This window comes from Vibrio sp. RC586, assembly GCF_000176715.1.
Classification (GTDB): domain Bacteria; phylum Pseudomonadota; class Gammaproteobacteria; order Enterobacterales; family Vibrionaceae; genus Vibrio.
Genome location: NZ_ADBD01000013.1, coordinates 921,667 through 979,337, shown reverse-complemented (window position 1 = coordinate 979,337; position 57,671 = coordinate 921,667). Strand labels below are relative to the sequence as shown.

At 47.6% G+C, this 57,671-nt stretch carries 49 protein-coding genes and 1 other RNA gene (2 of these 50 only partly in view); 35 read left to right on the top strand and 15 right to left on the bottom strand.

What is annotated here, in order from left to right; genetic code table 11:
• From VOA_RS01210 to ilvN, 5 genes are all read left to right on the top strand, one after another.
• Positions 1–1,054, top strand: partial view of an MJ1255/VC2487 family glycosyltransferase gene (locus VOA_RS01210; RefSeq protein WP_009356181.1) — the 3' portion only. The gene continues 47 nt to the left of window position 1, outside the view; the window shows 1,054 of its 1,101 coding nt (coding positions 48–1,101); its start codon lies off the left edge, out of view; it ends in the stop codon at positions 1,052–1,054.
• Positions 1,055–1,347: 293 nt separating this feature from the next.
• Positions 1,348–2,307, top strand: a complete 960-nt coding sequence (leuO, locus tag VOA_RS01215; RefSeq protein ID WP_000884668.1) for a transcriptional regulator LeuO — start codon at positions 1,348–1,350, stop codon at positions 2,305–2,307.
• 174 nt (positions 2,308–2,481) lie between these two features.
• Complete coding sequence (locus VOA_RS01220) at positions 2,482–4,287, top strand: AMP-dependent synthetase/ligase (protein WP_000182832.1); 1,806 nt, start codon at positions 2,482–2,484, stop codon at positions 4,285–4,287.
• A gap of 443 nt (positions 4,288–4,730) precedes the next feature.
• A complete protein-coding gene (locus VOA_RS01225; RefSeq protein WP_000425596.1) occupies positions 4,731–6,452 on the top strand; it encodes an acetolactate synthase 3 large subunit in 1,722 nt (573 codons plus the stop codon).
• Between the two features lies 1 nt (position 6,453).
• Positions 6,454–6,948 carry an acetolactate synthase small subunit gene (ilvN, locus tag VOA_RS01230; RefSeq protein ID WP_001215916.1) on the top strand — a complete coding sequence of 165 codons (495 nt, stop codon included), beginning with the start codon at positions 6,454–6,456 and terminating at the stop codon, positions 6,946–6,948.
• A gap of 90 nt (positions 6,949–7,038) precedes the next feature.
• Here ilvN and serA read toward each other — a convergent pair whose 3' ends face one another.
• The 5 genes from serA to VOA_RS01250 form a co-directional block, all read right to left on the bottom strand.
• The gene (gene serA, locus VOA_RS01235) at positions 7,039–8,268 is read right to left on the bottom strand and encodes a phosphoglycerate dehydrogenase (protein ID WP_001151636.1); all 1,230 of its coding nucleotides are present in this window, start codon (positions 8,266–8,268) and stop codon (positions 7,039–7,041) included.
• 253 nt (positions 8,269–8,521) lie between these two features.
• The gene (gene rpiA, locus VOA_RS01240) at positions 8,522–9,178 is read right to left on the bottom strand and encodes a ribose-5-phosphate isomerase RpiA (RefSeq protein WP_000189744.1); all 657 of its coding nucleotides are present in this window, start codon (positions 9,176–9,178) and stop codon (positions 8,522–8,524) included.
• A gap of 109 nt (positions 9,179–9,287) precedes the next feature.
• Positions 9,288–9,872 carry a 5-formyltetrahydrofolate cyclo-ligase gene (locus tag VOA_RS01245; RefSeq protein WP_000132461.1) on the bottom strand — a complete coding sequence of 195 codons (585 nt, stop codon included), beginning with the start codon at positions 9,870–9,872 and terminating at the stop codon, positions 9,288–9,290.
• Between the two features lie 3 nt (positions 9,873–9,875).
• Positions 9,876–10,059, bottom strand: a non-coding RNA gene (ssrS, locus tag VOA_RS19725) — 6S RNA.
• Between the two features lie 12 nt (positions 10,060–10,071).
• Positions 10,072–10,380 (bottom strand): cell division protein ZapA, encoded by a 309-nt coding sequence (locus VOA_RS01250; RefSeq protein ID WP_000070443.1) that lies wholly within the window; start codon positions 10,378–10,380, stop codon positions 10,072–10,074.
• Between the two features lie 242 nt (positions 10,381–10,622).
• Here VOA_RS01250 and VOA_RS01255 point away from each other — a divergent pair, with 242 nt between their 5' ends.
• The 3 genes from VOA_RS01255 to VOA_RS01265 are packed head-to-tail and all read left to right on the top strand — an operon-like array spanning position 10,623 to position 13,660.
• Positions 10,623–11,198, top strand: a complete 576-nt coding sequence (locus VOA_RS01255; RefSeq protein ID WP_000042251.1) for a YecA/YgfB family protein — start codon at positions 10,623–10,625, stop codon at positions 11,196–11,198.
• A 12-nt stretch (positions 11,199–11,210) separates the two neighbouring features.
• Positions 11,211–12,419 (top strand): 2-octaprenyl-6-methoxyphenyl hydroxylase, encoded by a 1,209-nt coding sequence (ubiH, locus tag VOA_RS01260; RefSeq protein ID WP_000140372.1) that lies wholly within the window; start codon positions 11,211–11,213, stop codon positions 12,417–12,419.
• Between the two features lie 11 nt (positions 12,420–12,430).
• Positions 12,431–13,660 (top strand): FAD-dependent 2-octaprenylphenol hydroxylase, encoded by a 1,230-nt coding sequence (locus VOA_RS01265; RefSeq protein WP_000983774.1) that lies wholly within the window; start codon positions 12,431–12,433, stop codon positions 13,658–13,660.
• Positions 13,661–13,742: 82 nt separating this feature from the next.
• On the opposite strand, the gene VOA_RS01270 is transcribed toward VOA_RS01265, so the two are convergent.
• Both VOA_RS01270 and ygfZ read right to left on the bottom strand, forming a co-directional pair.
• The gene (locus VOA_RS01270; protein WP_001235993.1) at positions 13,743–13,949 is read right to left on the bottom strand and encodes a DUF1107 domain-containing protein; all 207 of its coding nucleotides are present in this window, start codon (positions 13,947–13,949) and stop codon (positions 13,743–13,745) included.
• Between the two features lie 629 nt (positions 13,950–14,578).
• A complete protein-coding gene (ygfZ, locus tag VOA_RS01275) occupies positions 14,579–15,550 on the bottom strand; it encodes a tRNA-modifying protein YgfZ (protein WP_000384059.1) in 972 nt (323 codons plus the stop codon).
• Between the two features lie 152 nt (positions 15,551–15,702).
• Here ygfZ and VOA_RS01280 point away from each other — a divergent pair, with 152 nt between their 5' ends.
• Both VOA_RS01280 and VOA_RS01285 read left to right on the top strand, forming a co-directional pair.
• Positions 15,703–15,963: an FAD assembly factor SdhE gene (locus VOA_RS01280; protein ID WP_000287741.1), complete on the top strand. Its 261-nt coding sequence runs from the start codon at positions 15,703–15,705 to the stop codon at positions 15,961–15,963.
• A 49-nt stretch (positions 15,964–16,012) separates the two neighbouring features.
• Positions 16,013–16,357, top strand: coding sequence for a hypothetical protein (locus VOA_RS01285; RefSeq protein ID WP_009356180.1), 345 nt, complete (start codon positions 16,013–16,015; stop codon positions 16,355–16,357).
• A 24-nt stretch (positions 16,358–16,381) separates the two neighbouring features.
• Here the strand turns inward: VOA_RS01285 and nadB are convergent, their stop codons facing one another.
• Positions 16,382–17,989 (bottom strand): L-aspartate oxidase, encoded by a 1,608-nt coding sequence (gene nadB / locus VOA_RS01290; RefSeq protein WP_032468389.1) that lies wholly within the window; start codon positions 17,987–17,989, stop codon positions 16,382–16,384.
• Between the two features lie 522 nt (positions 17,990–18,511).
• Here nadB and rpoE point away from each other — a divergent pair.
• The 14 genes from rpoE to VOA_RS01355 all read left to right on the top strand — a co-directional run bounded on the left by rpoE (position 18,512) and on the right by VOA_RS01355 (position 30,887).
• Positions 18,512–19,084: an RNA polymerase sigma factor RpoE gene (gene rpoE / locus VOA_RS01295; RefSeq protein WP_001005344.1), complete on the top strand. Its 573-nt coding sequence runs from the start codon at positions 18,512–18,514 to the stop codon at positions 19,082–19,084.
• A 31-nt stretch (positions 19,085–19,115) separates the two neighbouring features.
• Positions 19,116–19,733: a sigma-E factor negative regulatory protein gene (locus VOA_RS01300; RefSeq protein WP_000763849.1), complete on the top strand. Its 618-nt coding sequence runs from the start codon at positions 19,116–19,118 to the stop codon at positions 19,731–19,733.
• On the top strand, positions 19,730–20,695 hold the full coding sequence (rseB, locus tag VOA_RS01305) for a sigma-E factor regulatory protein RseB (protein ID WP_000713983.1): 966 nt from the start codon (positions 19,730–19,732) through the stop codon (positions 20,693–20,695). The genes VOA_RS01300 and rseB overlap by 4 nt, the downstream gene beginning before the upstream one ends.
• Entirely contained in the window at positions 20,692–21,162 is a 471-nt protein-coding gene (locus tag VOA_RS01310; RefSeq protein WP_000988013.1) for a SoxR reducing system RseC family protein, read from the top strand. Before rseB ends, VOA_RS01310 begins: the two co-directional genes overlap by 4 nt.
• A 112-nt stretch (positions 21,163–21,274) precedes the next feature.
• Complete coding sequence (lepA, locus tag VOA_RS01315) at positions 21,275–23,068, top strand: translation elongation factor 4 (protein WP_000680630.1); 1,794 nt, start codon at positions 21,275–21,277, stop codon at positions 23,066–23,068.
• 91 nt (positions 23,069–23,159) lie between these two features.
• Complete coding sequence (gene lepB, locus VOA_RS01320; RefSeq protein ID WP_000024076.1) at positions 23,160–24,056, top strand: signal peptidase I; 897 nt, start codon at positions 23,160–23,162, stop codon at positions 24,054–24,056.
• A 31-nt stretch (positions 24,057–24,087) separates the two neighbouring features.
• On the top strand, positions 24,088–24,765 hold the full coding sequence (gene rnc / locus VOA_RS01325; RefSeq protein WP_009356179.1) for a ribonuclease III: 678 nt from the start codon (positions 24,088–24,090) through the stop codon (positions 24,763–24,765).
• Positions 24,758–25,735, top strand: a complete 978-nt coding sequence (gene era, locus VOA_RS01330) for a GTPase Era (RefSeq protein WP_000774933.1) — start codon at positions 24,758–24,760, stop codon at positions 25,733–25,735. Before rnc ends, era begins: the two co-directional genes overlap by 8 nt.
• Before the next feature lie 69 nt (positions 25,736–25,804).
• On the top strand, positions 25,805–26,530 hold the full coding sequence (gene recO / locus VOA_RS01335; protein WP_001279485.1) for a DNA repair protein RecO: 726 nt from the start codon (positions 25,805–25,807) through the stop codon (positions 26,528–26,530).
• Positions 26,527–27,258 (top strand): pyridoxine 5'-phosphate synthase, encoded by a 732-nt coding sequence (gene pdxJ, locus VOA_RS01340; protein WP_000095367.1) that lies wholly within the window; start codon positions 26,527–26,529, stop codon positions 27,256–27,258. The genes recO and pdxJ overlap by 4 nt, the downstream gene beginning before the upstream one ends.
• 4 nt (positions 27,259–27,262) lie before the next feature.
• Positions 27,263–27,643, top strand: a complete 381-nt coding sequence (gene acpS, locus VOA_RS01345) for a holo-ACP synthase (RefSeq protein WP_000635070.1) — start codon at positions 27,263–27,265, stop codon at positions 27,641–27,643.
• A 261-nt stretch (positions 27,644–27,904) separates the two neighbouring features.
• The gene (locus VOA_RS01350; RefSeq protein ID WP_000939187.1) at positions 27,905–29,188 is read left to right on the top strand and encodes a hypothetical protein; all 1,284 of its coding nucleotides are present in this window, start codon (positions 27,905–27,907) and stop codon (positions 29,186–29,188) included.
• A 9-nt stretch (positions 29,189–29,197) separates the two neighbouring features.
• The gene (locus VOA_RS0118740; RefSeq protein WP_000878544.1) at positions 29,198–29,605 is read left to right on the top strand and encodes a hypothetical protein; all 408 of its coding nucleotides are present in this window, start codon (positions 29,198–29,200) and stop codon (positions 29,603–29,605) included.
• Entirely contained in the window at positions 29,598–30,887 is a 1,290-nt protein-coding gene (locus tag VOA_RS01355) for a diguanylate cyclase domain-containing protein (protein ID WP_000132126.1), read from the top strand. Before VOA_RS0118740 ends, VOA_RS01355 begins: the two co-directional genes overlap by 8 nt.
• Here VOA_RS01355 and barA read toward each other — a convergent pair.
• Positions 30,875–33,658: a two-component sensor histidine kinase BarA gene (gene barA / locus VOA_RS01360; protein ID WP_000194271.1), complete on the bottom strand. Its 2,784-nt coding sequence runs from the start codon at positions 33,656–33,658 to the stop codon at positions 30,875–30,877. The two genes, VOA_RS01355 and barA, sit on opposite strands and share 13 nt — an antisense overlap.
• 171 nt (positions 33,659–33,829) lie before the next feature.
• Here barA and rlmD point away from each other — a divergent pair, with 171 nt between their 5' ends.
• The 5 genes from rlmD to eno all read left to right on the top strand — a co-directional run bounded on the left by rlmD (position 33,830) and on the right by eno (position 41,638).
• On the top strand, positions 33,830–35,152 hold the full coding sequence (gene rlmD / locus VOA_RS01365) for a 23S rRNA (uracil(1939)-C(5))-methyltransferase RlmD (RefSeq protein ID WP_000090451.1): 1,323 nt from the start codon (positions 33,830–33,832) through the stop codon (positions 35,150–35,152).
• A gap of 63 nt (positions 35,153–35,215) precedes the next feature.
• Complete coding sequence (gene relA / locus VOA_RS01370) at positions 35,216–37,432, top strand: GTP diphosphokinase (protein ID WP_000226852.1); 2,217 nt, start codon at positions 35,216–35,218, stop codon at positions 37,430–37,432.
• Positions 37,433–37,530: 98 nt separating this feature from the next.
• Positions 37,531–38,343: a nucleoside triphosphate pyrophosphohydrolase gene (mazG, locus tag VOA_RS01375; protein WP_000019257.1), complete on the top strand. Its 813-nt coding sequence runs from the start codon at positions 37,531–37,533 to the stop codon at positions 38,341–38,343.
• A 277-nt stretch (positions 38,344–38,620) separates the two neighbouring features.
• Positions 38,621–40,258, top strand: a complete 1,638-nt coding sequence (locus VOA_RS01380; protein ID WP_000210850.1) for a CTP synthase — start codon at positions 38,621–38,623, stop codon at positions 40,256–40,258.
• 78 nt (positions 40,259–40,336) lie between these two features.
• Positions 40,337–41,638, top strand: a complete 1,302-nt coding sequence (gene eno / locus VOA_RS01385; RefSeq protein WP_000036738.1) for a phosphopyruvate hydratase — start codon at positions 40,337–40,339, stop codon at positions 41,636–41,638.
• Positions 41,639–41,740: 102 nt separating this feature from the next.
• Here eno and VOA_RS01390 read toward each other — a convergent pair whose 3' ends face one another.
• Positions 41,741–42,952, bottom strand: coding sequence for a multifunctional CCA addition/repair protein (locus VOA_RS01390; RefSeq protein WP_001167862.1), 1,212 nt, complete (start codon positions 42,950–42,952; stop codon positions 41,741–41,743).
• A 92-nt stretch (positions 42,953–43,044) separates the two neighbouring features.
• Between VOA_RS01390 and VOA_RS01395 the strand changes: the two genes are divergently transcribed.
• Positions 43,045–44,634, top strand: a complete 1,590-nt coding sequence (locus tag VOA_RS01395; RefSeq protein ID WP_000281096.1) for an ExeA family protein — start codon at positions 43,045–43,047, stop codon at positions 44,632–44,634.
• A complete protein-coding gene (locus VOA_RS01400; RefSeq protein ID WP_000048988.1) occupies positions 44,634–45,410 on the top strand; it encodes a general secretion pathway protein GspB in 777 nt (258 codons plus the stop codon). Before VOA_RS01395 ends, VOA_RS01400 begins: the two co-directional genes overlap by 1 nt.
• Positions 45,411–45,483: 73 nt before the next feature.
• On the opposite strand, the gene VOA_RS01405 is transcribed toward VOA_RS01400, so the two are convergent.
• The 3 genes from VOA_RS01405 to VOA_RS01415 form a co-directional block, all read right to left on the bottom strand.
• On the bottom strand, positions 45,484–46,092 hold the full coding sequence (locus tag VOA_RS01405) for a TIGR04211 family SH3 domain-containing protein (RefSeq protein WP_000733232.1): 609 nt from the start codon (positions 46,090–46,092) through the stop codon (positions 45,484–45,486).
• Positions 46,093–46,259: 167 nt separating this feature from the next.
• Positions 46,260–47,522, bottom strand: coding sequence for an inorganic phosphate transporter (locus tag VOA_RS01410; RefSeq protein ID WP_000404209.1), 1,263 nt, complete (start codon positions 47,520–47,522; stop codon positions 46,260–46,262).
• Positions 47,523–47,663: 141 nt separating this feature from the next.
• Positions 47,664–48,344 (bottom strand): TIGR00153 family protein, encoded by a 681-nt coding sequence (locus tag VOA_RS01415; RefSeq protein WP_005514779.1) that lies wholly within the window; start codon positions 48,342–48,344, stop codon positions 47,664–47,666.
• Between the two features lie 205 nt (positions 48,345–48,549).
• Here VOA_RS01415 and VOA_RS01420 point away from each other — a divergent pair, with 205 nt between their 5' ends.
• The gene (locus tag VOA_RS01420; RefSeq protein WP_000447096.1) at positions 48,550–50,067 is read left to right on the top strand and encodes a CYTH and CHAD domain-containing protein; all 1,518 of its coding nucleotides are present in this window, start codon (positions 48,550–48,552) and stop codon (positions 50,065–50,067) included.
• A gap of 55 nt (positions 50,068–50,122) precedes the next feature.
• On the opposite strand, the gene VOA_RS01425 is transcribed toward VOA_RS01420, so the two are convergent.
• Entirely contained in the window at positions 50,123–50,926 is an 804-nt protein-coding gene (locus VOA_RS01425) for a potassium channel family protein (RefSeq protein WP_000845225.1), read from the bottom strand.
• An 80-nt stretch (positions 50,927–51,006) separates the two neighbouring features.
• Here VOA_RS01425 and VOA_RS01430 point away from each other — a divergent pair, with 80 nt between their 5' ends.
• The 3 genes from VOA_RS01430 to hldE all read left to right on the top strand — a co-directional run bounded on the left by VOA_RS01430 (position 51,007) and on the right by hldE (position 56,740).
• Positions 51,007–52,263: a methyl-accepting chemotaxis protein gene (locus VOA_RS01430; RefSeq protein ID WP_032468388.1), complete on the top strand. Its 1,257-nt coding sequence runs from the start codon at positions 51,007–51,009 to the stop codon at positions 52,261–52,263.
• A gap of 136 nt (positions 52,264–52,399) precedes the next feature.
• A complete protein-coding gene (gene glnE, locus VOA_RS01435; RefSeq protein ID WP_000056844.1) occupies positions 52,400–55,246 on the top strand; it encodes a bifunctional [glutamate--ammonia ligase]-adenylyl-L-tyrosine phosphorylase/[glutamate--ammonia-ligase] adenylyltransferase in 2,847 nt (948 codons plus the stop codon).
• A 63-nt stretch (positions 55,247–55,309) separates the two neighbouring features.
• Positions 55,310–56,740, top strand: a complete 1,431-nt coding sequence (gene hldE / locus VOA_RS01440; RefSeq protein WP_000805765.1) for a bifunctional D-glycero-beta-D-manno-heptose-7-phosphate kinase/D-glycero-beta-D-manno-heptose 1-phosphate adenylyltransferase HldE — start codon at positions 55,310–55,312, stop codon at positions 56,738–56,740.
• A 126-nt stretch (positions 56,741–56,866) separates the two neighbouring features.
• On the opposite strand, the gene tolC is transcribed toward hldE, so the two are convergent.
• Positions 56,867–57,671: the 3' portion of an outer membrane channel protein TolC gene (gene tolC, locus VOA_RS01445; protein WP_000735323.1), read on the bottom strand. Its footprint extends 512 nt past the window's final position; the window shows 805 of its 1,317 coding nt (coding positions 513–1,317); its start codon lies off the right edge, out of view — the gene reads right to left on this strand; it ends in the stop codon at positions 56,867–56,869.

Here is a 57,671-nt window from a genome sequence, read left to right as displayed (position 1 = left end):
GCGTTCAAGAGCCATGTGTGCGGCACTTAAGCAACAACATGTTGAAGTCGATTATCTTTTTTCTGGTAGGACTGCCGCGAACTATTTTTCGATGGAATGCTTTGGTGATTTCCAAACACGACAAGGGCTAACTTTTGCTACGGAAAATGGGCACGTTAATTACGTCAAAACCTTGCGTAGGAATAATCTGTGGCAATTTTGGCAAGATGTACGAGCTCTGGATCTTTCAGGTTACGATTTGATTTTAAATGATTTTGAGCCTGTTACTGCTTGGGCTGCTAAATTGCAAAACGTTCCTTGTATTGGTATTAGCCATCAAAATGCGTTTTTGTTTCCCGTACCTTTAAAAGGAGCTTCTTGGATCGATAAGGCGATCTTACGTCACTTTGCTCCAGCCCAATATCATCTAGGTTTGCACTGGTATCATTTCGATCAACCAATCTTGCCGCCTATTATCTACACGCCAGAGCAGCCGCTCTGTCATCAGGCATTTATTCTTGTTTACCTTCCATTCGAAAATCTTAATGAAATCTGTGAGTTACTTAATAGGTTCACTAATGTTCACTTCATCTGTTATCACCCTGACGTACAAGGGAATGAGCAAACCGAAAATGTTCAATTGTGCCGTTTACACCACGGGGATTTCCAACATCATTTACATCAATGTCATGGTGTGGTCACCAGTGGTGGCTTTGAATTACCTTCGGAAGCCTTAACTCTGGGGAAAAAATTATTGATGAAACCCTTATTGGGACAGTTTGAACAGCTTAGTAATGCTGCAACCCTTGAAACACTTGGGCTGGCGAGTGTGATGGAATTTCTGGACCCTGCCAGCTTACGCCTGTGGTTAGATGAAAAACAAGCGGAGCGAGTGTTCTATCCTGATGTTGCTCAAGCTCTAGTTGAGTGGATTTTGCAAGGGAAATGGGAGAGCAGCTCTGAGTTGTCTCTAAAGCTCTGGCAAAAAGTCGATTTCCCGAGTTATGCCATTTTGGGTAACGATTCCACTGTCTCAATGAATTCGCCGTTAAAACATTTTAAACGTGAATGTTAGTGTGTGGTAAATGAGTAAATCATAGTTCAGGTCAATAATTAATAAAAATTCATTAAGATTGCATTTTTATAGATTTTTATAAAAATTAATAGTCTTGATTAATAAGGTTTTTTTTTAGCAATGGCTAAAATTAACTGACTTTTTGTCAATGCTATTGCATAGCCTCAAATGATTAGTCGATATTACTCGCCATCCACCAAGTATCTGGGCGGTAAATATTAAAAACAGCGCTTATCTATTCACCTTCGATTTATGCATATCTATTGTTGGTGATTACACTGTGAGGCATGCAAATGTTAGATAAAAAAGACGCAATGAGTGCCATTGCGAGTTACCGCATGGAAAGCACCCTACGAGGCGTAGACCTCAACCTGTTAACCGTTTTTGACGCCGTGATGCAAGAGCAAAACATCACTCGTGCGGCACATAATTTAGGTATGTCACAGCCTGCGGTAAGTAATGCCGTAGCGCGTTTAAAAGTGATGTTCAATGACGAGTTGTTTATGCGCCAAGGGCGTGGTATCCAGCCAACTCAACGCGCTCGTCAACTGTTTGGCCCAATCCGTCAAGCATTGCAATTGATCCGTAATGAGCTGCCAAGTTCAGTGTTTACTCCTGAAACGTCGACTCGACTGTTTAAGCTGGCGATCTGCAGCCCTTGTGATCTGCGTTTTGCACCTCAAATCATGGCATCTATTGATGAGTTGGCTCCAAGCGTACAACTTCATTTGGATGCAGAGTTTGATCGCCAAATTGCAGAACGTATGCGTTATCAAGAGATTGATTTTGTTATCGACTATGCTCGTTTTGATGATCAGGGCTTCTCTAGCACTGAAATTTTCCAAGATGAGTTGGTGGTAGTCGCATCAAAATTACACCCACGCATTCAAAGCAATATCACCGCAGAGCAACTGACGGCTGAAAAACACGCCAAGCTGTCAAAAGTGCATGGTCAACGTAGCTTCTCTGAGTTGGCGTATCGTGAATTTGATTGCCAGTCATACTACGAAGGCACCAGCTTGAGTAATGTACTGTACGTTGTTGGCCAATCTGAATTGGTCACCGTTGCACCTCGTTGGATGGCAGAAAATGCCGCAAATCGCGATGAGCTTCAGATCCTCGACTTCCCATTTGCGGATGCCAAAATCTCAGGTTATCTGAGCTGGCACGAATCAAGTGAAAAGGACAAAGGTCATATCTGGTTGCGTGATCAACTGATGGTGATTTGTGGAGAAGTGGTCGCGAACCGCTAATCTTTTCACCAAACTGAGTCTTTAAGGCCTTGGGCAGTAAGAGCTGTCCAAGGCTTTTTTGTTACAGAATGAGTTTTAATCGATAACTTTGACGTTAGTCAGTTGTGTTTTGGCCTTTGAAATGTACACTTGTGCGCTGAAAAGGCTTACAGGTGTAAGCTATAGGTAAGAGATATGACGAACTTAGATTTTCACATCGTTAAACGGATCCGCCAACGCATTGCCCAAGGTGGTGTTCGAGCAGCGCTGAAGCATAAAGAGAATGGCACATGGCAAGCAACGAGCTGGCAGCAGTTTGGTGAGCAATTGGATGCCCTCTCAATGGCGCTTTTGGCTCAAGGCATTGGTGTGCAGGACAAAATCGCGATTTTCTCCAACAACATGCCGCGTTGGACGATTGCAGATTTTGCCGCATTACAAATTCGTGCTGTGACTGTTCCGATTTATCCTACCAATACGCCAGAGCAGGCGGCTTACATATTACAAAATGCTGATGCTAAAGTAGTGTTTGTCGGTGAGCAGCCTCAATTTGATGCCGCACTCAGTCAGTTTGAACAGTGCCCTGAGCTGCGTTTGATCGTAGCAATGAATGCGAACATCGATCTTAAACAAGCTGATTGTGCAATGCATTGGGATGATTTCGTTACGCAGCATCAAACGCAAGATCACACCCAACTTTTTGAACTGATTGAACAAGCCAATTTTGACGATCTCTTCACTCTGATATACACCTCAGGCACTACCGGAACACCGAAAGGCGTGATGCTGGATTATCGCAATATTGGCTCTCAGTTAGAGGGGCATGATCAGCGTTTGAATCTCAACGAAGAAGATGTATCACTCTGTTTCTTACCGTTGTCACACGTCTTTGAACGTGCTTGGACCGCCTATGTATTGTACAAAGGTGCCACCAACTGTTACCTGCATGATGTCGCTCACGTGCGTGACGCACTAGGTGAAGTACGCCCGACCGTGATGTGTGCGGTTCCTCGCTTCTACGAAAAAATCTTCTCGGCGATCCATGAGAAAGTCGCTAAAGCACCGTTCATTCGCAAAGTGTTATTTACTTGGGCGGTGAATATGGGCGCAAAAATGGCCGTATGTCGTCAGCAACAGCACCAACCTTCATGGTTGCTTGCACAAAGTCATCAGTTAGCTGACAAACTTGTACTGAGCAAATTGCGTGCGCTGCTCGGTGGGCGGATCAACTTTATGCCTTGCGGTGGTGCAAAGTTGGATGAAACTATCGGCCGCTTTTTCCATGCCATCGGGATTAACGTTAAGCTCGGTTACGGTATGACTGAAACCACAGCAACCATCTCATGTTGGGATGACCACTGTTTTAACCCTGACTCTATTGGCCTTTCCATGCCGGGCGCACAAGTCAAAATCGGTGAAAATAACGAGATTCTGGTACGTGGCCCGATGGTGATGCGAGGCTATTACAAGTTAGAGAAAGAAACCTCGGAAAGTTTTGATGAACATGGTTTTCTGAAAACCGGTGATGCGGGCCATATTGATGAAAATGGCAACCTATTCATAACCGATCGAATCAAAGAGCTAATGAAAACCTCTGGTGGTAAGTACATTGCGCCACAAGTTATTGAAGGGGCGATTGGCAAAGATCACTTTATTGAACAGATCGCGGTGATTGCCGATACTCGCAAGTTTGTCTCCGCTCTGATTGTGCCGTGTTTTGATTCATTGGAAGTGTATGCCAAAGAGTTGAACATCAAGTATCAGGATCGTCTGGAGCTCCTCAAACATAGCCAAGTGCTGGAAATGTTTGAAAAACGAGTTAACGAACTGCAAAAAGAACTGGCAAAGTTTGAACAAGTGAAAAAATTTAAACTACTGCCCAAAGCGTTTTCTATGGATAGCGGAGAGCTAACACCGACGCAAAAATTGCGCCGAAAGGTGATTAACGACCGTTATCAGGATGAAATCGAAGAAATGTACCAAGATTCTTCGAAGAAATAACGCGATCAAATCCTTATCTTCTTTCAACACCTCTCGGCTCTATAGCTGAGGGGTGTTTTTTTATATTTGGACTTTTTACTTGGTTACTTATTACTTTTACGTTTGAAAAGAAGGGAAGTCATTTATTGAAGAAGAAAGCCGACAAAATAATCTACTTTTTTTCGATTGATCACTGGATGTTCAGCCTAAAACTCAATTAACTACCAAGATTGAATGCTTAATCACCGTCTTATTTTCGATTCAGCTGCAAAAGTATCCAAATTGGGGTTAGACCCATTGCTAAGAAAGCGTTACATTTGTTGCGTAACCTCGCGGCTGTTATGACAGACGCAGGACATAGCCGAAAGCGGAGAGTTTTCGAATTAGGCTACAAATAAGCCCTAAACTATGTAAAACCAGCCCTTTTGCCGACCGAGCTAAAGGTATGTTGGTAAGGAGACAAGATGGAAATGCTATCTGGCGCAGAGATGATCGTTCAATCTCTGATCAATGAAGGTGTTGAGCAAATCTTCGGTTATCCCGGTGGTTCTGTGCTCGATATCTATGATGCCCTTCACGAAAAAACCGATCAAATTAAACATGTCCTCGTTCGTCACGAACAAGCTGCAACGCATATGGCCGATGGCTATGCGCGCGCAACCGGAAAACCGGGAGTGGTGCTAGTCTGTTCAGGCCCTGGTGCCACCAATACGGTTACGGGGATTGCAACGGCTTATATGGACTCGATCCCGATGATTGTTATCTCGGGTAACGTAGCGACCAATCTGATTGGTAACGATGCGTTCCAAGAGTGCGATATTGTTGGTGTATCACGCCCCATCGTTAAACACAGTTTCTTGGTGAAAAGAGCGGAAGACATTCCTGAAACCATCAAAAAAGCATTTTACATTGCGTCGACAGGTCGTCCGGGACCTGTAGTAATTGATGTGCCAAAAGATGTGATGAACCCTCTGAATAAGCTGCCTTATGAGTATCCCGAAACCATAAAAATGCGCTCTTACAACCCGACGACAGCTGGCCATAAAGGTCAGATCAAAAAAGGGTTACGTGCACTATTGGAAGCGAAAAAACCCGTGCTTTACATTGGTGGCGGCGCTGTGATTTCGAATGCACATCAACAGGTACGCCAGTTAGCTGAAGCGCTGAATCTGCCCGTGGTGAGCACTTTAATGGGGCTGGGCGTATTTCCGGGTACACATAAAAACGCGCTAGGTATGCTAGGCATGCATGGTGTGTATGAAGCCAATATGGCAATGCACAATGCCGACCTGATTTTTGGTGTTGGGGTACGTTTTGATGACCGCACGACCAATAACTTAGAAAAATACTGCCCGAACGCGAAAATCATGCACATTGATATCGATCCATCATCGATTTCAAAAAACGTTAAAGTCGACTTACCGATTGTTGGCTCTGCTGATCAAGTGTTGGATGGCATGCTTAAGCTTCTGGAAGAGAGTACCGAGCGCAATGATGCGGTAGCACTAGAACGCTGGTGGAACGAGATTCAAGTGTGGCGTGATCGCCAATGCTTGGCTTATGAAAAGTCTGCTGAGCGCATCAAACCTCAGCAAGTGATTGAGGCTCTGTACAAAATCACGGAAGGCAAGGCGATTTTGGCTTCTGATGTAGGCCAGCATCAAATGTTCGCGGCACTTTACTATCCCTTTTCTAAACCGCGCCAATGGATCAACTCTGGCGGCTTAGGGACGATGGGCTTTGGTTTGCCAGCGGGGATGGGGGTGAAATTCGCTATGCCAGAGGAAGAGGTGTTGGTGGTGACGGGGGATGGCAGTATTCAAATGAATATCCAAGAGCTATCGACCGCCCTGCAATACGATATTCCGGTAAAAATTATCAACCTGAATAACCGTTTCCTTGGAATGGTAAAACAGTGGCAGGACATTATTTATCAAGGGCGTCACTCTAACTCATACATGAGTTCCGTGCCTGATTTTGCGGCGATCGCGGAAGCTTATGGTCATGTGGGGATTCGCATTTCTCGCCCAGATGAACTGGAAGCGGGGCTGGAAAAAGCCTTAGCGCTGAAAGATCGTCTGGTGTTTGTCGATATCAATGTCGATGAGACAGAGCACGTGTACCCAATGCAGATCAAAGGCGAAGGGATGGACAAAATGTGGTTGAGTAAAACGGAGAGAACCTAAGATGAGACACATTATTTCACTGCTATTGGAAAACCAACCGGGTGCACTGTCTCGTGTTGTCGGGCTCTTTTCACAGCGCGGCTACAACATTGAAACGCTCAATGTGTCGCCGACGGATGATGAAACGCTCTCGCGACTCAACATCACCACCAAAACCGACGAAATGCAGTTGGAGCAAATCCAGAAACAACTGCATAAATTGATCGATGTACTGAAAGTACAGGAAGTGACGGAGTGTGAGCACATCGAGCGTGAGCTGATGCTAGTAAAAGTGAAAGCCTCTGGTTTTGCACGCGCGGAAGTGAAACGTACAGCGGATATTTTCCGTGGACAGATTGTGGATGTGACTGCTGCGCAATATACCGTTCAGTTAGCGGGAACGAGCGAAAAACTGGATGCTTTTATTGAAGCGATTGCTGAAGTCACCGAAGTGATTGAAGTGGCACGCAGTGGTGTGGTTGGTATCGCGCGTGGCGAGCGAGCCCTCAGAGCGTAGTCGTTACCAACACAAATAAAAAACCAGCTGAAAGGCTGGTTTTTTATGTTTAGGATTCTGCATTCGTGAGCTGTGTAGCCCATGAATGTATTAGTGCAGAATACGCGCGCGGATGGTGCCATCGATCGCTTTGAGCTTAGTTAACGCCTCTTCAGAGCGAGCGGTTTCGACATCGATGACCACATAGCCAATTTCTGCGGTCGTTTGCAGGTATTGAGCGGCGATGTTGATGCCTTCTTCTGCGAAGATGGTGTTAATTTGAGTCAAAATGCCCGGACGGTTGGCGTGAATGTGCAGCAGACGAGAGCAGTTGCGATGCTCTGGTAGCGATACATCTGGGAAGTTAACGCTAGAGAGCGTTGAGCCATTGTCTGAGTATTTAGCTAGTTTGCCAGCGACTTCGATACCGATGTTTTCTTGTGCTTCTTGAGTTGAACCACCCACGTGTGGAGTCAAAATTACGTTATCGAACTTCATCAGCGGAGATTCAAACGGCTCTTTGTTGGATGCCGGTTCTTCTGGGAATACGTCAATCGCCGCGCCTGCAATATGGCCAGACTCAAGTGCACTACACAGGGCTGGGATATCCACCACAGTGCCGCGTGCTGCGTTGATGAAGATAGAGCCGGGCTTCATACGTGCAAACTCTTCTGCGCCCATCATGTTTTTAGTACCTGTGGTTTCTGGGACATGCAGCGAAATCACGTCGCATTTATTGAGTAGATCGCTCAGCGTATGCACTTGAGTGGCGTTGCCGAGAGAGAGCTTGCTCTCAATGTCATAGAAATAAACGTGCATCCCCAAGTTTTCAGCAATGATCCCCAATTGAGTACCGATATGGCCGTAACCAATGATGCCTAGGCGCTTACCGCGTGCTTCATAAGAATTGTCGGCACTTTTCTTCCAGATCCCACGGTGGGCAAGAGCGTTCTTTTCTGGAATACCACGCAGTAACAGTAGAATTTCGCCTAACACCAGTTCAGCCACGCTACGAGTATTGGAGAATGGCGCGTTAAACACTGGAATACCGCGTTTTGCTGCCGCATTAAGGTCGACTTGGTTAGTACCAATACAGAAACAGCCAATGGCCACCAGTTTTTCCGCCGCATTAATCACTTTCTCGGTCAGATTACTGCGCGAGCGGATGCCGACAAAATGCACATCTTTGATGGCTTCGATCAACTCAGCTTCTTCAAGCGAGCCTTTATGGTATTCAATGTTGCTGTAACCGGCTGCTTGCAGAACTTCTACCGAAGAGGGGTGAAGTCCTTCAAGAAGGAGGATCTTAATTCTGTCTTTTTCCAGTGAAACTTTGGCCATTTTATCGTCCTTAAAACTATGGAAAGGTGGGCTAACAGGCGCTGTTGTTCGAAATTGATCGAATTTAAGTCGTAATTTAGAAAAGCAAACGTTTTCCTTGTGCGCCTTCTGTTCACTAAATTAACAAACTTTTTTTGCTTTGGGTAAGAAAATTACGGAATAAGGCATATTTTTCTGAGAGAAAAGGATAAAAAACGGCACCCATGGGTGCCGTTTGTAATCAAATAACGGAATATGTGTGAAATCGCCGATATTACTCTTCGATTTTTGCACCTTGTGGTGTACCTGTGATCACGACATCCGCTCCGCGGTGGGCAAATAAGCCTACCGTCACAACGCCCGCGATGCCGTTGATCTTAGTTTCCAGATCTTTCGGATGGATGATCTTCATATTATGTACATCGAGGATCATGTTGCCGTTATCGGTGATGACGCCTTCACGATACACAGGATCGCCGCCAAGTTTCACTAGTTCACGTGCCACGTAAGAACGCGCCATTGGGATGACTTCAACAGGCAGTGGGAAGTTACCTAGAACATCAACCGCTTTGGTACCATCAACGATGCATACGAATTTTTTGGCAATCGCGGCTACGATTTTCTCACGCGTCAGCGCGGCGCCGCCGCCTTTGATCATGTCACGTTCTGGGTTGATTTCATCTGCACCATCAACATAGATATCCAGTGCCGCCACATCATTGCAATCATAAACGCGGATGCCGAGAGCTTCGAGTTTCTCGGTAGAAGCGATTGAGCTGGATACCGCGCCTTTAATTTCTTCTTTGATAGAGCCTAAAGCATCGATGAAGTGATTAACGGTTGAGCCTGTACCAACACCGACAATGCTGCCTTTTTCTACGTATTTTAGAGCAGCCCAACCGGCGGCTTTTTTCATTTCATCTTGAGTCATGCCTATCTCCTGAATATCAACTTGAGGGTATGTTGCGCGGCGCGATTATAACCCCAAATCGAAAGCAGAAGTAATCATTCGCATGCGACTAAAACGGCGGAGAGTGAGCTTACCACTGCCAAAGTTTGCTCGGTGTCACGATTTTACGCAGCGGAATATCCCAATGTTCTGTGGGGAGGGCCTCCACATATTGGCAGTCGTGTGCTAGCCCGATTGGCATAGCGCCTTGTTGAGTATGAAACCAAGGCGCTAATGTGCGATCGTAGTAACCGCCGCCCATCCCCAAACGCTGCCCTGAACCATCAAAAGCGACCAGTGGGGTACCGATAATATCGAGTTCCCGAACTGGGCAGATCAAGCGCTGATCGAGTTTCGGCTCATCAATCCCATAACGGTTTTTGGTCATCGGGGTTTGTGCGTGGTACTGCAGAAACAGCAGGTGACCCTTTGCGAAAGGGTGTAAAACGGGGAGATACACTTGTTTACCTTGCTGCCAAAGCCATTCGATCAGTGGTTGGGTATTTAGCTCACCATCATTGGCAAGATACAGGGCAATCCGCTGTGCTGAGGCAATCTCTGGTAGCGTTGAAAAGGTTTGAATAAGTTGCTGGCTGGCGGTTTGCTGCTCTGCAGGAGAGAGCGCTTGCCTACGTTGACGAATTTTCTGGCGGAGGAGTGTGCGAGAATCAGTCATAAAGGGAACCCCGGGGTGCCGTTGAGGATCGTAGCCCTTGAACCATTAGGTTCAAGGCGGATCAGTAATGGTAACCGTAGGCTTCTCGGTACAAGCCGAGCCTGCTCAATAGCTACCCAATACCAACCCTGTTATGTTGCTTATCGGCTCAGGGACATAAATCCGCTGACGAACACCCCAGGGTAAATCAATTCTTTGCTTATTGCTTTGCTGGCTTCACATTTTTCAATGCGACTTCTAATGAAGCGGTGAGCTGTTCCATACGCTCACTGAGCTGTGACTGAGTACCTGCATTTTCTTGCTGCTTAGTTTGTAACTCGTAGCAAATATTCAGTGCGGCAATCGTCAATAATTTCACCTCATTGGTGACTTTAGTCCGCTCAGCCATTTCTTTCAAACGATTGTCGAGATCTTGCGCGGCTTGAAGCAACGACGCCTCTTGACCCGCAGGGCAGTTTACCCGGGTCACCTTGCCCAAAATTTCAATGTCAACCGCTTGATTACTCATGATAAATGAACTCTTTTGGCGTAACTAAAAGATGAATCAGCTCAGGTGACCATCGAGGTGGAACTATAGGTAAAGCCAAAACAAGATTCAAGCCTTTCCCGTCGCAACCCCGTAATTGGGCGTTTGAAAACTCAGGATTTGGACAATTTGTGCAAAAGCTAAGCACCAACAGCAAGCGAGCGTTTTCGCTCTGGCGATGAAGTGGTAGGATTGAACTAAATTTCTCGGTTAGTGAATCCAATATGAGCAAAAACACACTTCCTGCTTACCCAGCTTTGGCAAACGAGCTGCGTACCGCTTCTCTCGGTATCAATCCTGCTGAGCTACAAGGGCTACTGGCGGGGATGTTGTCTGGCGGTTTGAGCCTCAACGATAAAAGCTGGCAAGCGTTGATCTTTGATTACACCAATGACGGCATGGGCTGGCCAATTGGGGTACTAGCCAGTGCCGAGCACATTCTGCTCGCGATGAATGCTGAGTTGGTGGATACCGATCTTGAGCTTTCTTTGCTACTGCCAGAAGGAGAAGGCGAAGAAGCGTTGTTTGAGTTGGCGGATGCCGTTGCTGAATGGATTAACCATTTTATCTCTGGATTAGGCTTGATCGGTGCCAATCTTAAACATGCCTCAGCAGAAGCCAAAGAAGCGTTAGAAGACCTTGAAGAAATGTCGAAATTGGGCATTGATGAAGAGGATGATTTGGCAGAGCAAGCAGAGCTTCTTGAACAAGTGATTGAGCATATGAAAGCCTGCGTGTTTATTTTGCATGCTGAATTTGGCGTAAAACCAGAACAAGATAACAAGCCAACAGTGCATTAATAAGGAAGCGCAATGACGGAAAGCAAGCAGCCTACTTTGAGTAAGTCGAACCATTTTGATGTGATCATTGCGGGTGGAGCGATGGCGGGCGCGACTTTAGCTTTGGCTTTACATCAACTGAGCCAAGGCAAACTTAAAGTAGCGGTTATTGAGGCGTTTGCCACCGATCATTCTGCGCACCCCGGATTTGATGCACGCAGTATTGCGCTTTCTTACGGCACGGTGCAGATCCTGCAGAATCTACAACTCTGGTCGAGTTTGCGCCCTTTTGCGACTCCGATTGAGCACATTCATGTGTCGGATCAGTCCCATGCGGGGATGACGGAGATTCGTCGTGAGTCACTTGGAGTGGAAGCATTGGGGTATGTGGTTGAGCTTGCTGATGTGGGGCGAGTTTACGCTGAGCGTATGGATCAATGTTCTTCCATTCAACAATTTGTGCCGAGTCGAGTCGTGAACATTACTCGTGAACAAGAGTTGGTTACAGTACAACTTGATAGTGGTGAAGTCTTACAAGGCAAGTTGTTGGTGGCGGCGGATGGTGCAATGTCCACCTGTTGCCAAGCGCTTGGTTTGACGATGCAGGAACACGATTTTGAGCAAGTTGCGCTGATCACCAATATCATTAGCTCGCAACCTCATGCAGGACGAGCTTTCGAGCGCTTTACGCCACATGGCCCTGTGGCTTTGCTGCCTATGAGTCAAGATCGCCTGTCTTTGGTGTGGTGTTTGCCGCCAGAACAAGTGGCGCATTGGCAGCATTGTAGTGACGCTGAATTCTTGCAAGGTTTACAACAAGCCTTTGGGTGGCGACTCGGAGAGCTTACGCATGCAGGGGAGAGAAGTGTTTATCCGCTGATTCTACGTTATCGAGAGCAAACCATCTCTCATCGATTTGCTATGGTGGGTAACGCTGCGCAAACCTTACACCCTATTGCAGGGCAAGGGTTTAACTTAGGTATCCGCGATGTCGCCACGCTGGCCGAAGAAATAACCCAAAGTGATGATGCGGGTGATTATGCTTTGCTGCAGCGTTTTTATCAGCGTCGGCAAGCCGATCGCACCGCGACTATCACGCTGACGACTGGCTTAGTACACACCTTTTCCAACGACTGGCTACCGATGCGGTTCGGTCGTAACCTTGGTTTGATGGCGATGGATAATCTGACTGTCTTGAAAACCCCGTTATTGCGCCGCACTCTCGGCATAGTTAACCGCTAATAGGTAAGAAAATGATGCAAAGTGTTGATGTTGTGATTATCGGTGGCGGCATGGTTGGCCTTGCGCTAGCGGCCGCTCTGAAAGAGAGTGATCTGCGTATTGCCGTGGTCGAAAACCATTTTCCGGAAGATTCTTTAAATCCTCTACCAGATGTACGCGTTTCTGCCTTGAGTCGCTCAAGTGAAATTGTGCTGCGTAACCTCAATGCGTGGGCGGGTATTGAAGCGCGCCGTGCTGCGCCTTACACAGCAATGGAGGTGTGGGAGCAAGACAGCTTTGCGCGCATTGAATTTAAAGCCAATGAGATGACTCAACCGAATCTTGGTCATATTGTTGAGAATCGAGTGATTCAGCTGGCGCTGTTAGAACAAGTACAGCAGCAAGCCAATGTTTCCTTACATGTGCCGGCGATTTGCCAAAGCATTGCGATTGGTGAGAGCGAAGCGTGGCTAACACTGAGTAATGGCCAAGCCTTAAGTGCGAAGCTCGTTGTTGGGGCTGATGGGGCGAATTCTTGGCTACGTCGTCAAATGGATATTCCTTTAACGCATTGGGATTATGGACACAGTGCGTTGGTGGCTAACGTACGTACCAGTGAAGTACACAACAAAGTCGCGCGGCAAGTATTTACGGCGCAAGGTCCTTTGGCTTTTCTGCCCATGTCAGAGCCGCAAATGAGCTCGATTGTGTGGTCAACGGAGCCTTCGCGTGCGGAAGCGCTGTTGAATATGAGTGAAACGCAGTTCAACAAAGCACTGACGGCAGAATTCGATGCACGATTAGGCCGCTGTGAAGTGGTCGGTGAGCGACAAGCTTTTCCACTGAAGATGCGCTATGCCCGTGATTTTGTCGCCCCTCGGGTTGCTTTGGTGGGGGATGCCGCGCACACCATACATCCTTTGGCGGGGCAAGGCGTAAACTTAGGCTTGCTGGATGCTGCTTGCTTGGCACAAGAGCTGCTAAGCTTGTGGGAGCAGAATCGTGATATTGGTGATGAGCGTAATTTACGTCATTACGAACGCTGGCGTAAGGCGGAAGCGGCAAAAATGATTGCTGCGATGCAGGGGTTCCGCGATCTGTTTGAGGGCGATAATCCCGCCAAAAAGCTGATCCGTGGGATCGGTATGCGTCTGGTCGGTCAGTTGCCGGGAGCAAAAGATGAAATCATGAAGCGTGCTTTGGGCTTGAAGGGCGATTTGCCTGAACTGGCGAAGCAAGTTTGGTTAGAGCGTGCTTATTGAGACAATAAAAAGGGTTGGCATTGCCAACCCTTTTTACATTGAATATTTACATTGAATCGTATGCTATTGAGTGTTTGCTTGTTTATGCATAAGCGCAACGCAGTTTCATGATCTCTTGATTGACTTCCTTGACGGTCTGGTAATGGCGCTGCTCGGCTTTCTCTGGCAGCTTTAACTTGCCATTATCGAACTCGAATTTACCGACACCATAGATATAAATCTTACCTTTAAACAGCCGACTTACGTGTTTAGCAATCATACTGGGTGTATAGCGCTTAAACAGTCTCATACTTCGATCCTTGCGTTGTTCTGGCACTGCTAAGTATAAGAAAACCTGATCAAAAAGAGTGTGATAGGCTTGGTGAAATACGCAGTACTTACTGATTGTTTGGAATATCTGTGCAGAGCTAGACAAAACTGCAGTTAAATATCCAGAATCATTTGACCAAACTTGAAAATTATTCTGGTAGCAGATACTGGTTGATTTTAAACAGCAAGTATTAAGCCACTTTCTTATTACACTTTTAAGAATAGTCGCTATAAATTCGAATTGGCAAGTTGCTTGTAAAATAATTGTAAAAAAATGCCCACAATTTTGCGGGCGAATAGTCACAGATACATTACACAAAAAGTGGATAACTTGAATGCTCAGTTAATTCACTTTTGAGTTGATAAGTCCTGAGTATGCTCAGTTACCCAGAGTGCTATCAACGCGTTACAGAGTAGAGTATTGTTTTTTGTTTGACTATTTATGTTTTTATTTTGATTATAAATTCACAAATGGGTTTTGGTTATTTTGAAGATGATCGCGTAGAAATGTAATGCTTTGGGTTATTGCATATAAATGAAGGGGCTAAACAAGGCCCAGAGAGTGAGAGCAGACCTTTAGGCAGCTCTCACAGAAGGAGATCTTAATGTTTATTCATCGCTGAGTGAGTAAGGAAGCGGTTGAATAGCCCAACGAGTTTCTGGTTGGGAAGCTAAACGCAATTCAGCACCTTCTTCTAGGTCATTGGGTAGTACGATCAAGCCGATTGCGATGCCATCATCGAATTGATAATGAGTGAGCAGTTGTCCGGCACTGCGCCAGTGTTCACCCACGGCACGCTCAAGAATCACAGGTTCCTCATTGCTAAATGGCGCTGTGATGTTGCCTTTGACAATGTACATGGCTCGCTTGTTGATACCGCGATATTTGGCGCGTGCCACGGTTTCTTGCCCAGTGTAACAGCCTTTGCTAAAACTGATGCCATCTACCGCTTGAACATTGAGTGCTTGTGGAATGTGTTCATTCTGGGTGCTTTGAGTTACGACAGGTACGGCTTCTTCAACATCCATACGAGTCCACAGGGCTTGTTCAACACACAGGCCTTGCCACGTATTCACGTACTGTTCTGCTTGTTCAGGTGTGACTAGTAGTAACCAACGCTGCTCACTCATGCGTACAGCTGTTCCACCTTGGATACGGCGCACATCGCCAGTTTGTTCGCTCAAGCCATCAACCCAAGCGTTGGCTTGGCTACCCATCACACCTAACGCAATATCGCTGCTTTCGGCAATCGTCACTTTAGAGAAGATGGCGTATTTCTTGAGTTCGCGCAGCTCGGCCTCAATCGCAGAACAACGCTGAAACATCGCATAACCATCGTGGTGATGAAATAAACGAAACACTGACCATACTTTGCCCTTGGCATCACAGTGCGCACCAAAGGTGACTTGTTGATCTTGTAGTGAAACTACATTACAGGTGACTTGCCCCTGTAGGTAAGATTTTTTGTCTGCGCCGACCATAGTGATGGCTCCCCATGCGGTGAGATGCGTTAGCATCAACTCAGGTAGGGGATCGTGAGAAGAAAGATTGATCACTGAAAAACGATTTTGCCAGTCCATGTTGTTCACCACTAAGGAAAAAGGTTTTGCTATGTTAATCTGGATCAACTTTTTTGTCAGCTTGAACAGGGACTGTGACTGAGTTACTAGTTGTCTGTCTGCGCCCTTGTTACACTCCGAGGCAGATGAAAACCATAAGGTGAGGAATACTGATGTACACCGCTGAACAAAAAGCGCGAATCAAATGGGCATGCCGCCGTGGTATGTTAGAGCTTGATGTGGTCATCATGCCATTTTTCGAAGAGTGTTTTGATTCACTGTCGGAGTCCGAGCAGGACGACTTTGTGGCTTTACTGGAAAGTGATGACCCCGATCTGTTTGCTTGGGTCATGGGGCATGGTCGTTGTGAAAATTTAGGTCTAGCAGCGATGGTGGATAAAATTGTCGCTCATAACCTCAGCAAAGTCCGCTAAGCTAATTTTTACTTCTTCTTATTACGCTCAGTTCATCGCACTGTTAATCATGATGTTGATGCTCTGGGCGTTATTCGTTTCTTCTATTCCTCTCGTGTTAGTCCCCTTTTTTAGTGCTTGGATCTGGCGTGGTCATCGTCTTGGCCAATGGATGCCTGAAAGTCTCGTGGGTGAAGTTGATCTCACCTTTTCAGGTACGTTGGAACAAGAGGGGCAACGTTCGACTTTTCATTCGATACATACTCTTTATGCGCCACTGTTTGTGACTTTACAAGGCCAAGGTAAACGTTGGTTTATCTGGCGTGATAGCTGTGATGAAGCTACTTATCGGCAGCTGTTAGTGAGATTAAAACGGGAGCTCAATGGCTCCCGTGATAATGCGCAGATCTCTTGATTGCTGTTTCAAGCGGAGAGGGCGTTATTTTTCCGGCACTAGAATAGTTGGACCACTGTCTGCGAGCTGTTCTGGGTAGTCCAGCGTGTAGTGTAATCCACGGCTCTCTTTACGTTGCATCGCGCAACGTACCATTAATTCAGCCACTTGCAGCAAATTACGCATCTCGAGCAAGTTATTGGAGACTCGGAAGTTGCTGTAATACTCATGGGTTTCTTGTTGTAGCAGTTGAATCCGGCGCATGGCACGCTCTAAACGTTTATTGGTACGTACAATCCCCATGTAATCCCACATAAATAGGCGCAGTTCGTGCCAGTTATGTTGCAGAACCACTTCTTCATCGGAACAGGTCACTTGGCTTTCATCCCAAGCGGGGAGTGATTGGGGCATGCTTGCTTTAGGAAGTTGGGCGATGATGTCTTGCGAAGCTGACCACGCGTACACCACGCACTCAAGTAGAGAGTTGGAGGCCATACGGTTCGCCCCGTGCAGACCTGTGTAGCTCACTTCACCAATCGCATACAGTTGTTTGAGGTCGGTTTGGCCTTGTGGATTCACCATCACACCACCGCAAGTGTAGTGTGCGGCGGGGACAATCGGAATTGGCTCTTTGGTCATATCAATCCCCAAATCCATCAAGCGTGAGTAGATGGTTGGGAAATGTTTTTCGATAAAATCAGCAGGTTTATGGCTGATGTCCAGATACATGCAGTCCGCGCCTAAACGCTTCATTTCGAAGTCGATGGCGCGTGCCACGATATCACGCGGAGCAAGTTCAGCACGTTCATCGAAATCCGGCATAAAGCGGCTGCCATCTGGGCGGCGTAAATAGGCTCCTTCACCACGCAGGGCTTCGGTCAGAAGGAAATTACGTGCTTCTGGATGATACAAGCAAGTTGGGTGGAATTGGTTGAATTCCAAGTTGGCAACGCGGCAACCTGCACGCCAAGCCATAGCGATACCATCACCAGAAGAAACATCAGGGTTAGAGGTGTATTGATACACTTTAGATGCACCACCAGTCGCCAGCACGACAAATTTCGCGCGAATCGTTTCTACGTGTTCCGCATTGCGGTTCCATACATAAGCCCCGACCACCTTATTCGCATCACCACCAATTTTATCTTCAGTGATCAGATCCAGCGCGTTGTGTCGTTCCAATACAGTAATGTTGGGATGGTTGTGGGCGTTATCTTGCAGCGAGGTTTGCATTGCCATGCCGGTGGCATCAGCGGCATGCAAAATGCGGCGATGGCTGTGACCGCCTTCGCGAGTCAAATGGTAGCGTGGGTGGTCCGCATCGCTGTCTTCTTCTTTATCAAAAGGCACACCGCCATCAATCAGCCATTGAACACACTCTTTAGCATGCTCGGCGATAAAACGCACAGTTTGCTCATCACAAATCCCTGCGCCTGCAATCAGTGTATCTTGTACATGTGAATCAATGCTGTCTGACTCATCAAACACAGCGGCAATGCCGCCTTGCGCGTAAAACGTTGCGCCTTCACTACGCGGCCCTTTACTTAATACAATCACTTTTCCGTATTGAGCGACCTGTAAAGCAAGCGATAAGCCTGCTGCGCCACTTCCTATGACTAATACATCACATTGATGCTCTCGGTCTGCGTTCATAAAAATGCCAATTCCCAAACTGTAGCGAGTAATCCAACTCGGAATATCTTGAAACTCTTCAAACAACACACGGATGCCAATCATCTGTGCGTGTGAAGAATCGACACCATGTCCGTTTAGCGAAAATGTCACACTCCACAATCAAGTGACAAGAAATTATCGAAAAATTCGGGTCGTTGATACGGTGTCAGTCCTGCTATTATCATCGCGCTAAATGCAATAGTTTGTAAATCTTATTGTCATCTTGGTTGTTGCACTCTATTAATTTGCAACATTCACCTCTATATAAAGAGATAAAGTAAAGTGGTGAATTAGGGATGTGCCCATATAAGCTTCATGCAGCAGTGAAAATGCTGCCTTAGTAAGGTTTTGAGTAAAATATTTCACCAAATAATGAACTTTCTCGATAATGCCGAGTCTCTAAAGGTGCTCATGCTAGTAGTGGTGTCAATATTACAATTCGCATAATGAGTACCCATATCTGAGAAGGTAGGGGAAATAACAATAGGAGTGACCGCTCGAATGAACGAGCAACTGACCGATCAAGTATTGATTGAGCGAGTTCAGAATGGAGATAAGCAAGCATTTAACCTTTTGGTTTTGAGATATCAAAATAAAGTGTGCAACCTTATTTCCCGGTATATGAGTAATTCTGGCGATGTGGCTGATGTAGCGCAGGAAGCGTTTATTAAAGCGTATCGAGCCATTCCAACCTTTCGTGGTGAGAGTGCGTTTTACACTTGGTTGTACCGTATTGCTGTTAATACCGCGAAAAATCACATTGTTGCGCAAAGCCGACGCCCACCCGCAAGCGATGTTGATGCTGAAGACGCTGAATTCTATGAAGGTGGTGATGCATTAAAAGAATTATCGAACCCGGAGAACATTACGTTGTCCAAAGAGTTGAAGAAGACCGTGTTCGATGCAATTGATGCGTTACCAGATGATTTAAAAACGGCAATGACGTTGCGCGAGCTTGATGGCTTGAGTTACGAGGAAATTGCGGAAGTGATGGATTGCCCTGTTGGTACAGTGCGTTCTCGAATTTTCCGCGCTCGTGAGGCGGTAGAGAAGAAAATTAAACCTCTTCTATAACGCAGATTTCGTAATGACTATGGTGAATAGAATGGCTGACAAAGAAAAACTTTCAGCACTCATGGATGGCGAAATGATCGACAATGAGTTGATTTTAGGATTGACTCAGGATCAAGAGGCACGTGAAACGTGGAAGAATTATCACCTGATTGGTGATGTGCTACGTGGTGACGTACCAATGCAAAAGCAATGGAATATCGCTGAAAGTGTAGCCTTAGCGTTGGAAAATGAACCGGCGCACAATCCGTTACATCACTCAAACAAGGTGATCGATTTACAGCAGGCAAGATTGGAAGCTCAACCCAAACCGCAGCAGGCAAAACGCCAGTTGCCCGTTTGGTTGACTCAATTTGGTCAAGTCGGTATCGCTGCCTGTGTATCTTTAGCTGTGGTATTAGGCGTGCAACAGTATGGTGGACAAACCTCAGTTGACAGCGAACTGCCTGTGCTGCAAACCATTCCACTCGCTGGAAGTGCAGAGCCAGTAAGTCTGACCCGTGACTCAGTAGGGAAGCATTCGTCAGACAGCGGCATGCAAGAGCAACGTCGTCGCGTAAACGCCTTACTGCAGGACTATGAACTGCAATTACGCTTAAATAATGAGAATGCCTCTACTCACCAACACCCAGTTGAATCGGTTGTGGAATGAAGAAATTTTTGATCAGTGCGCTGACACTGTTCTGTGTGAACTCAACAGCCGCCTTTGCAGAGGATGAGTCTGCAGAGGCGTTGTTGTCTCAGATGAACGAAGCTAGCCAGCATCTCAGTTACGAACTCTCATACATCTTGGTTAAGAAAAACAGCATTGAGCCACTCTTGTATCGTCATGCAAAACAAGATACTCAACAGCTCGCACATTTGGTTTATCTCAGTGGACCAGTACGTGAAGTGATCCGCCGTGGTGACGAAGTGAGTTACATAGAGCCGGGGGTTGAGCCTTTTACCATTGAATCAGGCAACATGGTGGCACCAACTATCCCATTGCTTAATAGTGATGTCACTGAACTGAGTCAGTATTACGACTTTGTCAAAGTCGGGCGTGCTCGCGAAGCGGGCGCCGCTTGTCAGGTGCTGCGGGTTGTTCCGAAAGACGGTTTACGTTACTCCTATGTTGTCTGGATCGATGAGAAGAGCCGTTTACCTCTGCGTGCTGATTTATTAGATCGGGATGGGGAAGTGCTTGAGCAATACCGAACGATCTCATTTTCAGTCAGTGAACGTTTGGCTGAACTGATGGCGGGATTGAATAAAGTGAAGCTCCCAGAGGTGCTTAAGTTGCCTAAAGGCAGTGTACAAGCGACTTTCTGGCAAGTCAGTTGGGTTCCTGAAGGTTTTAAAGCCATGGAGCTGAATCGCTATCGCATGGCGATGACCGATCGCCTAGTGGAAAGCCAAATGTATTCCGATGGGCTGTTTAACTTCTCTGTCTATGTGTCAGCCAGTGATAACTATTCACTCAAAGGGCAGTTGGTCAGACAAGGCCGCCGCACCTTGCACAGTTTAGTCAAAGGTGAAAATGAAATATCGGTTGTCGGTGATATTCCCCCTTCTACCGCGCAGCGTATTGCTCAATCGGTCATGTTTAGTGTGGCCGGAGTGAAAGCGCAATGATGACCGCATTAGCCACAGTGACCAAGGTAGTACCTGATCACGAAGGTTTTCAAGTGACACTCAGCTGCGAGCAACAAACCAGTTGCAGCAATTGTCAGTCCTCACAAAGCTGTGGTACAGGCGTGGTTTCCAAAGCGCTCGGTAATAAAACACTATTTTGGCGCTTACAAACGACTCAAGCTTTACAGGCAGGGGAAGTGGTTGAAATTGGTTTACCAGAGAAGAGCTTGTTGCTGTCGGCCGCGCTCGTCTATTTATTACCGCTGTTTTTCATGATGCTTGGCGCTTGGCTTGGTACTCAATGGCTTGCCCCTATGCTAGGAGTCGGGGAGAGCATAGTAATACTCACCTCATTGCTATTTATAGGATTAGGGGGGTGGGTTGCCAAACGTTATGCGAAAGTGCTCGAGCAGCGCTCTGAGCAACAAGTGGTTTTGTTACGAAAACTGGGTATCCCGGTTGCCTAAATTATGATGCGAACCCCAACGAAATTGGGTAGAATCGCCCAACTTGAATGAATAGCCGCCAACGCGGCTTTTCTATGTCCTTATTATTTAAGAGTTTAGTCATCCCAAACCTATGAAGCACATTCGTAACTTTTCGATTATCGCCCACATTGACCATGGTAAATCGACTCTATCTGACCGTTTAATCCAAGTCTGTGGCGGCTTGAGCGATCGTGAAATGGCCGAGCAAGTTCTTGACTCTATGGATCTGGAACGTGAGCGTGGCATCACCATTAAAGCGCAGAGTGTGACTCTCGACTATAAAGCGAAAGATGGCGAGACCTATCAACTGAACTTTATCGACACTCCAGGGCACGTTGACTTCGCATACGAAGTATCTCGTTCATTGGCGGCGTGTGAAGGCGCACTGTTGGTGGTGGATGCAGGTCAAGGCGTAGAAGCGCAAACCTTAGCTAACTGCTATACCGCGATCGAAATGGATCTGGAAGTAGTGCCAATTCTGAACAAGATTGACCTGCCAGCGGCAGAACCTGAGCGTGTTGCTGAAGAGATCGAAGACATCGTAGGTATCGATGCGATTGACGCGGTGCGTTGCTCGGCTAAAACCGGTGTTGGTGTGGATGAAGTTCTGGAAAAGATCGTTTCTGCGATCCCAGCACCACAAGGTGATCCTGATGCACCACTGCAAGCGCTGATTATCGACTCATGGTTCGATAACTACTTAGGCGTGGTTTCTCTGGTTCGTATCAAAAACGGTAGCTTGAAGAAAAACGACAAGATCAAAGTGATGAGCACCGGTCAAACTTGGGGTGTTGATCGCTTAGGTATTTTCACACCAAAACAAGTGGATACCGATTCACTGGACACTGGCGAAGTTGGCTGGGTGGTGTGTGGTATCAAAGACATCATGGGTGCACCAGTGGGTGATACTCTAACCTTGGCGAAAAACGGTTGTGAAAAAGCACTACCGGGCTTTAAAAAGGTAAAACCTCAGGTGTATGCGGGTTTGTTCCCTGTCTCTTCTGATGATTATGACAACTTCCGTGATGCTCTGGGTAAGCTGAGCCTTAATGATGCGTCTCTGTTCTATGAACCAGAAACCTCAGCAGCGCTCGGCTTTGGTTTCCGTTGTGGCTTCTTGGGTATGCTGCACATGGAGATCATCCAAGAACGTCTGGAGCGTGAATACGATCTCGACCTCATCACCACAGCACCGACCGTAGTGTATGAAGTTCTGAAGACCAACAAAGAGATCATCTACGTTGATAGCCCAGCGAAACTGCCAGCCATCAACGATATTGAAGAGATTCGTGAACCGATTGCGCGCTGTAACATTCTGGTTCCTGCGGATTATCTGGGTAACGTTATTACACTGTGTATCGAAAAGCGTGGTACTCAGGTGGACATGGTTTACCACGGTAACCAAGTCGCACTGACGTACGACATCCCAATGGCGGAAGTGGTACTCGATTTCTTTGACCGTTTGAAATCGACTTCACGTGGCTATGCGTCTCTGGATTACGGTTTCCAACGTTTTGAAATGTCTTACATGGTGCGCGTGGACGTACTGCTCAATGGTGACAAAGTGGACGCATTGGCGATCATTACTCACCGTGATCATTCACAAACCCGTGGCCGTCAATTGGTGGAGAAGATGAAAGAGTTCATTCCTCGCCAAATGTTCGATATCGCGATTCAAGCGGCGATTGGTAACCACATCATCGCCCGTTCTACCGTGAAGCAGTTACGTAAAAACGTTCTGGCGAAATGTTACGGTGGTGACGTGAGTCGTAAGAAGAAACTGTTGAAGAAGCAGAAAGAAGGTAAGAAACGTATGAAGCAGATCGGTAACGTTGAGCTGCCACAAGAAGCGTTCCTTGCGATTCTGCATGTCGGCAAAGACTAAGTTCTTTGGCGACTTCAATCTTATTGGTTTAACACATGAGTGAAAGGGTTTCGGCTCTTTCACTTTCGTATTTTTTAGATAAGGGAAGTCAATGGCGAACACATTCTCTCTGGTTTTGGTGATGGTAACCTTGGTCACCGGTATCGTCTGGACACTGGAAAAGCTGGTGTGGGCGAAAAAACGCCAACAAAAACAGGCTCAGTTACAGGCGCAAACTCCGGATCTGCCAGAGTCGGCGGTGAATAAAGCGTTGGCTCAGCCTTGGTGGGTTGAGAACAGTGTCTCTATTTTCCCTGTGATTGCCTTTGTTCTGGTTTTGCGTTCATTTATCTATGAACCATTCCAGATCCCTTCTGGCTCCATGATGCCAACACTGTTGGTGGGTGATTTTATTCTGGTTGAAAAATACGCTTACGGTTTGAAAGATCCGGTATGGCGCACTCAACTGGTAGAAACGGGTAAACCGGAGCGCGGCGATATTGTTGTGTTCAAATTCCCTATTAACCCAAGCCTTGACTACATCAAGCGCGTGATAGGCATGCCGGGTGATACGGTACGTTACAGCCCTGGCAAAGAGTTGTGTATTCAACGCCAAGGTGAGAATGAGTGCCAAGCCGTCCCGCTTTCTAATGTACAAGAGAGCGATTTTTACCAATATAACGTTCGTTTGATGCAATTGGATGAACAGCTCGGTCAGGTAAAACACAATATTTTGGTGAACCCATTACGAATCGATAATGTGGCTAACTACAAACCACGCAGTGGCGTGAATGAATGGGTCGTTCCGCAAGGACATTACTTTGTGATGGGTGATAACCGCGATAACAGTGAAGACAGCCGCTTCTGGGGCTTTGTGCCAGAGCAGAACTTGGTCGGAAAAGCCGTTGCTATCTGGATCAGTTTTGAGTTTGAACGCGCTGAAGACAGCGTACTTCCACGCTGGATTCCAACCGGTGTACGATTCAATCGTATTGGTGGGATCCATTAAGCCAGCATGAGCTGGTAATAACGTTGAGATTATGACACCTCCAATGAATAAATTAACAAGTAAGCTCGGTTATACCTTTAAGGAGATCGAGCTGCTTAATCTGGCGCTGACACATCGCAGCGCCAATGGTAAGCACAATGAACGTCTTGAGTTTCTGGGCGATTCAATTTTAAGTTTTGTCATTGCTGATGAGCTCTATCGCCGCTTCCCGAAAGTGAATGAAGGGGATATGAGCCGCATGCGTGCCACCTTAGTGCGTGGCAACACGTTGGCGGAGCTAGGTCGTGAATTCGATCTGGGAGATTACTTAAAATTAGGTCCAGGTGAGTTGAAAAGTGGTGGTTTTCGCCGAGACTCGATTCTAGCGGATGCGGTAGAGGCGATCATCGGTGCGATCTACCTCGACAGCGATCTGGAAACGGCGCGCAGCATCGTACTTGAGTGGTATCACGGTCGTCTGGAAGAGATTAAACCGGGCGCATCACAAAAAGACCCGAAAACTCGCTTACAAGAGTTTTTACAAGGCAGAAGAAAACCGCTGCCTGTCTATACGGTGACTAATATTAAAGGTGAAGCACACAACCAAGAGTTTACCGTTGCGTGTGAAGTAGCAGGTATGGATACGCCTGTAATTGGTAAAGGCACAAGCCGCCGCAAGGCTGAGCAAGCGGCTGCAGAAACGGCTCTGGAGCAATTAACCAATGGCTGATCAAGAATTTGATATCGATGCATACTTTGCTTCTCAAAGCGAAGGTAAATCTGTGGTGGCATCGACACCGGAAAACCAACATTGCGGTTTTGTCGCGATTGTCGGTCGTCCAAACGTGGGTAAATCGACTCTGCTCAACAACCTTTTAGGGCAGAAAATTTCGATCACCTCACGTAAACCACAAACTACTCGCCACCGTATTATGGGCGTAGAGACCGATGGCAATTATCAGGCGATATACGTTGATACCCCAGGACTGCACATTGAAGAAAAACGCGCGATTAACCGTTTGATGAACCGTGCGGCATCAAGCTCATTGAGTGATGTCAACTTAGTGCTGTTTGTCGTTGAAGGTACGCACTGGACCGCCGATGACGAGATGGTATTCACTAAGCTGCAAAAAGCTAACTTCCCAGTGGTGCTGTGTGTGAACAAAGTCGATCAGGTCAAAGATCGCAACGAAGTGATGCTGCACATGCTGGAGCTTTCTAAGCGCATGCAGTTTGTCGATATCGTACCGATTTCTGCTAAGCAGGGTAAAAACACCGACGTGCTGAAAAAGCATGTACGCGACCATTTACCGAAAGCCGTGCACCATTTCCCTGAAGAGTATGTGACGGATCGTTCACAGCGCTTTATGGCGTCAGAAATCGTGCGTGAAAAGTTGATGCGTTTTACTGGCGAAGAGCTGCCGTATTCAGTGACAGTGGAAATCGAGCGTTTCGATTACAACCCAGATACCGATGGCTTCCACATCAATGCCCTGATTTTGGTTGAGCGTATCGGCCAGAAAAAAATGGTGATTGGCAAAAACGGCGAAAAAATCAAAACCATCGGCCGCGAAGCGCGTCTGGATATGGAAGAGCTGTTTGGCCGCAAAGTCTACCTAGAAACTTGGGTGAAAGTGAAATCCGGTTGGGCGGATGATGAGCGCGCCCTGCGTTCACTCGGTTACATCGACGATCTCTAAACGCTAAAGGTGGCAACCCAGTTGCCACCTTTTTCATTTCTACCTTCAACTGCATGATAGAAAGGGAAAATGTCAGACGGACTGCAACGCTGTTTTGTTCTGCACCGCCGCCCTTACAGTGAATCGAGCTTAATTCTCGATATATTCAGTGAGGAGTACGGACGAGTTACCTTGATGGCCAAAGGTGCGCGCGGAAAACGCTCCAATCTCAAAGGGGCGCTGCAACCTTTCACTCCTTTACTGCTGAAATGGTCGGGCAATGGCTCGATGAAAACTTTGCGCCAAGCTGAACCAATTAGCCTTGGTTTGCCGCTTTCCGGCGTCTATCTCTATTCTGCGATGTACATCAACGAGCTAGTGGATAGAGTGCTAATGCCAGAAGTCGCCAGCCCTGGGCTATTCCATGATTATCTGTTTGCACTCACTGAACTGGCGCAAAGCACTAATCCCGAGCCGGCGTTGCGTCGCTTTGAACTCGCTTTGCTTGCGGCGATGGGGTACGGCGTGGATTTTCTGCATTGTGCAGGTACGGGCGAGCCAGTTTCACCAGACATGACCTATCGCTATCGTGAGCAAAAAGGCTTTATTGCCTCGGTGCGCCGCGATAATCTCACCTTTCTCGGTAACGAGCTGATTGCGATCAGCGAGCGACGTTTTACCAGCAAAGAACAACTGCAAGCGGCAAAACGCTTTACACGTTTAGCCTTAAAGCCGTATCTTGGCGGCAAACCTTTAAAAAGTCGTGAGTTGTTTCGTCAAACAACTCTACCTAGAGCACGGAGTACAGAAGAATGAGCTCAATTTATCTTGGTGTGAACATCGATCACGTGGCGACTTTGCGTAACGCACGCGGCACGCAATATCCCGATCCTGTGCATGCAGCAGAAATTGCTGAACGTGCGGGTGCAGATGGTATCACCATCCATCTGCGTGAAGATCGTCGTCACATTACTGATCGCGATGTACGTATTTTGCGTGAAACGCTGCAAACGCGCATGAACCTTGAAATGGCGGTGACCGATGAGATGGTTGAGATTGCGCTGCAAACTCAACCAGAATACGTTTGCTTAGTGCCTGAAAAACGTGAAGAACTGACGACAGAAGGTGGCTTGGACGTACTTGGTCAGCTTGAGCGCGTAAAAGCGGCCACGGAAAAACTCACCGCGGCAGGCATTAAGGTATCTCTGTTTATCGATGCCGATCGCGAGCAAATTGATGCAGCCAAAGCCTGTGGTGCACCATTCATTGAGCTGCATACCGGTCATTATTCGGATGCAAAAAGTGAAGTCGATCAGCAAAATGAGCTGAAAAAAATCGCGGCAGCAGCGGCTTATGCTCACGACTTGGGCATTACGGTGAATGCTGGTCATGGATTGACTTATCACAACGTTGCTGCGATTGCGGCGATCCCTGAAATCTACGAGCTGAACATCGGCCATGCGATCATTGGTCGCGCGGTATTTGATGGCTTAGCGAAAGCGGTGGCAGACATGAAAGCCATCATGGTTGCAGCGCGCCGTTAACACTATGATCGTTGGACTCGGGACGGACATTGCTGAAATCGAGCGGGTTGAAAAAGCCTTGGCACGCTCTGGTGAAAACCTTGCGCGCCGTATTCTCAGTGATTCTGAATGGGAGCAGTACCATAGCTTGAAACAGCAAGGACGGTTTCTAGCCAAACGTTTTGCGGCTAAAGAGGCCGCTTCTAAGGCATTAGGAACCGGTATTGCACAAGGAGTGACCTTCCATGATTTTACGATTAGCCATGATGAGTTTGGGAAGCCCTTACTCACTTTGAGTGGTAAAGCGGCTCAGCTTGCCACGCAGCTGCAAGTTGCGAATATCCATCTTTCCATTTCTGATGAACGCCATTATGCCATGGCGACTGTGATCCTTGAGCGCCGCTAATGCGGCGTTCATTCTTTAGTTCATTTCAAATATTTCATTTTCTGACTATATTTTCTCTATATCCGGTTAATTTTCTAAACTGAGTAATGGTATTACTATCATTTTTGCTGGTGTATCACAGTCATAACGAACGAAGCCATAACGAACTAAAAGAAACGAATTGGGCGATGTCTTCATACTGAACATCGAAATGGAGAGGCTTTCACCGAGCGTCTAAATTGGCGGTTGGTGTTACGTGTGGAATATTAGGAATACCCCAAGATGCTTCAACACTCTTATCGAATGCTTTTTCCTAGAGCTGCTTTGATAGTGCTGCTGTGGACAAGTTCACCTGGATTTGCGGTGGATTGGGCTGTCTCCGGCTATGGTTCTGTAGGTTACAGCTACGAGAATGAAGAAGATCTTGGGTTTCTGAGAAATATCTCACAGCCAGATGATTATCGCCGTAATGGCTCCTTTTTACCGGATTCCAATATTGGTGTGCAGTTCGATGTTAAGCTCAGTCCTGAATGGTCAGTCACGACTCAATGGGTGTTAGAAGATCGCGTCGATCAATCATTCAATGACATCACTGAATTAGCTTTTGTCCGTTACCTACCCGATGAACATTGGGACTTACGTTTAGGTCGTCTAGGTTTGAATGCTTATACCGCTGCAGACAGCCGCCGCATTGATTATGCCTACCTCTGGGTTCGACCACCTCAAGAGTTGTATGGAGGGATTTTTTACGATGCCATTGATGGGGTTGATATCACTTATCGAGGACTTATTGATGAACTGAGCTGGTCTCTGGGGGTGCAGTATGGGCGTATTGAGCAGAAGTTGAAAAACACGGATAGACCTGAAATTACGGCAACACAATCTAATAATACTTTAGCTTTGGTGCTAGCTGCTGAGCATGGTCCTTGGAGCGGCCGTCTATCCTATGTCAATGTGGGTTCAATGAAGGTTGGGTTAGATGAAACCTCCATGCAAGCGCTCAATTCAGTTCAGCAATTGGCGAATGCAGGTTTAGGGGCGATTAGTAGTGAAGCCGCCTACCTCTATCAACAAAGTAATATTGAGAATGAAGCTATTCGCTATTGGCAAATGGGTGTTGGATATGCCGATGCAAAGCTCACCATGCAATCAGAACTGTATGCCATTCGAGGCAGCAAAGCGGTTGTTCCTGACGGAATTGGTGGGTATGTATTGGCCGGATATTCCTTAGGTGCACTTACGCCTTATGCCATTTACGGAAAATTTACCCCTAAAAATCAACCCTATCAGGCTCAATCCGACTGGGGATTGTCCCCTATTAATGGCGCTGAATTAGCGGCGTTTCAAAAAATTTTAATTGGAGGAATTAACTCCACCTACATAGATCAAAGCACCTATTCACTAGGAGTTCGGTGGGATGTCACCACGCAAATGGCGCTGAAAGCGCAGTATGATTACGTCAAAATAAACGATTACGGCTATGGGTTATGGGCTGCATCGATGGAGAACCTTTCGCAAGGGCGAGACGTTCAGGTATTCACTCTTAGCTTGAACTTCGTGTTTTAGGGGGACCGTATGAAATATTGGTTTCTCCTAGTTATCTTGTTCTCTCAATGTACTTTTTCTGCTGAGTTGTATGTGGTAGCAAGCTCGCAAAGCCCACTGCTGACGGTGGATAAGCAAGAGTTATCCTCGCTCTATTTAGGGCGCAATCGCGTGATTGGAGATACTTACATTAATCAAGTGTTGGATCGCAGTGGAGAAGTGAGGCAGCGTTTCTTTTTGCAAATCACGAATATGCAAGAGAGTCAGGTGAATGCGTATTGGGCAAAGCTTAAGTTTTCTGGGCGGTTACGTGCTCCAGAATCGATACTGAGTGAGCAGGAGCTGGCGGAAAAACTTGAAGCAAACCCATTTTCTATCGGTTATACCGATCAGGCTCCAGAAGATAGGCTGAAGGTGCTATTGGTGATTTATGACTGACCGCGCCAAAATCTCACCTTTGGTTAACCGCTTATTGAAGATGATTTCACTTTCGGCATTAGGTTATCTGTTGGCGATTCTCGCGATTATCATTCCACGAGGCTTGAATGGTGTTGAAGAACAGAAGCGAGAATTGGAGCAAAAGCTCGCACTCTCGTTGAGCAATTCTGCATCCATTGCCTTGTATGTGAATAACTACGATATCGCCTCGGAAGTGATGGATGCCTTGTTACTGCATAAAGAAATTAACGCAGTAAAACTTGAAGGTGTGGATGGTATTCATTTTGAACGCACCAACATGTCACAGTTATTCAATGAACAGAACTTCTGGAATGATGCCAACCGCTACAGCTTGACTTCCCCTGTTGATGGTAACTTGATTGGCCATCTAATGATTCATGAAGATCATCAGTTCATTCGTCAGCAAGCGATCAATCAAATTTTCGACCAACTGCTAGTGGTGATGATCCAGTTTCTGGTGACATTTTTTGCACTTATCTGGATTGTTCGCCGTTTGGTGGGTAAGCCTTTGACTGAGCTTTCAGCAACCTTGTCTAAGGTGCGACCTAGTAGTGATCACAAAGTAGCAGTTGCGCAAGAAAACCAACATAACGAGATAGGTTTAGTGGCGGAGAGTATTAATCAGTTTATCGATGAGTCACACCAAGCATTGATACGTGAGCGTGAATTGCGTGAGCAGATTGAGCGCTGGGAGAGTTACTACCGCACAATCGCAGAACAAGACACCCTGACGGGGCTCAAAAACCGTTTAGGCTGTGAAAAATACGTGCTGAATAAAAAACGCATGTGTTCAGTCATGGTATTACTGCTGATTGATTTAGATGGCTTTAAACAAATAAACGATACTCTTGGGCATTCGGCGGGGGATGAAGTTCTACGTGAAATTGCCAAACGTTTTTTGACTCTATCACAGGAGCATTTCTCTGACAGCGTCGTGGGGCGTTTGGGGGGAGATGAGTTTGCTATTTATATCGCGATTGAAAACTTTGATGCTATAGCGGTTGAAGAGTTTGCGATGAACTTAATACAGGCCTCAGCCACACCGATCACCGTGGGTAAACAGAGTGCTCAAGTTGGATGTAGTATTGGTATCAGTCATACAGATTGTTCCAATATCGATTTAGAAATATTGCTGTTACAGGCAGATAAAGCCATGTATTGGATTAAACATCGCGGTAAGCATGGTTACCACTTCTATACTACAGGGCAGGAGGTGCACTCTCTGCCCAGCAATAATGAGTTGAGGGATCAATCCAGATAGGTGCTTGAGGCATCTACGACTTTGGCCATCTCGTCTTGCAGTTCAAACAGCTCTGGTTCCAATTCTTGCACTGTCGCGCCGTGGCGAAGTGCATGCTCTAATTCGGCACAGACCTTACGTAGTTTTGGTACGCCACTGTAGGCGCAGCTACCATGCAGTTTATGAATGTGATGCAGTAGATCGCTCGTTGCATACTCTTCATCTTCAAGTGCGGTATTGATGATCATTTGAATCTCAGCCAAATGCACAACTAACATGGTTAACATCTCTTTGGCGAGATCTTCTTTATTGGCCGATTGGCGCAGCGCTGCTGGCCAATCAATGATGGCATCATCATTATGCGGTGAGAGGCTCGGCATGTTCTGAGTGGCTGCTGCACCGTCTGGTGGTGTGATTTTAGCTACCTGTTTGCTGCGGGTGTGAGGACTCCAGCGAACCAATACCTGCTGCAATATATATTCTTCAATCGGTTTGGTGAGGTAATCATCCATTCCCGCTTTCAAAAGGCGATCTCGCTCACCAGCCATGGCATGAGCTGTTACAGCAATCACTGGAGTATCTCGATACCCCTTGAGTTGTTTGATTTCTTTGCAAGCGGTCACGCCATCCATGTGTGGCATCTGAATGTCCATCAAAATAATATCGAATTGACGTACTTGTGCTTGTTCGATGGCTTCTTGGCCACTGGTACAGGCAACGACATACTCAACGCGCTCTTGCAAGAGTGCAGTGATCAGTTTGAGGTTAGCCGTGTTATCGTCCACTGCCATGACGCACAGCGGTAATTTATCCACCTGAGGTTTTGGCTGGGTTGGTTTAGCCAATTGCGGTTGTTGGGCGGCTAGGGTTTGCAGTAATTTCTTACGGGACAACGGTTTACCGATGCATTTTACTGGATAGCGTTGCATCAATTGATCCGCTAAGGCTAACTCTGTGCTCGGTACCCCTACGATCACGTTGTGTGCCATTGCCAATGCGCGTTCAATCCAGAGTTCGACCAAGGTGGGGTTGGTCTCTTTACTTGGCGCGAGATTGAGTAGCACATAGTCGTAAGTGTGTTCCTCTTCTGGTATGGCTGAGCGGTAAGTGACCTCCAATCCACTTTGTACCAGTGTTTGTTGCACAATTGATGCCGCTTGCATATTGGGTTCAATCAACAACAGGCAACGCTGCTTAAGCGATGGAATGTCATAGCCATCATTGATTGGTAGCTCAGTTGTGTGTAAACGTAGAGTAAACCAGAACGTCGAGCCTTGATGTAAGCGGCTGGTTAGGCTGATTTCTCCGCCCATATGGCTGACCAGTTTTTGGGTAATCACTAGCCCTAACCCAGTACCGCCATAACGGCGAGAAATGCTGGCATCGGCTTGGCTAAAAGCTTGGAATAACTGGGCTTGTTGACGCTCTGAAATACCAATTCCCGTATCGCGCACCATAAATTGCAGGTCTATTACATCATCGCGCAGTGAACGCATTTCCACGCTCACATCAATATTGCCGCGTTCGGTAAACTTAATCGAGTTGCCGACTAAGTTAGTCAAAACTTGTTGAATACGTAGCGGATCGCCCACCACGCCGCGCGGAATTTTCGGATCGATCTTGAGGGTGATTTCTAACCCTTTCTCATGGGCGCTGGTGGCTTGTAAGTTAACCACTTCCTCTAGAATATCTTGGAATTCAAACGGAATATTCTCCAACGCCAGTTTTCCGGCCTCAAGTTTAGAAAAGTCTAGAATGTCATTAATGATCGTTAGAAGATTATTTGCTGATTTTTCAATGGTTTGTAAGTAATCTGTTTGGCTGTTGGTGAGCTGGGTTTTCAACATTTGTCGAGTAAAACCAATTACACCATTAAGTGGGGTACGCAGCTCATGGGACATGTTAGCCAAAAACTCAGATTTCACCCGTGCCGCTTCTTGCGCCCGTTTTTTGGCAATGTCGAGTTCCACGTTCTGAATCTCTAACTGCTCCAAGGTTTCCCGCAAATCGGAAGTGGCTTGGTCAATACTGTGCTGCATCTCGACATGGTATTCAGAGAGTGACACCGCCATCGCGTTGATGCCTTTTTTCAGCGCATCCAACTCGCCGTGCATTTTACCTTCAATACGTACATCTAAATGACCACGACGAATGCGATCCACCATGTTTTTCATGTGTGTGATGGGGCGAGTGACATCGTGCATCAAACGAAATGCGAACACACCTGAGAGCAAAATCCCAATCACCAGCACTAAGCCTGCCGAGAAAATTTCCTGATACTGCTGCAAACGCAGGGATGAGAGGTCAAGTTCAATCGCGATATAGCCCATCACGGGGGTGGTTGGATTGGCATCACCATTTTCCAATAGGCTGCGCTCAGATACGATTGGTGTACGCAGAATCAGCGTGTTTTCATCAATCACCGAACTGCTCAAAAAGGGGATAGGTTTATCCTTGGGATACATCAGCTTTTCGAAATTGGGGTGAAAGTTGGAGGTGACAAATAACTCATGGTTGCCATCAAACACCGCAATGCTGCGAACTAATTTAGAATTTTTCCGATGTGCATAGCTAATAATGCGCCGCACCGATTCACGGCTTTGCATGCGTAAGGCATCTTCACTGGCGATGGCCAGAGGTTCGATGATGCTGGCCCCTGAATTGATCACTTGGTTTTCTAAGTCGTGATAGCGGTTAAAAGAGAATAGTGCGCTAAGCAGCAGGCCAATAATCAGGGTTGGAGCCAGAGTGAGTGTCACAACGCGAGCGCGCAAGCCATATCTTTGAGTCATTATTGTCTAAACATTGTGGTGTGGATATGGGAAAATACCTCGCACAAATCGGATTGCGCGGGGAAACGTTGGCGTTAGCTTAATCAACTCCCTCATCTTCGACAATCACCCCCGTGCAGAATAGTGATGCCGGGGCGAAAACAAATCTATTTCAACACTTGAGCACAGAGCATGGCACGTTTCTTTCAACCGAAAAAGCACAGCACGTTAGACAAAAAGCATCAACCCGTCATCATAGAGCGGTTGGATCACCAAGGCAGCGGACTGGCCTTTTTGCAGAAAAAGCCGTTGTTTGTGGATGGCGCTTTGCCAGGGGAAGAAGTGCTAATTCAACTGACTGAAAGTAAAAGTAAATACGCACGTGGGCAATTGATCAAAGTGCTCAAACCAAGCGCTGAGCGAGTTGAGCCTTTTTGTGCCCACTATGCACAATGTGGTGGCTGTGATTTACAGCATCTTGACCGAGCCGGTCAAATTAACCACAAGCAGCAGGCGTTAAGTCAATTAATGGTGAAGTTTGCAGGGCAGAGCCTTGCCCTGTCTGCGCCAGTTTGTTCTGATGATCAAGGCTATCGCCGCCGAGCAAGATTAAGCTTGATGTGGGATAAGAAAACCCAGCAACTGCAGTTTGGCTTTCGTCGTAAGCAGAGCAAAGCGATTGTCAACGTAACACATTGCCCTGTACTAGAGCCGAGTTTGAATGCGCTCTTGCCGGAATTGAATACCTTGTTGAGCCAATGGTGCCAACCTGAGCAGTTGGGGCATGTGGAATTGGTGAAAGGCGATAATGCGCGAGTATTGGCGCTGCGTCATGTCGGTGCGTTGACTGAACAAGATCAGCAGCGTTTAACTGACTTTGCCTCGCAAAACCAACTAACCTTATACCTAGCATTGGAAGCAGGCACGTTGCAACACGTACAAGGTGAACCGCCTTACTGTGAAGAAACCGGTAGCCGTCTAAGCTTCTTGCCGAGCCACTTTATTCAAGTAAACCGCGCGGTGAATCAGAAAATGGTCGAGCAAGCCCTTCATTGGCTAGAAGTGAGCGAGCAAGATCGCGTGCTCGATCTGTTTTGTGGTTTAGGGAATTTCACTCTGCCGTTAGCAAAACAAGCGCAAGAAGTGGTGGGTGTAGAAGGTGTAGAAGAGATGGTGCAACACGCCACTCACAATGCGAAATTGAACCAAATCAACAATGTGACGTTTTATCAGGCCAATTTGGAACAAGATATGACAACCGCCTCATGGGCGCAGCAGAAATTTGCTAAAGTACTGCTCGATCCCGCCCGTGCAGGCGCAGAAGGGATTGTGGAACAACTGGCCGCGTTAGGAGCGGAACGGGTGGTGTATGTGTCGTGTAACCCAGCGACACTGGCTCGTGATAGCCAAAGCTTGCTGAGCCAAGGATTTTGCTTAGAGAAACTGGGCATGCTGGATATGTTCCCGCACACCAGTCACCTTGAATCCATGGCTTTATTTGTGAAAAAACGCTAGCGACTGAACTCTTCATTTCAGCGTCAGTCGAAGGCTAAAAATACAATTATTAGGACGATATCAATGGTTGCGGTACGAAGCGCACACTTAAACCCAGACCAACAGTTTGAGCTAGAAACATGGATAGCCAGCCTTGCCCAAGAGGGTAAAACGGCCGCTAAATTGACCGCAGTGTACCGTGAGTGTGAGCAGTTGCTTGCCGGTAACCCTCAAGGGCCACTGCTGCTGTGGCGTGGGCGGGAAATGATCGAAATTTTGATCACTTTATCTATGGATCGCCCAACGCTGGTGGCAGCTTTGCTATTTCCCATCGCCACCAGTGGCGTGTTGGATAATGAGTCACTCGAAGAGAGTTATGGCAGAGAAGTGCTCAAACTGATCCTCGGCGTGGAAGAGATGGCAGCCATTGGTCAGCTCAACGTCACCATGCATGGCAGTGAAGCCTCAGCACAAGTGGATAACGTGCGCCGCATGCTACTCGCGATGGTGGATGATTTCCGCTGCGTGGTCATCAAGCTCGCGGAGCGGATCTGTAACCTGCGTGAAGTGAAAAATGAACCGGATGAAGTGCGCCGCATCGCCGCGAAAGAGTGTGCCAACATTTACGCGCCACTGGCTAACCGTTTAGGCATTGGTCAGCTCAAATGGGAAATTGAAGACTACGCGTTCCGTTACCAACAGCCTGATACCTACAAACAGATTGCCAAACAGCTTTCTGAGCGCCGTATTGTGCGTGAGCAGTACATCCGTGATTTTGTCAGCGATCTGCGCGCTGAGATGAAACAGTTAGGCATCAACGCCGAAGTCAGCGGTCGCCCGAAACACATCTACAGCATCTGGCGCAAAATGCAGAAAAAGAGCCTCGCCTTTGATGAGCTGTTTGATGTGCGCGCGGTGCGGATTATTGCCGACAAGCTGCAAGACTGTTATGCCGCGCTCGGTATTGTGCATACCAAGTACAAACATTTGCCGAACGAATTTGATGACTACGTGGCAAACCCGAAGCCGAACGGCTATCAGTCAATCCATACCGTGATTTTGGGGCCGGAAGGCAAAACCATCGAAATCCAGATCCGTACCAAGCAGATGCACGAAGAGTCAGAGCTTGGCGTGGCGGCGCACTGGAAATACAAAGAGGGCAGCAGTGCTGGCCGCAGTGGTTACGATGAGAAGATCACTTGGCTGCGGAAACTGCTTGATTGGCAAGAAGAGATGTCCGACTCGGGCGAAATGCTCGACGAGCTGCGTAGCCAAGTGTTTGATGATCGCGTTTACGCCTTTACTCCGAAAGGCGATGTGGTCGACTTGCCGATGGGAGCCACACCGCTCGATTTTGCCTACCACATTCACTCCGAAGTGGGGCATCGCTGTATTGGCGCGAAAGTGGCAGGACGTATCGTGCCTTTCACCCACAAATTGCAGATGGGCGATCAGGTTGAAATCATCACCGCCAAAGAGCCGAATCCATCACGCGACTGGTTGAACCCATCGCTTGGTTTCGTTCATTCAGGGCGCGCGCGCGCCAAGATTAATGCTTGGTTCCGCAAACAGAGCCGTGAAAAAAATCTCGAAGCGGGACGGGAAATTCTCGAAATCGAACTGGCGAAAATCGGTGCCAATCTGAAACATGCCGAGGCATATGCACTTAAGCGCTTCAACGTTAACAGTGTCGATGAGATGTATGTCGGTATCGGCAGTGGCGATCTGCGTATTAACCAAATCGTTAATCACATCAATGCGTTAGTAAATAAACCGACCGCTGAGGAAGAAGATAAGCTCGCGCTGGAAAAACTGCAGGAAAACAAAGCCCTAACGCCGAATCGCCCGCATAAAGATGCGGTGGTGGTGGAAGGGGTCGATAACCTGATGACTCACCTTGCGCGTTGCTGCCAACCGATCCCCGGTGATGAGATCCGCGGCTACATTACCCAAGGCCGTGGCATTTCGGTGCATCGTAGCGATTGTGAACAATTGGAAGAGTTGAGCCATCACGCACCGGAGCGGATCATTGATACCGTGTGGGGCGGCGGTTTTGTGGGTTCTTACTTGCTGACCGTGCGCGTTGAAGCGATGGAGCGCAGTGGCTTACTGAAAGACATCACCACCTTGCTGGCCAATGAAAAAGTCAAAGTGGCGAGCATGAAGAGCCGCTCCGACTACAAACGACAAATCATCATCATGGATTTCGATCTTGAGGTGAACAACGTTGAAGCCTTAGCGCGAGTCTCCAAACGTATCGAGCAGATCAAAGACGTTATGTTGGTGAAACGCTTAGGTTAACCCTAACCAAAACGGCGAGGTGAGAAGTGAAAACTTCCACCTCGTTGCTATTTTAGGCTCTCAAAAAATCCAATGTTAGGCCAGCAGTGAGGATATGTATGTCACACCCAATTGAACAACTCGAACAGATCATGAGCCGCCTGCGTGACCCAGAGCAGGGTTGCCCGTGGGATAAAGAACAAACTTTTGACACCATTGCTCCATACACCATTGAAGAAACCTTTGAGGTGGTGGATGCCATCACCCAGCGCGATTGGCCTAACTTGCGTGAAGAGTTGGGGGATTTGCTATTTCAGGTAATTTTCTACAGCCAAATGGCCAAAGAACAGGGACTGTTTGAGTTTCGTGATGTGGTGGATACAGTCAATGAGAAGCTGACGCGCCGCCATCCTCATGTATTTGGAGATGTAGCCTTTGAAAATAACGAGCAAATTCACGCCAATTGGGAGGCTGAAAAAGCCAAAGAAAAAGCCCAAGCAGGCAAAAACGAGCAGAGTATTCTAGACTCTGTACCACGTTCATTGCCCGCATTATCGCGTGCTCACAAGATCCAGAAAAAGTGCGCCAAATACGGATTTGATTGGGACAGCCTTGGCCCAGTTGTCGACAAAGTGCACGAAGAAGTCTCAGAAGTGATGGAAGAAGCACTGCAAGTGGACGTGAATACGCAAAAAGTAGAAGAAGAGTTAGGCGATTTATTGTTCGCCACCGTCAATTTAGTGCGCCATTTAGGGCATGACCCTGAAATGGCTCTGAGCAAAGCCAACGCCAAATTTGTGCGCCGCTTTCAAGGTGTTGAAGACAAAGCGAGAGCGAAAAATAAGCCACTACAGGACTTTACTTTGGCTGAGTTGGATGGTTTTTGGGATGAAGTAAAACTTGAAGAAAAACAGGCGATAAAGCCGTTTTAATGGCTGAGCATTAAAAAAGAAAGCCAACTCATTGATGAGCTTACTGGTTGATTAAACTGCTAATTTTTCAATTGCTGAAAAAGAGTCCCTTTTGGGACAAAATTGACTCAGATAATGTGCCGCTTATGCGCTTCGCTTCAATTTGGTTTGATTTGAAGCAAAAAATAAAAAATTGAGTGTGATAGATTTCACGTTGTGGCAATGGGGGGCTTCTGGTATAGTTTTGTCCCGTCCAGAAGAAATCCATTTCCCTCATTCAACCATTTTCAGGTTAAACATGACGACAAATTATATTTTTGTTACTGGCGGGGTTGTATCCTCTCTAGGTAAAGGTATTGCAGCGGCATCCCTTGCAGCGATTCTCGAAGCTCGTGGTCTTAAAGTGACCATGATGAAGCTTGACCCTTACATCAACGTTGACCCAGGCACAATGAGCCCGACTCAACACGGTGAAGTGTTCGTTACGGAAGATGGCGCGGAAACTGACCTAGACCTTGGTCACTACGAGCGTTTCATTCGTACCAAAATGACCAAGCGCAACAACTTCACGGCAGGTCGTGTTTACGCTGACGTACTGCGCAAAGAGCGTCGTGGCGACTACCTAGGTGCAACCATTCAAGTTATCCCTCATATCACGAATGCGATCAAAGATCGTGTGATTGCAGGCTCAGAAGGCCACGACATCGCTATCGTTGAAGTGGGCGGTACTGTGGGTGATATTGAATCACTGCCATTCATGGAAGCGATCCGTCAGCTAGCAATCGAAGTGGGCCGTGAAAACGCCATGTTCATGCATCTGACGCTGGTCCCTTACCTAGCGGCAGCGGGCGAAGTAAAAACGAAGCCAACTCAACACTCAGTAAAAGAACTGCTTTCTATCGGTATTCAGCCAGACATTCTGGTTTGCCGTAGCGATCGTATGATCCCAGCGAACGAGCGTAAGAAGATTGCTCTGTTCTGTAACGTGCCTGAAAAAGCCGTTATCTCTATGAAAGACGTGGATTCTATCTACAAGATCCCACAACTGATCCGTTCTCAAGGTTTGGATGATTTGGTGTGTGCACGTTTTGGCATTAACGCGCCAGAAGCGGATCTGTCTGAATGGGAACAGGTGATTTACGAAGAAGCGAACCCAACCGGTGAAGTGACTATCGGTATGGTCGGCAAGTACACCGAGCTGCCAGATGCTTACAAATCCGTCAACGAAGCGCTGAAACATGCAGGTCTGAAGAACCGCCTGAGCGTGACCATCAAATACGTGGATTCACAAGACGTTGAAACCAAAGGCACCGATGTGCTCAATGGTCTAGATGCTATTTTGGTACCGGGTGGTTTTGGCGATCGTGGTATCGAAGGCAAAATCCGTGCAGCTCAGTATGCACGTGAAAACAAAATTCCTTACCTTGGCATCTGCTTGGGTATGCAAGTGGCACTGATCGAATACGCGCGCAACGTAGCGGGTATGGAAGGTGCACACTCAACCGAATTCAATAAAAACACCAAATACCCAGTGGTTGGTTTGATCACTGAATGGGTAGATGGCGAAGGCAATGTCGAAGAGCGTAGCGAGAAATCAGATCTGGGCGGTACCATGCGTCTAGGCTCACAGCTATGCCACCTTGAAAAAGGTACCAAAGCGTACGAAATGTACGGTAGCGCAACGATCCATGAACGTCACCGCCACCGTTACGAAGTCAACAACCTGCTGCGTCCTCAGATTGAAAAAGCAGGTTTGAAGGTTTCTGGTCTGTCAGCAGATAAGAAGCTGGTTGAAGTGATTGAGAACCCTGCTCACCCATGGTTTGTAGCAGCGCAGTTCCACCCAGAGTTCACCTCAACCCCACGCGATGGTCACCCTCTGTTTGCTGGTTTTGTGAAAGCAGCAGGTCAGTACCAACGCGGTGAATTGAAGTAAAAGGATACGGGTAGCCACTCTAGCAGTGTGGCTACCCTTTTAGTTTTGACATTTAAATTCAATTGAGAGGAAACATTAATGTCTAAGATCGTTAAAGTTCTAGGTCGTGAAATCATCGACTCACGTGGTAACCCAACGGTAGAAGCAGAAGTTCATCTAGAAGGTGGTTTCGTTGGTATGGCAGCAGCTCCATCTGGTGCTTCTACTGGTTCTCGTGAAGCGCTTGAACTGCGTGACGGTGACAAGTCTCGTTTCCTAGGTAAAGGCGTTCTGAAAGCGCTGGCTGCGGTTAATGGTCCAATCGCAGACGCTCTGGTTGGCAAAGATGCAAAAGATCAAGCAACTATTGACCAAATCATGATCGACCTAGACGGTACTGAGAACAAGTCAAACTTCGGTGCAAACGCGATTCTAGCGGTTTCTCTAGCAAACGCGAAAGCAGCAGCGGCAGCAAAAGGCATGCCTCTGTTTGAGCACATCGCTGAGCTGAACGGCACTCCTGGCGTATTCTCAATGCCTCTACCAATGATGAACATCATCAACGGTGGTGAGCACGCTGACAACAACGTAGACATCCAAGAGTTCATGATCCAACCAGTTGGCGCAAAAACTCTGAAAGAAGCAGTACGTATGGGCGCAGAAGTGTTCCATAACCTAGCTAAAGTACTGAAGTCTAAAGGCTACAACACTGCAGTGGGTGACGAAGGTGGTTTCGCTCCTAACCTGAAATCTAACGCAGAAGCGCTAGAAGTTATCGCTGAAGCGGTTGCGGCTGCAGGTTACAAACTGGGTACTGACATCACATTAGCGATGGACTGTGCGGCTTCTGAGTTCTACGACGCAGAGAAGAAAGAATACAACCTGAAAGGCGAAGGTCGTATCTTCACTTCTAACGGTTTCTCTGATTTCCTAGAAGAGCTGACTGAGAAGTTCCCAATCGTTTCTATCGAAGACGGTCTGGACGAGTCTGACTGGGAAGGTTTCGCATACCAAACTGAGAAACTGGGTAAGAAAATCCAAATCGTTGGTGACGATCTGTTCGTAACTAACACTAAGATCCTGAAGCGTGGGATCGACAACGGTATCGCTAACTCTATCCTGATCAAGTTCAACCAAATCGGTTCTCTGACTGAAACTCTGGCTGCGATCAAGATGGCAAAAGATGCTGGCTACACTGCAGTTATCTCTCACCGTTCCGGCGAAACTGAAGACGCAACTATCGCTGACCTAGCGGTAGGTACTGCTGCAGGTCAAATCAAGACTGGTTCCATGAGCCGTTCTGACCGTGTTGCTAAGTACAACCAACTGATCCGTATTGAAGAAGCTCTGGGTTCACGTGCTCCTTTCAACGGTCTGAAAGAAGTGAAAGGCCAAGCTTAATTTTAAGCGAGCGCCTCCGCGACTGTTGACGATAACAGTCTCGCGATAAAAAAACGCCCTGCATTGCAGGGCGTTTTGCTTTCTACGGTTGCGGGCAACGAACTACAGAGCCTCGATTGCCGATACGCGCCGTTTATCCAACTCTTCTTTGATATGCTTGCCTTGAAAGCCATCCGCTATCACGGCTTGAACTTCTACGCTAAGGGCGGCTTGGTAGGCGCGCAGGAAAATCTCACGTTGTGGATAGGGCTCGGCCTCTAACCCTAAACGGCCACGATGATCCGCTTCACAACACAGTAGCACTTGCTCAAGACGCTCCGGTTTGCGCCACACATCCAAAAGCCCCAGCACTTTAAGCTTGGTGGCTGGCTTTAACTCATCGGCACGATGAACATTGGAGTGCTGCGCGCACACTGCGAGCGCTAAATCACGAAATTCGTTCGGTACGCGAATGCGCTCGCACAGTGATTCAATTATTTTTAGCCCAGTATGGCAGTGTAATTTATGGCTTGGCCATTCAGCGGATGGCGTCACACCTTTCCCTAAATCATGCACTTGCGCCGCAAAACGTACGGGAAGGGACTCGGAAAGTCTTGCTGCTTGTTTAGCAACCATTAACGTATGAATACCAGTGTCGATCTCAGGGTGCCATTTTTCCGGTTGTGGCACGCCGAACAAGCGATCGACTTCAGGCAGCACCACCGCCAGCGCGCCGCAATTACGTAACACCTGCAAAAACACTTCGGGATGATGGGTCGAGAGCGATTTATGCCACTCTTGCCACACACGCTCGGCGGTTAAGTGCTGTAATTCGCCTGATTGAGCAATGTCAGTCATTAACTGCATGGTTTCTTCGGCAACGGTGAAACCTAGGTGATGCAGCTTGGCCGCAAAGCGCGCCACGCGCAACACGCGTAAGGGATCTTCCACGAAGGCTAGCGAAACATGGCGTAGCACTTTCGCGGCGAGATCGCGCTGACCTCCATAGGGATCAATCAGTTGCCCAGAGTTATCTTGCGCCATCGCATTGATGGTCAGATCGCGGCGCAGCAGATCTTCTTCCAAAGTCACGTCTGGAGCATAGTGGCAAGCAAAGCCTGTGTAACCTACGCCCGTTTTGCGCTCGGTACGGGCAAGGGCATGCTCTTCTTTGCTTTTCGGATGTAAAAACACTGGGAAGTCTTTTCCCACGGCTTGAAAGCCAGCACTTAACATAGCTTGTGGACTGCTGCCGACCACCACCCAATCACGGTCATAAACTGGAAGTTGCAGCAATTGATCGCGCACTGCGCCGCCAACGAGGTAAATTTGCATCGTAGAGTCTCAAAAAATTGCGCGAATGGCATTGGCTAATCTTAGTCAGCAATGATACGTTGCACCCACTGTGATGAATAGGGTCAACAAGCATGTATCTGAACTTCTTTGGGTTTGACGAATTACCGTTTTCTATCGTCCCCAATGCGCGCTACCTCTACCTGAGTCAGCGTCATCAGGAAGCCATAGTACACCTGCAAGCCGGATTGGGCGATGGTGGTGGTTTTGCCATGCTCACCGGAGAAGTCGGGACAGGAAAAACCACTGTCGCGCGAGCGATCCTGGCGAGTTTGCCGGGCAAAACGCGCGCGGGGATGATCCTCAATCCCACTTTCTCGGATCTAGAGCTGTTGGAAGCCATTTGTGATGAGTTCGAACTGAACTATCCGGAAAAAGCGACCTTGAAGAAGCTGACTCAAATACTGCATGAGTTTTTGTTGGCCGAACATGCGCAAGGCATCCAAGTGCTGTTGATGATTGATGAAGCGCAGCACTTAGCACCGGATGTGTTAGAGCAACTGCGCCTACTGACCAATTTGGAAACCGAGAGCCATAAATTGCTTAAGGTGCTGCTGATTGGTCAGCCGGAGTTACAAGAAAAGTTGCGAATGCCGCAGTTGCGTCAACTCGCGCAGCGCATTACCGGGCGCTACCATTTACTGCCGCTGAGTGAAGCGCAAAGCGCTGACTACATCCGCTTTCGGCTTGAACAAGCCAGTGGTAACCCTGAGCTATTTAATCGCAAAGCCTGTCAGTGGATTGCCCAGCAAACTCACGGTATTCCGCGCTTAATCAATCTGGTGTGTGATGCGGCCTTAAAACAGGCTTATCAAGCGGGTGAGCAGGAACTGAGTTTGGACAGAATCAAACGTGCCTGCCAAGAGGTGATGAGCTTTCAATCTTCCGTCTACCATGTCACACCTACTAAATCACAAACACCGAAGTTATCTTATCTCTCTAGCGCATTAGGCGGTGTTGCTCTTGCCGTGTTGCTAGCATGGCAATTACCGCCACAGCTTGAGCGAGCTGTACAAGCCTATTTCCCAGCGCCAGAGATTGTGCCACCAACCGAACAAACGGTATTTCCGCAAGCTCTGCGCAGTGCGTTACTGAACTCGACCAGTAGCGAAGATGCCGTTGACACACTGTATGCGGTTTGGGGCTATCAAGCCTCGGTGATGGAGCGATTTTGCCAAACTCAAGCGGATGCGGTGCTCTGGTGTGAATCGCAAACTGGGGATTGGGCTACCCTACAAGCTTATGATTTGCCCGCCGTACTCACTTTAGTGATGGATGAAGTTCCAACTTACGCGGTGTTGTATCGCTTAACGGGCGATCAAGCGGAGCTGTTGGTGGGAAATGAGCGTTACCGTATTGCGCGCCAATGGCTAGAGCCGTTATGGCGTGGCCAGTATTCGTTGCTTTGGCAGGGTGGTTTTTCTCGAACGTTAAAACAAGGAATGCGTGGTGCAGATGTGGCATTGCTAGAGAGCAAACTCGCACAAGTTTTGGGTGAGCCTGAGCGCCCCCGTGAGCTGTTTGATAAAGATTTAGCGCGTAAGGTTGAACTGTTCCAACGTTGGCAAAATATGCATGTTGATGGTATCGCAGGAAGACAAACCTTACGCCGCCTTGAGTTGTTGACTCAGCAGCAAGCGCCGAGTTTGAAGGAGGAAGGTTAATGTCAAAAGTGATGAATGCCTTGAAGCAGTCTCAGCAAAAGTATCTGCAAGCTCAGCCAATCAGTGATCGCACTTATAACGAGCAAGAACCCACTGCGATGAATTCGTCCCGTTGGTGGCACTTAGCACTGTGGTTATTGCCGGGGTTGGTGACGGCTGGAGTTATGACCTACCAACGTTATGAACAAGCGCAGCAAGAAGCAGCAACGCGGCAAACAGAGCCAACCATTGTGCAGATTGATGCTCCGTTGGAACGGCTAACGTATCCTGAGTGGCATGAGTTGCAACCCACTTTTATTGAGTCTGTGGCAGATGAGCCCTATGAGGATGAGGATTCTGTCGTTCTCGCGGAAAATATCATTGTGCCGCCTGCGACACTGAGGGGGGCTTCGCAGCCGAGTGAATCGAAGCAGGCTTTGGGGGATCTCGATTTAACTCAGCTTTCGCCAGAGTTAGCATTGCGAGTGCAGGCGATTATGCGCGATCAGCCGACTTTGCCTTTACCAACCCCTTCAATTCCACCAGCCTCTTCTGCGGTGGAGTTAACGAAATACAGCGATCGTTATGCCGGACGATTGCCAGCTCTGAACTTTCAAATGCACGCTTTTTCCAGTAATGAACAAAAACGCTGGGTAAAAGTGAATGGGGTAGAGTATCGCGAAGGGGATATGCTAACCCCAGAGGTGAAGCTCGAAAGTATCAAGCCACAAAGCAGTGTGATTATCTTTGGCGGTGAAGAAATTGAGATACCGGCACTGCATGATTGGAAAGGGTAAAGGTATTGCTTTCAACGAGAAGAAAAATAAAACGGCCACATGAGTGACCGTTTTGTTATGTGATAAAAGTGGCCTATGCCCAACCCGCAGGGTGGCGCTTACGGCGAGGAATAATATGCGGTAATACCAAACCAAGCAGTAAACCAATACCAGCAACACCGCCACCGTAGGTGAAGTATTTCAGCAGCAGATCTTCTTTTTGTGTATCGAGTTTCGCACGCAGCTCGCGAATTTCGCTTTGAGAATCGGTCAGCTGCTTGCTGATGTCTGCATAGTTACGCTCTAGATCGGCAATTTGCTGATTACGAAGTTCAAGTGATTCTGCCAAACCTGCTTGCTCGCTATCGGCGTTTTGGCGTGCATTGGCTAATAGCTTTTTCACTTCAGCCAACTCTTTTTCTAAGGCCGGTAAGCGCAGAGTGTTGCTCACTTCACGGGTGATAAAACGGCTCTCTACCCAACCGGTACGGCCACGTTCATCAGTAATTTGGCTGTAACCACTCTCTTTATTCACCTCAAGCAGTTTGACCTTTTCTCCAGCATCAATGCTGCCAAGAATACGGTATTGATTGCTTGGGCCGGAATGCATGTAAGTGAAGAGTTTGTCCGCGATGTAGCGGTCTTGCGCGAACGTTGGTGCGGCCAACATGGAAAAGAGCACCATGCAGATCAGTTTTTTCACAGTAAATCCCTTAATTTAAAGATAGATTTGGCGATAAGTCTCATAAAGTTTGTGGCAAATAGTATGCAGTTTTGGCAGGCGCTGCAACAAAGAAGGGAGGCAAAGCCTCCCTTTCTGTGCGTTTGAGTCAATAATGACAGTTCGCTAACATTGAGCTTACGTGCAGCTTAGCCGGCAAACATCGCTTGAATGGCGTAGAAGAAAACCACGGCTAAGAGCGCGCCTGCTGGTAGAGTGACAACCCAAGAGGCAACGATGTTGCGTACCACACCCAAGTTCAGGGCAGCAATACCACGCGCAAAACCGACACCCAGTACCGCACCAACCAGAGTTTGAGTGGTTGAGATAGGTAGACCCGTGCCTGAAGCTAGAACCACAGTTGAAGCCGTTGCTAGCTGGGCTGCAAAACCACGGCTTGGTGTTAGCTCAGTAATACCAGTACCGATGGTTGCCATTACTTTGTGACCTAATGTCGCGAGACCAACAACAATACCGAAACCACCCAGAGGTAGAATCCACCATGCGATAGAGCTTTTCGCTGCCACTTCACCCATGTGTTCAACGGTTGAAACCACTGCAGACAAAGGACCAATCGCGTTCGCTACGTCGTTTGAACCGTGAGCAAAGGCCATTGCACAAGCTGTAATCACCATCAGCGTGCTGAAAATGCTCTCGACACCACTGAAACCGTGGTCTTCATCGCGATTAGCAAATTTCTTCTGAATATACAGGTAGCCGCCGACCATCACGATGGCAGATACCACTGCCGACCACATCCAAGCTTCAGGTGTAGTCAGGTGCAGACCTACGTGTTTAAGGCCTTTTTTGATGGTAACCAGTGCAATCACCATAGTGGTGATGAACATGTATACCGGCACGAAACGTTTCGCGTTGATCAGTGGTTTTTCCGTATCGAAGATGAGGCTTTGTGCACTGACGAAGATGAGGTAAGCAAAGAAGCCTGAAATCACAGGGGTGACAATCCAGCTGCCGACAATACCTTGTACTGAGCTCCAGTCGACCGCTTCTGTACCAACCGATACACAAGCAAAGCCAATGATGGCACCGATGATAGAGTGAGTGGTAGATACCGGCCAGCCCATATAAGACGCTACCAGCAACCAAGTGCCAGCCGCCAGCAGTGCTGACATCATGCCATAAATCAGCACATCGGGTTTATCTGCGAAAAGAGAGGTTTCGATAACCCCATTACGGATCGTTTCTGTAACTTCACCACCGGCTAAGTAAGCGCCTGCGAATTCAAAAATCATCGCAATAATAATGGCTTGTTTAACGGTGAGTGCTTTTGATCCTACTGAAGTGCCCATTGCATTGGCAACATCATTCGCACCAATACCAATCGCCATCAAGAAACCGAAGACAGCTGCCACAATAATCAAGACGGTGCCGTAGTTCGCAAGGATTTCCATCGTAATACCTAGTTGTTGATAACAAGCGGAGCAACCCAAACCTGTTTTTGACGCAGATGACGACCTTCAGCGTAGAAAATACTCATCGCCTAGCAGGTCGTCATAGTGTGGTTGCTCTTCGTTATTTGGTTAACTTTAAATTTAAGAACGAGAAAGCATAAGCTCTAAGCGAGCACCAACGCGCTGCGCTTGGTCGGCAATACCGCCCACCCATTCCAGAATTTTGTACAAGAACATGACATCAATTGGATTCATTTTTGATTCGATGGCCATCAATTGTTGGCGCAGGCGAATCTGCATGGAATCGGTGTCATCTTCAATCACATCCAGTTGATGGATCATTTCAGCCACGAGAGTTACCTCACGACCTTTGAATCCAGTTTCCAATAACTCGTCGAGCTCGTTGATCACATTCTGCGCTTGGTTAGCCGCGTCTAAACAACGTTTAACGTAAGCGATGAAGTTTTCTTGGAGAGGCTCAGGGATAACAAGCTGTCGACCATATACACGGCCCGCAATGTCTTTGGCGAGGTTTGCAAGTTTGTCCTGTTGAGTAAGAAGCTCAAGCATGTCACTACGATCAACAGGCATGAACAAACCGCGAGGGAGTTTAAGACGAATTTCACGCTTTAACACGTCAGCTTCTTTCTCTAGGTGAGAAATCTGTGCACGAATTTCACCTGCTTTTTCCCAATCCCCTTTGTTACAGACTTCAAAGAAGTTGATCAGATGAGAGCAGCATTCATTCACACACACAACGTGGCGTTGCAAAGGCTTAATAGGGGACTTTGCAAATAACCCCATGATTGTATTTACTGGCATGGTCATTCAACCTAATAACTATAACCTTGAAATAACATACACCATATTATGATGAAATGTTGAGCGTTGGCTATAAAGGCGCGCATGTTAACCCAAACACTGTCGCAATAAAACTGTTTTAGATCATCATTAGGCTGATATTTCTCTCTTGCTCCGGTGTCTATAAGGCAATATCCTGTCGGCATCTGCATCGAAAGGGATAATTATGGAAACCGAGATAGAACTGAAGTTTTTTGTTTCTCCAGAATTTTCAACGATTTTACGCGCGAAGATTTTGGAGACTAAAGTACTTCAGCACAGCTGTCGGGAGCTAGGAAACACTTACTTTGATACCCCCGATAACTGGTTGCGTCAGCATGATATTGGACTGCGCATCCGTCGCTTTGATGAGGTGTATGTCCAAACGGTGAAAACCGCAGGTCGTGTGGTCGCAGGTCTACATCAGCGTCCGGAATTCAATGCTGAACATCACAGCAATGACCCCGATCTCTCTTTGCATCCTGCCGATATCTGGCCGCAAGGCAAAGAAGTGGCTCAATTACAAGCGGAACTGATGCCGCTTTTCTCGACCAACTTCACGCGTGAACAATGGCTGATTGGCATGGCCGATGGTAGCCAAGTCGAAGTCGCCTTTGACCAAGGTGTTGTGGTAGCAGGTGAGCGTCAAGAACCGATTTGCGAAGTGGAGCTAGAACTTAAGTCTGGCCAAACCGATGCGCTGTTTACGTTGGCACGCCAGTTGTGTGAACACGGTGGTATGCGTTTAGGTAACCTGAGTAAAGCCGCGCGTGGCTATCGCTTAGCGGCTAATTATTCGGGTGATGAAATACAACCGATGGCGTTGGTGAGTGTCGATAAGAATGACACCGCAGAGTCCTGCTTTATTCGTGCTTTAGAACATGCGTTAGCGCACTGGCATTATCATGAGCAAATCTACACGGAACGTGAGGGTGTAGCGGCATTGCATGAGATTCGTCATGCTGTGAGCTACCTGCGCCAACTGCTTTCTGTCTACGGAGGCATTATTCCGCGCCGCGCCAGCGCCATTTTACGCCAAGAGCTTAAATGGTTAGAGCAAGAGTTACAGTGGCTGAAAGAGTTCGAATATCTAGAGAGTTTGCAAGAAGATAAAGGTTATGCGCTGCGTAAACTGGATGCGCGTAAGTTTTTAGTTGCTGCACTCAAAACCTTGCAAGAAGGCTTGCCACAGCGTGAAGATACATTGCGTTTGCTCAATAGCGCTCGCTACACCGGTTTGTTGCTGGACTTAAGTCGTTGGGTGCTGACTCGTGGTTGGCAGCCATTCTTGGATGACAAAGCGCGCGAAAAAATGGCGCTGTCACTCGAAGTCTTCTCCGTGAAACAACTCGACCGTACTTGGGCTGAGTTAATGGATGCTTTTCCTCCTGGTAAAGCGTTAGGTGTACAAGAGTACCTCGATCAGCAGTACCGCTTGATGCGTAATCTGTACACAGGCGTTAGTTTTGCCGGCTTGTATGATGCAGAAGATCGACAAGCTTTCCGCATGCCTTGGGCGGATTTACTACACGGTATTGATGATTTATTGCGTCTTAAACCGTTAGAACGGTTGGTAGAGCTGCTGCAAGGTGAGGAACAAGATCAACTCAAGCGTTGGTTGATCCGCCAAGAGAATTCCATTTTGCATGCCATGGAGCAAAGCCGCACTATGGGTGTAGAAGCGCATCCGTATTGGCGTGAGTAGTGCTGATTAAAAATTGATTGAGAGGGGAAGCGTTGAGCTTCCCTTTCTTTTGGGGCTATTTAAGTCTGTCTTTGGTTTCTACTGCTTTCTCAGTATCCGATGAGCGGTGTTGCAGTTGCTGTTCTAAGTGTTCCATGCGATCTAACAATTTCTGCTGATTTTCTAATAGCTGTTGCAGCGTTGATTCTTTCTCGTTCGCTTGGGAATGATGTCGATGGTGTTCCGGCAAGGTAATAAACGAGGTGATCAGTCCTGAAATCATACCGAACATTCCGACTCCGCACAGAATAATGGCGGAGGCCACTAATTTACCTGCATTGGTGACCGGATAATGGTCGCCATACCCTACGGTTGAAATGGTTACTAATGACCACCAAAGAGCATCGCCTCCGGTGCGAATATTGGCTTGTGGATCATGGCTTTCAAACATCAGCATCATGCTAGAGCCTAACGTCAGCAGCACCACCAACAACAATAAAATGGTGGCTAAGGTGGTTTCTCGGCGGTTGGCTGTTAAGGCTCGCAAAATAGTTTTACCGGAGCGTATTACAAGAATCACGCGCAAAATGTGGAAAATCCGAGCAAAACGTAGCGGTTCAATCACGGGGATACTGGCAAGAATATCAATCCAATGTGCTTGGAGATACTGCAGGCGATCTTTGGCGCGGATCAAATCTACGGTCAGTTGCAGCAAGAAAATGCTACAGATGACAAAATCAATGCCGATAAGCACTTGTCGGGTTTCATGATCGATTGGCACAAACAATAAGCCTGAGATCACAAATAGCGCCATGAATGAGAGAATTAGCGACAACAAGCTCATTGGCTTTGTTTCATTTTTGATATCATCGGTTTTCATACGAGGCTCGAAATAATAGGTGGCGGATCATCGGTAATTCGCACTTAGTCGCAATATAAAAAGAGAATGGAGAACTGACAATGGCAACGATGTCCTTTAAGCCATGGGAGAGGGTAATCACGGATGTTCGTCTCGTCCCGAAAATGGTGATGCTGATGGTATTCAGTACGGTGTTGATCGTTGGCAAGCAACTGTGGGATGCACACACCTTCTACCAATCTTTATTAGCTGCCACCAATAGCGTGGAAGTCGCTCAGCAGCATTACGATAACTATTTGGTACAAGTTTTTTGGCAAACGCTATTACTGATTGTGGTGTTTGTGGTGTTGTTGCTGTTTGCTGCGCGAGTCATGTTACGCCAAACTCAATATTTGAGTGAAGCAATCAAAAGAATGGCGCAGCGTAACCTTTCCGAGCCGATCACCATGGATTGCAAAGATGAGTATGGGGATGTGGCGCGTGAGCTAGAGAAAACCCGCCGCCAGCTGCAAGATCTGATTAAGCTGCAAATTGATGCTTCGCAAGAGCTGACCTCACTCACGGAAGTGATGACCTTAAGCATGTCGGAAACCAAAGATTCGGCGCAAGAAGAGTTCAACGAGATTGATCAACTGGCGACTGCGATGAGCGAGATGTCGTCAACGGTGCAAACCGTGGCAGAACATGCGCAGAGTGCTTCGGCTTTGACGGAAAATACTTCTCAGCAAGCCCAAACCGGCCAGCAGTTTGTTAAAAGCACAATTAGCAAAATGAGTGAACTTTCGAAAGACATCAGCTCTTCAGCACAAGCCGTGAATCAAGTCGAAGAGCGAGTGGTGGCGATCAGCAGTGTGGTTGGGACGATTCGTAGTATTTCTGAACAAACCAACTTGCTTGCTCTCAATGCCGCGATTGAAGCGGCGCGTGCCGGTGAAGCGGGACGTGGCTTTGCGGTGGTTGCCGATGAAGTACGAAACTTGGCACAGCGTACACAAAATGCAACGGTGGAAATCCAAGAGATGATCTCGCAACTGCAAAACAGTGCCAATAGCGCTGTGGAACTCATGGAAAAGAGCGTGGTGCAAGCGGCCGATGGGGTTGAGCTTATCACCAACGCGGGGAGTGAGTTAGACGGTATCGTAAGTCAAGTTCAGCAGCTCAATGACATGAACTTCCAAATTGCCGCTGCAGCAGGTCAGCAAAGTAGCGTAGCGGAAGAGATGAATGAAAACCTCAACAATGTGCGTGAGTTGGTGGAAGGTTCCGTGACGGTCATGACTGAGCTGCTCGAAACTTCAGAAATTATGCAAAGTAACGCCGAAGAGCTGGATAGAAAAATCACCGCATTTCGCGTGTAAGTCAGCGATATTGGTTGGGTTGTGTAACCCAGTTCAATAAAACTCAAAATAAAACGCCTACTAGGGTTCTGTAGGCGTTTTTTTTAAGCCTAAGTTTGCGATATAACTAGTCAACATTCAAAGACAAGGAAGCATCATGTCACTGCCCAGCGCGCTTTTGCCTACCGCCGAATTGCATTATCAATCACTGATTTCTGAACATCCGCATGTCGCTAGTTGGCCTTCTCATCTGCTCAGTGATCTGCACTATGTCATTGGTTTAAGCCAGTTTGTGGCACAAACTCTGCAACGTGATGACCAACTGTGTCAGGGGCTACCATCGTTATTAGCCCAATCAAGCCGCGAGCAGAATTATCGCACAGAGTTAGCTCAGTGGTTGGCGGAGAGTTCGGACGAGGCCTCAGCGCAGAAGCGTTTGCGCCAATTTCGCAACCAAGAAATGGTCTATATCGCGTGGCGTGATTTTTGTGCGAGCTGGACACTAGAAGAGAGCCTTACTCATCTTTCCCAGTTGGCGGAGGCACTGATTTTCGAGAGCTATCAATGGCTATATCAGCGCTGTTGTCTGGAGATGGGTACACCATGCAATGCGCAAGGGGAAGCTCAGCCGATGTTGATCATCGGCATGGGTAAACTCGGTGGTGGCGAGCTCAACTTCTCTTCTGACATCGATCTGATTTTCACCTATCCAGAAAATGGTGAGACGCAAGGTGCGCGCCGTTCCATTGCTAATGCGCAATTTTTCACACGATTAGGTCAGCGCTTGATCAAACTGCTCGATCAATCCACGCCGGATGGTTTTTGTTATCGAGTGGATATGCGTTTGCGTCCGTTTGGCGACAGTGGCCCACTGGCGATGAGTTATGCCGCATTAGAGGATTACTACCAAGAGCAGGGGCGTGACTGGGAGCGCTACGCCATGATCAAAGCGCGGGTGATGGGGCGTGAAATGTACCCGCAATATCAAGAACTGCGTCAGATGTTGCGTCCGTTTGTGTTCCGCCGTTATATCGACTTTAGTGCGATCCAATCCCTGCGCCGGATGAAATCCATGATCAGCAGTGAAGTACGTCGCCGTGGTTTGAGCAACAACATCAAGCTCGGAGCGGGCGGTATTCGTGAAGTGGAATTCATTGCGCAAGTGTTCCAGTTGATTCGTGGTGGCCGCGAACCAAGCCTTCGTAAACGCGGCTTACTGGAAACGCTCGATGCGATTGCCGAGTTAGAATTGCTAACGGGTGAACAAGTCCAAAATCTGCGTGATGCCTATCGCTTTTTACGCCGTTTGGAGAATCTATTGCAAGCCATGGCGGATAAGCAAACACAAACTCTGCCCGACAAAGAAGACGATCAATTGCGCCTTGCGGTCGCGATGAGATTTGCTGATTGGTCGAGTTTGCAGCATGAAGTGAGCGAACAAATGCAACGTGTGCATAGCGTGTTTGCAACTTTAATTGGCGAGGAAGATGAGGAAGAAGAGCAGGCGGTTGCTCGTCATTTCCATGAGCTATGGGATATGGCGCATAAACCGGAGGTGATTGAAAACATCATTCAGCAAGATCTCGGATTACCGAATGCTGAGGAGCAAATTCGAACCATTATTCAATTTAAAGATGATCTCGCCAAGCGCACCATTGGGCCGCGTGGGCGTGAGGTTCTCAATCGACTGATGCCCAAAGTGTATCAAGCGGTTTTCGCTCATCCTGAAGCGGAATTTGGGGTTTCCCGCGTTTTAGCGCTGCTGCACAGTATCGCCACACGCACGACTTACCTTGAACTGCTTGATGAACATCCTGCCGCCTTGGTGCAACTGGTGCGCTTGTGTACTGCTAGCCCGATGATTTCCGAGCAACTGGCGCGTTATCCGATCTTGCTTGATGAACTGATAGATCCACAGCATCTGTATAACCCTATCCCACTTGAATCCTACCAAACGGAATTGCGGGATTTTCTGGCGCGTATTCCAGAAGAAGATATGGAGCAGCAGATGGAAGCGCTGCGCCAGTTTAAGCAGATTTCGATCCTGCGCATTGCCGCAGCAGATATTGCAGGCGTACTACCGGTAATGAAAGTGAGCGATCACTTAACCTATCTTGCAGAAGCGATTGTTGAGGCGGTTGTGAGCCAAGCATGGCTGCAAGTGAGCAGTAAATACGGTGAGCCGACCCATCTTAAACATCGCGATGGACGAGGTTTTGCAGTGGTCGGTTATGGTAAAGTCGGAGGTTGGGAGCTGGGCTATAACTCGGACTTGGACATCGTATTTATGCACGACTGTCCGGTTGAGGTGAACACGGATGGTGAGAAAAGCATTGATGGCCGCCAGTTCTATCTGCGTTTGGCGCAGCGGATTATCCATATTTTCTCCACTCGTACTGCATCCGGCATTTTGTATGAAGTGGATACCAGATTGCGCCCTTCTGGGGCTTCTGGATTACTAGTGAGCCCGACCCAAGCCTTTGATGAGTATCAGCGTAACGAGGCGTGGACTTGGGAGCACCAAGCGTTGGTTCGCGCACGGATGATTTATGGTGATGCACCATTGCAACAAGCGTTTGTCACCACACGGCATGAGATTCTTTGTTTGTCGCGTGAAGAACAAAAACTCAAACAAGACGTGGTTGAGATGCGGATCAAAATGCGCGATCACCTCGGTGGCAAAAAAGCTGGGCGCTTTATGCTTAAGCAAGATGAAGGCGGGATTACCGATATTGAATTTTTAGCGCAATATCTGGTCCTACGCTTTAGTCATCAACAACCTAAGCTGACCCGTTGGTCGGATAACGTGCGCATTTTTGAGTCCTTAATGAATCATCAAGTGATGGAAGAATCGCAAGCACTGGCTTTGACCCATGCCTACACCAGTATGCGCGACCAGATTCATCACCGCAATTTGCTCAACCAATCGGCGGATGTGCGTGATTCACAATTTGTGGTTGAACGTGAACAAGTGATACAAGCTTGGCAGCAGTGGCTTGGTTGAGCACTTCTGCCGTATAGGCGGCTGTGATAAACTCCGCCTCAATCGGATTATTGGAGATTGATAATGAAACCAGTCCTACCTGACTACAGCAAAGCGGGTGTATTAATTGTCGGCGACGTGATGCTTGACCGTTACTGGTACGGCCCAACTGGCCGCATCTCACCAGAAGCCCCTGTACCTGTAGTGAAAGTAGAGCAGAGTGAAGAGCGTCCGGGTGGTGCGGCTAACGTGGCGATGAATATCGCTTCTTTGGGTGGTCATGCGCACATCATTGGCCTCACAGGGCAAGATGAGCCTGCGAATGTACTTGCAGATAAGCTCACTTCACTGAAAGTACATTGTGATTTTGTGGCGCTGCCCAATTATCCAACTATCACCAAACTGCGTGTATTGAGCCGCGGTCAGCAGCTGATCCGTCTGGATTTTGAAGACAAATTCGAAAACACCGATGCGCAGTTGATTCTATCGCGTATGGAAAGTGCATTGCCTAAAGTGCGCGCGGTGATCTTGTCTGACTATGCTAAAGGTGCGTTAGAGCACGTACAGCAGTTTATTCAAAAAGCCAATGCAGCGGGTGTTTCCGTGTTTATCGATCCTAAAGGTAGTGACTTTGAGCGCTATCGTGGAGCCTCACTACTTACGCCTAACATGTCTGAATTTGAAGCTGTGGTCGGCAAAGTCAAATCTGAGCAAGAGTTGGTGGAAAAAGGCTTTGCACTGATTGAAAAATTCGATCTCGGTGCATTACTGGTGACTCGTAGTGAGCACGGTATGACATTGCTGCGCCGTGGTATGGAGCCTTTCCATTTACCTACTCAAGCGAAAGAAGTGTATGACGTGACGGGCGCGGGTGATACCGTGATTTCCGTTCTAGCGGCTTCTGTTGCTGCGGGTAAACCGTTAGATGAAGCTTGTGCGCTTGCCAATGCGGCAGCAGGCGTTGTGGTCGGTAAACTTGGTACATCAACGGTATCTACCATTGAGTTGGCAGAAGCGGTACACGGCAGCAAAGACACCGACTATGGTGTGATCAGTGAAGATGCTCTGATTGAAGCGGTGAAGAAAGCACAAGCTCGTGGCGAAAAGGTCGTGATGACCAACGGCTGTTTTGACATTCTGCATGCCGGCCATGTTTCCTATCTGAATCACGCGGCTGAATTGGGTGATCGCTTAATCGTTGCCGTGAACACCGATGAATCAGTGAAACGCCTGAAAGGCCATGGTCGTCCGGTAAACAGCACCGATCGTCGTATGGCGGTGTTAGCTGGTCTTGGTGCTGTGGATTGGGTAGTGCCATTTAGCGAAGATACACCACAGCGTTTGATCGCGGCCGTTTTACCGAACTTGTTGGTGAAAGGTGGTGATTACAAACCGGAAGAGATTGCCGGTGGTAAAGAAGTGGTTGCAGCGGGTGGTGAAGTTAAAGTTTTGAACTTTGAAGAAGGCTGTTCAACCACGGAAATCATCGAAGCGATTAAAGGTGGTCGTGGTTAATCCTGCGTCACGAATGATTCACCGTTTATGATTTGCTGAAGAATAAATAGCAAAAGGGGCCAATCGGCCCCTTTGTTTATCTCATTACAGTTTTCTCACGAATCCATCTATCTATGGATCTATGGATTATTTTTTCGCGACTTTCAGGCCCGCGTTAACGTCCATAATGTCTTGCTCACTAAGAGTTCCAACCGCTTGACGCAGTTGCAGCACGCTGAGAATGTAGTCATAACGAGCGTTAGATAGGTTCTTGTTCGCATCGTACAGACGACGTGTCGCATCGAGAACATCAACAATGGTACGAGTACCTACATCAAAACCGGCTTCGGTCGCCTCCAGTGCTGATTTCGCTGAAATCACCGCTTGTTCGTAGGCACGCAGTGCACCAATTGAAGCGTTAATGTTGTTGTTGTACGCACGTACATCTTTAACTACTGAGCGGTAAGCGGCTTCCAAATCTTGGCTTGCTGCGACATACGCAAATTCAGCCTGTTTGGTTTGTGAAGAAATGTTGCCACCGGTGTAGAGAGGAACACGTAAATTCACGCCAATATTGAGATCGTTGTATTCTTCACTCGATGACCCTTTAGCGTTGTCATTACTGTTATTGCCGTAGTTGTAACCGCCATCCAAAGTTAGTGAAGGCAGATGACCTGAACTGGCTAAAGAGATGTTGTCACGTGCTACATCTTGGCTGATGCGCGCAGTCAGTAGAGACAGGTTTTTCTGTTGCGCCTGCTCAATCAGTGCATCGGTTGACTCACTGGTGCGGCTTGCAGCAAAGCGTTTTGTGTCGAGTACCGATAGCTTCGAATACTCTTGGCCAGTGATTTCACGCAGCACTTCATAGCTATTGGTGAGGCTGTTTTCAGCCAACACTTCATCGGCTAATACGCCATCATATTGTGCCTGTGCATCATGCACGTCAGTA

Coding starts and splice junctions, on each gene's coding strand:
- leuO (WP_000884668.1), top strand. CDS start 1,348: ATGTTAGATAAAAAAGACGCAATGAGTGCCATTGCGAGTTACCGCATG.
- VOA_RS01220 (WP_000182832.1), top strand. CDS start 2,482: ATGACGAACTTAGATTTTCACATCGTTAAACGGATCCGCCAACGCATT.
- VOA_RS01225 (WP_000425596.1), top strand. CDS start 4,731: ATGGAAATGCTATCTGGCGCAGAGATGATCGTTCAATCTCTGATCAAT.
- ilvN (WP_001215916.1), top strand. CDS start 6,454: ATGAGACACATTATTTCACTGCTATTGGAAAACCAACCGGGTGCACTG.
- serA (WP_001151636.1), bottom strand. CDS start 8,268: ATGGCCAAAGTTTCACTGGAAAAAGACAGAATTAAGATCCTCCTTCTT.
- rpiA (WP_000189744.1), bottom strand. CDS start 9,178: ATGACTCAAGATGAAATGAAAAAAGCCGCCGGTTGGGCTGCTCTAAAA.
- VOA_RS01245 (WP_000132461.1), bottom strand. CDS start 9,872: ATGACTGATTCTCGCACACTCCTCCGCCAGAAAATTCGTCAACGTAGG.
- VOA_RS01250 (WP_000070443.1), bottom strand. CDS start 10,380: ATGAGTAATCAAGCGGTTGACATTGAAATTTTGGGCAAGGTGACCCGG.
- VOA_RS01255 (WP_000042251.1), top strand. CDS start 10,623: ATGAGCAAAAACACACTTCCTGCTTACCCAGCTTTGGCAAACGAGCTG.
- ubiH (WP_000140372.1), top strand. CDS start 11,211: ATGACGGAAAGCAAGCAGCCTACTTTGAGTAAGTCGAACCATTTTGAT.
- VOA_RS01265 (WP_000983774.1), top strand. CDS start 12,431: ATGATGCAAAGTGTTGATGTTGTGATTATCGGTGGCGGCATGGTTGGC.
- VOA_RS01270 (WP_001235993.1), bottom strand. CDS start 13,949: ATGAGACTGTTTAAGCGCTATACACCCAGTATGATTGCTAAACACGTA.
- ygfZ (WP_000384059.1), bottom strand. CDS start 15,550: ATGGACTGGCAAAATCGTTTTTCAGTGATCAATCTTTCTTCTCACGAT.
- VOA_RS01280 (WP_000287741.1), top strand. CDS start 15,703: ATGTACACCGCTGAACAAAAAGCGCGAATCAAATGGGCATGCCGCCGT.
- VOA_RS01285 (WP_009356180.1), top strand. CDS start 16,013: ATGATGTTGATGCTCTGGGCGTTATTCGTTTCTTCTATTCCTCTCGTG.
- nadB (WP_032468389.1), bottom strand. CDS start 17,989: ATGAACGCAGACCGAGAGCATCAATGTGATGTATTAGTCATAGGAAGT.
- rpoE (WP_001005344.1), top strand. CDS start 18,512: ATGAACGAGCAACTGACCGATCAAGTATTGATTGAGCGAGTTCAGAAT.
- VOA_RS01300 (WP_000763849.1), top strand. CDS start 19,116: ATGGCTGACAAAGAAAAACTTTCAGCACTCATGGATGGCGAAATGATC.
- rseB (WP_000713983.1), top strand. CDS start 19,730: ATGAAGAAATTTTTGATCAGTGCGCTGACACTGTTCTGTGTGAACTCA.
- VOA_RS01310 (WP_000988013.1), top strand. CDS start 20,692: ATGATGACCGCATTAGCCACAGTGACCAAGGTAGTACCTGATCACGAA.
- lepA (WP_000680630.1), top strand. CDS start 21,275: ATGAAGCACATTCGTAACTTTTCGATTATCGCCCACATTGACCATGGT.
- lepB (WP_000024076.1), top strand. CDS start 23,160: ATGGCGAACACATTCTCTCTGGTTTTGGTGATGGTAACCTTGGTCACC.
- rnc (WP_009356179.1), top strand. CDS start 24,088: ATGACACCTCCAATGAATAAATTAACAAGTAAGCTCGGTTATACCTTT.
- era (WP_000774933.1), top strand. CDS start 24,758: ATGGCTGATCAAGAATTTGATATCGATGCATACTTTGCTTCTCAAAGC.
- recO (WP_001279485.1), top strand. CDS start 25,805: ATGTCAGACGGACTGCAACGCTGTTTTGTTCTGCACCGCCGCCCTTAC.
- pdxJ (WP_000095367.1), top strand. CDS start 26,527: ATGAGCTCAATTTATCTTGGTGTGAACATCGATCACGTGGCGACTTTG.
- acpS (WP_000635070.1), top strand. CDS start 27,263: ATGATCGTTGGACTCGGGACGGACATTGCTGAAATCGAGCGGGTTGAA.
- VOA_RS01350 (WP_000939187.1), top strand. CDS start 27,905: ATGCTTCAACACTCTTATCGAATGCTTTTTCCTAGAGCTGCTTTGATA.
- VOA_RS0118740 (WP_000878544.1), top strand. CDS start 29,198: ATGAAATATTGGTTTCTCCTAGTTATCTTGTTCTCTCAATGTACTTTT.
- VOA_RS01355 (WP_000132126.1), top strand. CDS start 29,598: ATGACTGACCGCGCCAAAATCTCACCTTTGGTTAACCGCTTATTGAAG.
- barA (WP_000194271.1), bottom strand. CDS start 33,658: ATGACTCAAAGATATGGCTTGCGCGCTCGCGTTGTGACACTCACTCTG.
- rlmD (WP_000090451.1), top strand. CDS start 33,830: ATGGCACGTTTCTTTCAACCGAAAAAGCACAGCACGTTAGACAAAAAG.
- relA (WP_000226852.1), top strand. CDS start 35,216: ATGGTTGCGGTACGAAGCGCACACTTAAACCCAGACCAACAGTTTGAG.
- mazG (WP_000019257.1), top strand. CDS start 37,531: ATGTCACACCCAATTGAACAACTCGAACAGATCATGAGCCGCCTGCGT.
- VOA_RS01380 (WP_000210850.1), top strand. CDS start 38,621: ATGACGACAAATTATATTTTTGTTACTGGCGGGGTTGTATCCTCTCTA.
- eno (WP_000036738.1), top strand. CDS start 40,337: ATGTCTAAGATCGTTAAAGTTCTAGGTCGTGAAATCATCGACTCACGT.
- VOA_RS01390 (WP_001167862.1), bottom strand. CDS start 42,952: ATGCAAATTTACCTCGTTGGCGGCGCAGTGCGCGATCAATTGCTGCAA.
- VOA_RS01395 (WP_000281096.1), top strand. CDS start 43,045: ATGTATCTGAACTTCTTTGGGTTTGACGAATTACCGTTTTCTATCGTC.
- VOA_RS01400 (WP_000048988.1), top strand. CDS start 44,634: ATGTCAAAAGTGATGAATGCCTTGAAGCAGTCTCAGCAAAAGTATCTG.
- VOA_RS01410 (WP_000404209.1), bottom strand. CDS start 47,522: ATGGAAATCCTTGCGAACTACGGCACCGTCTTGATTATTGTGGCAGCT.
- VOA_RS01415 (WP_005514779.1), bottom strand. CDS start 48,344: ATGCCAGTAAATACAATCATGGGGTTATTTGCAAAGTCCCCTATTAAG.
- VOA_RS01420 (WP_000447096.1), top strand. CDS start 48,550: ATGGAAACCGAGATAGAACTGAAGTTTTTTGTTTCTCCAGAATTTTCA.
- VOA_RS01425 (WP_000845225.1), bottom strand. CDS start 50,926: ATGAAAACCGATGATATCAAAAATGAAACAAAGCCAATGAGCTTGTTG.
- VOA_RS01430 (WP_032468388.1), top strand. CDS start 51,007: ATGGCAACGATGTCCTTTAAGCCATGGGAGAGGGTAATCACGGATGTT.
- glnE (WP_000056844.1), top strand. CDS start 52,400: ATGTCACTGCCCAGCGCGCTTTTGCCTACCGCCGAATTGCATTATCAA.
- hldE (WP_000805765.1), top strand. CDS start 55,310: ATGAAACCAGTCCTACCTGACTACAGCAAAGCGGGTGTATTAATTGTC.